We start from the raw sequence: 57,671 nt of genomic DNA on the forward strand, positions 1-57,671 counted from the left end.
GGCAACCCAGGTATTTAATATTAATTCTTTCTTATCTAAATCGATAATATACAGTCGTTTTTTACGGCTTTCCTGGTCAAAATCGGCAATTGTCAGTATCGATTTCATTTGTAGAAAACGCTGCGCTTTGATGTTGTAGAAGCCGGTGAGCGCTTTTTCGAAAACGCTGATGTTTAAACCTGCCGAATCCAGATGCACGGCATGATAGAGACTGGCAATGTAACTGTTGTAAACGCTGTCCCTGGATAGACTAGTAACTTGTTTTACAGTTGTTTGTTTTTTAAATGGCTGCTCCACCGCTTTCCAACTCGTTCCGACAATGATGATACCCAGCAAACAGGTAGCAACAAGGCCCATTATTTTTTTATTCATTCAGAGATTTTTGTATAACCTGATTATCATACGCTCTGATTTCCAGATTATTGTAACGATAGGGATACACGCGTGATATTTAGAAATGTAAATGACATTGAGATGATTAAATGATTGCGGTTAGAGCTTGGTGGAATGGTTTTGTCCAAACAATCATCATTTGTCGCTAACAAAAGAAGGCTTTAAATGTTACTCCATCACATCCTTCGAAATGAAAATATTACTGACAGGTGCAAACGGGTATATTGGAACCCGATTGCTGCCGCTATTACTGGAAGAAAAACATGAAATTGTTTGTTTGGTGCGCGATAAGAGGCGCTTTGCCATGCAATCTGATTTGAGTGAACAGGTCACAATTATTAGTGGAGACTTGTTAGAACAAGAAAGTCTTTCAGAAATTCCAAATGATATCGATGCGGCTTACTATTTGGTTCACTCGATGTCATCAAGCGGTTCTGAATTCGACGAGATGGAACGTAAATCTTCAGAAAATTTTTCATTGGCAATTGGTAAAACAAATTGCAAACAGATTATTTACCTCACCGGAATTGCCAATGATGAACATTTGTCGAAGCATCTCGGCTCCAGGTTAGCCGTTGAAAAGGAGCTCAAATCATCTGGGGTGGGTTGCACTATTTTAAGGGCCGCGATAATTATAGGCTCAGGAAGTGCGTCATTCGAAATCATCCGCGACTTGACAGAGAAAATTCCGGTTATGGTTACGCCGAAGTGGGTGAATACGAGGTGTCAGCCAATTGGAATTCGCGATGTTTTGGCCTATCTAATTGGTGTTCTGCATAACGAAAAGGCATATAATCAGACTTTTGACATTGGCGGACCCGATATTCTTACCTATAAAGAAATGATGTTTGGCTACGCTAAAGAACGTGGTTTAAAGCGTTGGATTTTTACCGTACCAGTTTTAACGCCCAGACTTTCGTCTTTATGGCTCAACATGATTACGCCAGTCCCATATTCCTTAGCAAGAAGCTTGGTTGATAGTATGAAAAACGAGGTGATTTGTAAAGATGATAGAATTAAGACCGTTGTACCGAGAACTTGCCTAACATATGCTGAATCGCTGCACCTCGCTTTTGAGAAAATCGACCAAAACTCAATTGTTTCAAGCTGGAAAGATGCACTTAACCGCGGTTATTTGCAATCGAACTTTATGGATCAAATCAAAGTCCCACAAAATGGTACCTTGGAATATAAAGTAAGGATGCCTTTCCAGCGGAAAGCTGAAGAGGTTTTCGAAAATATTTGGAGTATCGGCGGCAACCGGGGCTGGTATTACATGGATTGGTTGTGGCACTTTAGAGGTTTTTTGGATAAGATGTTCGGTGGTGTCGGCACAAGAAGAGGGAGAACGAGTAATATCGATATCCAACCTGGCGACGTTCTGGATTTTTGGCGGGTTCTGCTGGCCGACAAAAACAGCAAAAGATTATTGCTGTATGCCGAAATGAAAGTACCAGGCGAAGCCTGGCTGGAATTGAAGCTTGTCGACTTTCATGGTAAAGCCTTCCTCTCGCAGGTGGCAACATTTAGGCCGAAAGGGCTGTGGGGAAGGATGTACTGGTATGCCATGTGGCCTTTTCACATTGTCCTTTTCAAAGGCATGGCAAAAAAAATCACGACCTTCAAACCACCAGAAAAAAAGCAAATCTAAATTCCTATTTTTGGCAACAAAATTTATAATGTCAAATCAAGATAAGGACTACTCTTTCTGGACCAAATACAAGCATTTTGCCTCGACAGAAATTTTAATGTATCTGGTGATGATAATTGGCATCACGCTTGGCATTATTTTTTTAAGTTAAGTATCAGCTTCAAGTTGTCCGCAGTATTCACTTCAGTTGTGAAGTTGAAAAACTCAGCATATTTTTCCGCAGGGAATGTTCCCTCGTTTATCACAAGTTTTCTGTAATAAGTTAGTTTTTTCCCTTCCAATACCGTCTTGCTTATATATTCACCAAAAATGCTCTTCAGATTTTTATCATTTTGTGGCAGGAAATTGGTTTCCACTTCATCAGGTAAATTATAAACAATTTTGTCTTCATCAGTGAAACCACGATTAATATACACAGATTTAATTCTGTTCCTGGTTTCAGGAATTGTTTTGTGAACATTAAAAGCGTTTAGTTTCAAAAATAAGCGGTTATTGTTCACCGTTCCGTATCTGGGCAGCTCCAGACTAATGTTTTCAATTACTTCCGGATTAGCGACTTTGTTTTGAATGTAATCTACGCCCTTGAAATTGATGTTGTCGATATCGTAAATGTCGGCGAGTAGTTTCTTCTGTTCAGATGGGGCCTTATCAATTACATCTTCATTATTTTCATACTGCGACCCATAAAAAGTTGTTTTCATTTTTCCGGCGATGTCGCCGTTAGCCATCACGTTCAAGTCGGCATTTCGGATTTGAAGATTGTCATCAGTGGCTAATTTTGGGGTTCTTAAGAGCTTTCCCCCATCTTTTGTACAGGCCAGAACAAGCCTGTCATCGGTAAAGGTACTCAAAAAGCCAAATGGAATTTTCTGACTCGTACATTCCAGCCATGTGGTATCACCTTTTAACGGCATGCATAATATAACATGGTTTCCCTGCACCATACTTGCATAATCAGGATCGAAACTCACTTTTTTATCTCCTGCTTCAACAACGCAGTAATAAGATTCGATGCCGGCAACATCCAAAAGACTTTGAGTGTAATTAACCAGCGCCTTACAATCGCCATAACCAAGCCTGTCTACTTCGGCCGCGGTAACAGGCTGGAACCCACCAATGCCAATTTGAACGCTAATGTAACGCGTTTTTTTTTGCATGTATTCATAAATCTTTTTGGCTTTCTCTTTATCATCAGGCAGGCCCGAAACTAAGTTTTTTATGAAATTAACTGTTTCCTGAGGCAATATTCTTCTGTTTTTCAACAGGTCGTCGTAGTTCCACTTTCCTAATTCCTGCCAGTTCGCATATTTTCCACTGTAATTATAGTATGTAAAATTCTTTGCTGCAATTTTTACCGAAGTTTGGTAGCTGTCACGGCTCGGACTATAAGGCTCTGGCTTAACGGCCGGGATGTTTGATGCTTTCCAAACTAGGGTTTTTTGCTTCTCATTAACCATTTCTTCCGGAGCACCCTGATAATTTTTTGTTTTAATCCTGAGCTCATCCGCGGGCTTGCTGATAAAGGTATAACTGCTTTTTTCTACCGAAATATCATCTTCATCCTGAGGTATCCAGTCTGGAATAATCAAATTCTGCTTAAATCTGATTTCATAATTGTATACCACCGTGTAGGGATAAATATTTTCTGAAGGCAGGTAATGCTTAAGCCTGCTGTCAACAAATAGAGAAAATCCATCTGCTGCACTTTCATCGTTGAAGTCGCTTTGATTAAACTTTTTTGTGAGTATTCCGGCGGCATTGTAAACCTCGCCTTTAATACTCTTAATTGCTGTATTCTTATCATAAAAGAGCACCAACCTGGCTTTATCGTCGCCATTTTTATTTAAAACCGTAATTGCTTTTTTAACCGAAAGCATCACATTATCGGGCGCCCGCATGTCGATTGTGGTTTCGTCGGTTCTTATGGTTGCGTTTGCACGGCTCTTTAAGCTGGAAGGAATTAATTCGCTGTCATAATTATCCTGAGAAAACACCAGTGTTGCACAGCACATAAAACAGAAAAATAGAAATGTTTGCTTCATTATTTAGTCTTTTTTAAAAGAACATCTGCCTTTTGATTCTGGATTATTTTACTGTAAAGTTCCTTTAGATAAGGATATTCTTCTGGCTGATAAATTGCCTTGTTAAATTGCAAAATCTGACTAAATGAAAGTGAGTTATCTTCAATGAGTGTTTTAAGGATATATCTTCCACCACTATTTGGTAAACCAACCGCAAGGTCCTTAGGCTTCTCCGCCATCTCGTATTTAGCTGGAAGCGCTATACTTATGATAACACGCTCATCCGAAGCGGCGCCTAAATCAACCGGATAGGTTCTCAAATTTAGGTTAAATGGATTTTTAGCAACAGGATTGATAAAAAAAGGATTAAAGAACAGGTCATCTTTAGATGCATTTGCAATTGGTGAAAACTCCACTTCGTAAATTTCTGTCAGGGTATTTTCCACGCTGTCGATATTCCTAATCTCTTGCTTTAAAATTTGAATTTTAGGCAATCTTTCATCGAGTTTCTCCACATACTCCTCCGGCGAATTAAATTTCTTTATTTCATTACGCTTATTTAGTGCAGCGTAGCCCGTTGAGTGGGTAGTAATTGTGCCTTTAATTTTTCCATCTGACTCTAATTTCCCGCTCATGATATAACTCGTAGAAGTTTTTTGGCCGGCAACCAAATCAATCCAGTAAGAAGGCTTTTTAAAATTAATAACACGACCCTGATCATTTATACAGCGCAGAGGCAGCAAACCAAATGGCGCCAAAGGTTCTGAGGCATCTAGCAAATAGCTTTTATCATCAATATTAACCTTTGCAATGAGGTAATTGAAATCGCTGATTACCGGAAACAGTTTGTTAACGGTTCCATTTTCTCTCGTTGACAAAATTACCGCTTCTACATCCAGGTTTGCAGCAGATAATGCAGATATCAAGCTGAGATTTATATCGGCAACGTTGCCGGAGTGCATATCCAGCGCTTTTTTTATGTTGTCTTCGCTGTACTTGCCATAGTAATTATTCCACTTAATCTGTTTCTTAATGTAGTTGTAAACTGCTTTGGCCTTAGTCAAATCATCTGTTGAGTTTTTTAAGATTACCGGCATTACATCTTTAAACAAATCCTTTCGCTTCATCTGCGCACCAAAACTCTTTTCTCCGGTTAAATCGTAATCTATATCCCGCCAGGTTTTGGTGTACTTTTGAGCGCCACCGCTTAACAGCTGCTGATCTGAAAGCTCAAAATAAATTGCTGATTTAAAGTTGCTTGCAGCTGTCATGTAATCTTCTTCGACAAAAGCAGGAATATTTTTCATTATGTACCAAATCTTCGAGCAATCTATGGGTGTGCCATTTATGCGCAAGCATTCTTTAGCCAATTCGCTTTTGGTATCACTTAGCTTGTTAAAACCACGCAAAGAAACATTGTAATTGTATATAGCAGGGATATAGGCTAAATATTCGCTATAAATTTTTGGTATATCGCTCTGAAATTCCCATGTTTTAAAATTGAAGAGGTTCGGCGATTCTAAACGGTAAGTATATTCAATTACGGAGCCATTTTTAATGTTTGGAAGTGTAAATTTTGTTAAAACAGTGTATTTCGATTTGTTTTCTGTAAAAACAGATTTGTTATCCATCGCCGACTCCACAAAGCGACCATTCTCATAGTTGAATGTCGATGCTTTAATCGCACTTATAAACTCTGCTCTCGAACCGTCTTTATAACTTGGAATGGTAATATTGGCTTGCTGATAACCGTCTTTATTAAAGATTTTGATTTTGACATGGTATTCAAAAATGAGTTCGATGTTCGCGGTTCTGTCGCTAATTTGAACTGAGGCAGTTCCAAATTCTTTTAAAACTACTGCATTCGCATTGCTGTCGATTTTATTGCGGTCAAATTCAACATCATCGAGGGTAATTGCGCCAAAATTAAAATTTTGCGCCTGTACTTTAAAAATAGCAAAAGACAGGATTAAGAGTAAGAAAATTTTTCGCATTTGAGTTTGGTTAATTTTTTGCAATTTAAATCTAAGCCACTATATTCTGAAATTTTTTGGTAACTAAATTTTACAATTAGTACATAGATTTTGCAGAAGTAACCAATCCTTTTTAGCACTTTTGATTAAAGAAATATTATCGGTATCTGTTTAGTGGATATCTAATTCATAGCTTAAAAAATGAAATTAAATTTAAAACGCCCTTTAGCTTTCTTCGACCTGGAAGCAACAGGTATTAATGTAGGTGCAGACAGGATTGTGGAGATAGCCATTTTAAAAGCGATGGAGGATGGCTCGGAGTTGGTTAAAACCTGGCGTGTTAACCCGGAAATGCCTATTCCATTGCAAACGTCGTTAATTCATGGCATTTATGATGAAGACATTGCAAACGAACCGACTTTTAAGGCATTGGCTACCGAAATAGCTGCGTTTTTAGGTGATAGTGACTTAGCTGGCTATAACTCTAACAAGTTCGATATTCCAATGCTACTCGAAGAGTTTTTGAGGGCCGAGGTTGATTTCGATATGAGCGACAGAAAATTCGTAGACGTTCAAAATATATTCCACCAAATGGAACAGCGTACCTTAAAAGCAGCTTATAAATTTTATTGTAATGATGATTTGGTAAATGCGCATGCCGCAGAAGCAGATGTTATAGCAACTTACAAGGTTTTGCTTGGTCAGTTGGAAATGTACAAGGATAAGGAGTTTGAGGATAAACAAGGACTAAAAAGTAAACCAGTAGTTAACGATGTTGATGCATTGCACAAATTCACAAACATTAACAGACCGGTAGATTTTGCAGGCAGATTGGTTTATAATGACAAGGACGAAGTGTGCATCAATTTCGGAAAACACAAAGGTAAAACTACTGAACAGGTTTTTTCTGTAGAGCCTAGTTATTACGCCTGGATGAAACAGGGCGATTTTCCGTTGTATACCAAAAAGAAATTAGACGAGGAATGGGCAAGGTTTAATGCCAAGAAAAACGAGAACAAAGCTCAGAAACCACAAAATCAGGCAACTTCAGCCAAGCCACACTTCAACAAACCAAAAGTAGACGAAAAACCTGCCCAGCCAATAAACACCGACATGCTGGAACAGTTAAAAATGAAATTTGGTAAGTAAATCTTCAACTTCTCTGACTAGTTCCATATATAAAACTCCTCAACTTTGATGAAAGCGATTAAACTAACGGTAATGCTGATGTTTTCAGCTTTCTGGTTGCAAGCTCAGGTTCAACTTCCGGTAGGGCAGGCGTTTCAAAACACATACCAGAAGGGTACAAGAAGCACCGATGGCAAGCCGGGGAAAAACTACTGGCAAAACAGTTCGAATTACAACGTCAAAGTTGATTTTAACCCGGTAACACGATTGCTGAAGGGTAGTGTAGATATTACTTACACCAATAACAGTCCAGATACTTTGAAAGAGATCTGGTTTAAGCTCTACCCAAATCTTTATAAAAAAGGCACGCCGAGAAAAGCACGTTTTGCCGAGGCAGACCTGGGCGAAGGTGTTGCCATTGAAAAAATTGCCGCAAATGGGAAATCAGTTAATGATTTTAGCATAGATGGAACGAACATGACCGTCAAAGTTCCGCCTGTTTTGCCAGGAAAAACAATCAGGTTTGCAATTGATTTTAACTATATCCTAAACAAGGGTTCTCATATGCGGACCGGACAGGTTGACGATGGTGCTCATTTTGTTGCCTATTTTTTTCCAAGAATCGCAGTATATGATGATGTTGACGGCTGGAATAAGTATCCGTATACGGGTGCCGAAGAATTTTACAACGATTTTGACAATTTTAATGCAGAAATTACTGTTCCTGGTGGTTATGGCGTTTGGGCTACCGGCGATTTAAAAAATGCATCAGATGTTTTTCAGCGGGAAATCGTTTCAAAATTAGCCTCGGCAGAAAAAAATGATGCCATAGTAGACGTGATTACGGAAGCTGATTTGGCAGCAAAAAGAGTTACTCAGCCAAAGGCATTTAACACATTTAAGTTTGAGGCAAAAAATGTCACCGATTTTGTTTTTGCGCTAAGTAATCATTATTTGTGGAAATCATCGAGCTTAATTGTAGACCCGGCAACAAAAAGACGTACCCGGGTGGATGCGGTTTTTAACCCAAAACATAAAGATTATTACGAAGTAATCGATTTTGCCCGAAAAACTGTGAATTCAATGAGTTATCAGTTTCCCAAATGGCCGTATCCTTATAATCATGAAACGGTATTTGATGGTTTAGATCAGATGGAATATCCCATGATGGTGAACGATAACCCGGTTGATAAAAGGGAAGATGCGATTACTTTAACAGACCATGAAATTTTCCACACCATGTTTCCATTTTATATGGGTATTAATGAGACCAAATATGGCTGGATGGACGAAGGATGGGCTACAATAGGCGAGTGGCTGATTTCGCCAATGATAGATTCTACAATTGTTGATGAATATGGCATTCAGCCAACGGCCGCGAGTTCCGGTAGTAAAGATGATTCGCCTATTATGACGCTTACACCCGATTTGAAGGGCTCAGGTTCTTTTACAAACTCTTATCCAAAGCCAGGTTTAGCCTACCTTTTTGTAAAAGATTACCTTGGCGATGAGCTGTTTACAAAAGCTTTGCACAACTACATCAAAAACTGGAATGGCAAACACCCAATGCCATACGATTTCTTTTATAGTATGAACCAGGGCAGCGGTAAGAATTTGAACTGGTTCTGGAAAACGTGGTTTTTTGATGGCGGTGTTGTCGACATGGCCATAAAATCAGTTACAAAAACGGATTCTGGCTATGCTATTGTTATTGAAAATAAAGGAATAAAGGCATTGCCAATTGATTTGCTGTTAACTTTTGAAGATGGTTCTACAGAAAATAACCACAGTACAATTGGTGTTTGGGAAAAAGGAAATAAGGAAACCATAGTTTCTATAAATACAAATAAGGTATTGAAGAAAATCGTAATGGGAAATCCGCATACGCCTGATAAAGTTAAAAGTGATAATAGTTTTTCGGTTAATTAATAGCTTGAATTTACTGGATAATACGGTTTCTTAATTACGCCTTCATCGCTAAAATACTTACTTAACTTGCGGTTTTTAAGCGCCCTTTTCAACCGCGTTTTTTTGTTATTTATAAGGATTTTATCCTGTATGAGCCTAATGCCGTGGCTATAATCTGCCCAGGTATTAAGATGCTTGTTGTAAACAGGTTGTATAGCTTTTCCATCTGGTTTGTGCCAGCCGTAAATTACAACCCGAGGCGTTAACGCTCCATAAATTTTGTTGGATAAAATAATGTCTTTCTTGTTGCCGGCAGTCAATAAACCTTTATTGTGTTCAACGATGAAGGGTTGGAGCTGTTTTAAAATGGAGTCTGTGGAATTAATAAACACCGGAACTGTTACCATTGAAGTTGATGGCGCAATAGGTTGTGGATACAATTTTATAGTTGCGGCCTTATAAATGGAATCAACCATCAACTTTGTTGGCAAACTACAGTGCATTAAAAATGCAACTTTTTGTGCAAGCATGGGTGTCATAGGCACGTAGAAGAAATCTTCGTTTGAGCCAATTGCTAAATAATCCGGTAGAACATATAGAGAAACAGCGTCATGCGTATTGTTAGGGCTCATGTCCAGCTTTGATAACTTTCTTAAAAAATCAGGAACATTGCCATTTTTTATTTCTTGATAAATAAGCCGTTCTCGGTCCTTTAAACTTAATGTACTGTCGGAGATGCTTAATGCAAAGGCTTTGCCACCGAGCGCATGCTCTTTTCTCTTTTGCAAACGTAAAACCTGAGCCTGAGCAATCTGGCTCCAGCAAGTAATTAAAACTAATACTTTGAGCAGCTTTTTCGTCATGATTTTAGAAAGTTGATATTTCTTTTCAATCCCGTAAGTTTTGTGCGCTTAACTGCTGAGTTTTTGAAAACCTTGTTGAACACCTCAGCGGTAATTTCGGTTAAGTCTTTCGCGTCTAACGCTAATAATCCGTTTTCTGGTTTAAATGCGTCTTCATTATGCGCTTTAGAAAATCGGTTCCATGGGCAAACATCTTGGCAAATATCACATCCAAACATCCAGTTATCCATTTTGTCTTTAAACTCAGCGGGAATTTCATTCTTGAGTTCGATGGTTAAATACGAAATACACTTTGTGCCATCTACAACCTGTGGGGCAATAATTGCATCTGTCGGGCAAGCATCTAAACACCTGGTGCAAGTGCCACAATGATCTGTCTGAAAAGGATTATCATACGCAAGCTCCAAATCTACAATCAATTCTGCCAGGAAAAAGAAAGAGCCGTTTTGTTTGCTTATCAAATTTGAGTTTTTCCCAATCCAGCCAATTCCTGAACGCTGGGCCCATGCCCGGTCCAACACCGGTGCAGAATCTACAAATGCTCTCCCGGAAACTTCTCCAATGTTTTCATTAATGAATTGTGTAAGTAGTTTCAGTTTATCTTTTATCACATGGTGATAATCTTTCCCGTAGGCATATTTGGAGATTTTTGGCGCAAGTGGGTCCTGTTGCTGCTCCTCTGTGAAATAGTTTAACGAAAGCGAGATAACTGATTTTGCACCATCAACAAGCAGGCGAGGGTCGAGTCTTTTGTCGAAATAATTTTCCATATATTTCATTTCGCCGTGGTGGTTTTTGTTTAACCAGGCTTCGAGCCTCGGCGCCTCAGTTTCTAAAAACTCTGCCTTTGAGATTCCGCAAGCCATAAAACCAAGCCTAATTGCTTCATCTTTTATCAGTTTGCTATATTTCTCAGGGTTGTTATACATCGTTACAAAGATAGGGCTTAGAATTAAAACCTTTTGCCTGCTTGCTTGTTGTTATTTCGAAAGCTAAATAAATAATTATGGGCCTGGCAAGTTTAACTAATGGCTATTCAGCTTTTATTGCCACTCATTTAACGCATTAAATTATTAATAATGGAAAATATAGATCCAAAACATACGGAAAGTGGAGAAGCTCCAAAACCGATAGAGAAAGATTACGAAACTCATAAAGAAGATCCGGGACCAGCGAAACCTGCAGTAACAGAAAAAGATGAAAACGGGGCTGGTTCTGTTCTTAAATGGATTTTGCCAATCGCAGTAATCATTGGTTTAATTGTATGGTTTGCGATGAGAAAATAATAGCTTTAGTAAATTTGAAATGCCGGTTAGTGATGTGACCGGCATTTTTTTTATCCATTTTTATTTGAGCAATTTTGTTTGATATAAATCTGTCCGCCTGTCCTTTAGCACCTTAACCGTTCCGTAATGATGCAATTCATCCAGTAGGTGCAAATCAACATCAACTACTAAAACCATTTCTGTGTTAGGCGTTGCCTCTGCTTTTACAGCATTGGTTGGAAAAGCAAAATCTGAAGGCGTAAATACAGCCGATTGAGCAAACTGAATGTCCATGTTGTTCACTTTTGGTAAATTCCCTACACAACCGGCAATGGCTACATAACACTCATTCTCAATTGCACGTGCCTGTGCGCAATGCCTTACACGCGTATATCCGTTTTGTGTATCCGTTAAAAAAGGTACAAATAAAATCTGCATGCCCTGGTCGGCGTAAATTCGGCTTAACTCCGGAAATTCGACATCATAGCAAATCAGAATACCAACTTTACCACAATCTGTGTCAAACACCTTAACCTTATCACCGCCAATCATTCCATAGTATTTTTGCTCATTAGGTGTAATGTGAATTTTCCGGTATTCGTCAATTTTACCTGTTCTATGGCACAAATAAGTAGCATTGTAAAGTTTACCATTCTCGAGTAAAGGCATACTTCCTGTTATTATATTTACATTATAACTCAAAGCGTATTCGTGCATTTTATCAACAATCTCCTGTGTTTTCTCCGCCAGTTTGCGCATGGCCTCAATTTCTGGCAGGTGATTATAGGGCTGTAGAAGCGGCGTATTAAATAACTCGGGAAACATGATAAAATCCGCCTTATAGCCACTCAGTGCATCAACGAAAAATTCTACCTGCTCGTAAAATACTCCCATATCCGGAAAAAGACGCATTTCCCACTGCACAAGACCCAATCGAATGGTCATTGCAGAGCGGGCAGAAGCATCCAAACCCTGATAATAAATATTATTCCACTCGATCAAAGTAGCATATTCTTTAGATTCATGATCGCCTGGCAAATAGTTCTTTAACACTTTTCTTACGTGGAAATCATTAGAAATCTGAAATGTTAATGTTGGGTCGTAAATCTCCTTTGCTTTTACCTTATCTATATACTGCCGCGGGTTTAAGGTGTTTGCATAGGCATGATAACCGGGAATTCTACCCCCGGCAATAATACTTTTTAGGTTTAAGCTTTCGCAGAGTTCTTTTCTGGCCTCGTACAATCTTCTTCCTAAACGGAGGCCGCGGAATTCTGGATGCACGAAAATTTCGATTCCGTATAACGTATCTCCATTTGGATCGTGTGTGGTAAAGGAATAGTCGCCGGTTATGAGCTTATAGGTGTGCCTATCCCCATATTCGCTGTATTCAACTATTATTGCAAGCGAGCAGGCCACAACTTTATCATCAACTGCGATACAAAGCTGGCCCTCAGGAAAAATTTTTAAGAGTTTCTCGATGCTTGATTTTGGCCAGATTGATCCGCCCATACTATCATAGGCCTTTATCATCGACTCTCTTAAATCAGCATAATCTTCGAGCGTTAGCTTACGTAATTCAATATTCATAATTTGTTGGTTTTACATTTAATGAACGGATTTGAAGATTAAATGTTTGGAATAATGTTAACCTGAAGGCGAACAATCGAACAAAAAAGTTCACAGCAGTAATTCAAAAAGCCATGAGCTTACCCAGCACGAAAAAAAAATTACACATGCTGGCGGAAATGCATTTAAAACAACTTGCCGGTTTGTCCGGGAAAGTTCTTCTTTAAATGCTTATAGGCTGCTTCGGTAACTTCGCGACCTCTTGAGGTACGCATTATATAACCTTCTTGAATTAAAAAAGGTTCATAAACTTCCTCAATTGTGCCTTCATCTTCGCCAACAGCGGTTGCAATGGTTTTTAAGCCAACAGGGCCACCCTTGAATTTATCGATAATGGTTACCAAAATTTTGTTGTCCATTTCATCCAGGCCATGCTCATCAACATTAAGTGCGTTTAGCGCATAGCGGGCAATCTCCGTATCAATATTTCCTGTACCCTTTATTTGTGCAAAATCGCGGGTTCGGCGAAGTAATGCATTTGCGATTCGGGGCGTTCCGCGACTTCTTCTTGCAATTTCATAAGCCCCTTCATCGCTAATCGGTGTTTTTAAAATGTCAGATGAACGAAGAACTATCGTGGTTAATAACTTCGCATCATAGTAAGCTAAACGGGCATTTATACCAAACCTTGCACGAAGCGGTGCAGTTAACAAGCCTGAACGGGTTGTAGCGCCTACAAGCGTAAAGGGGTTTAATGATATCTGAACCGAGCGGGCATTAGGTCCTGTTTCAAGCATAATATCAATCTTGAAATCTTCCATTGCAGAATACAGATACTCTTCTACTAAAGGAGACAGCCGGTGAATTTCATCAATAAAGAGGATATCGCCGGTATCTAAGCCGGTTAACAAGCCCGCTAAATCGCCGGGTTTGTCCAAAACGGGTCCGGAGGTAACTTTAATTCCTGCACCCATTTCGTTTGCAATAATATATGATAGTGTCGTTTTGCCCAATCCCGGAGGACCGTGCAGAAGCACATGATCTAAAGCCTCGCCACGAAGTTTCGCCGCCTGCACAAAAATGCGGAGGTTTTCCATTACTTTTTCCTGCCCCGTAAAATCTTCAAAAGCCTGCGGACGTAAAACCCTTTCGATATCTCTATCGGTAGGCGTTAGGTTAGTAGCTTCAGGATCAAGATTTTCGTTCATATTGCAAAGATAAAATTAAATGCTAAAAAAATTAGGATTTTTTAAACTTGTTGGAAACAACCAGTTCTTTAGAACCAGCAGTATATTGATAAAAACCTTCGCCTGTTTTTACGCCCTTTTTACCGGCCGCAACCATATTTATCAACAGCGGGCAGGGCGCATATTTCGGGTTTCCAAAACCATCGTTTAATACCTTTAGTATTGCAAGGCAAACATCTAAGCCAATAAAGTCTGCCAGTTGCAACGGACCCATTGGGTGCGCCATGCCAAGCTTCATCACCGTATCTATTTCGTAAACACCAGCCACGCCTTCATATAATGTGTAAATTGCCTCATTAATCATTGGCATTAAAACTCGGTTGGCCACAAAACCGGGGTAGTCATTCACTTCAACCGGCGTTTTCTGAAGTTGTTGAGAAAGGGCCATTATCGTTGCGGTCGTTTCATCACTGGTTTGGTAGCCGCGAATCACTTCAACTAACTTCATAACAGGTACAGGATTCATAAAATGCATTCCAATAACGTGCTCGCCACGGCTTGTTACTGCGGCAATTTGCGTTATAGAAATGGACGAGGTATTGGAAGCCAGAATAGTGTGTTGCGGCGCTAACGAATCCAAATCCCGGAATATTTTAAGTTTCAAATCCAGGTTTTCCGTTGCGGCTTCTACAACTAAATCTGCTGTTTGCACGCCGTCTTCTATCGAAGTAAAAGTTTTAATGTTGCCAAGTGTTTCAGTTTTTTGCGCTTCGCTTAAAGTGCCTTTACTTACTTGTCTATCTAAATTTTTAGCGATTGTGCTCAATGCATTGTCAAGTGCGTGCTGGTTAACATCAATTAGATTTACCGCATAGCCGAACTGGGCAAAAGTGTGGGCAATTCCGTTTCCCATTGTGCCTGAGCCAATAACTGAAATATTTTTTATCATCATTTTATATTAATGCTTTGTTCTTCTAATTAATTTATGTCTGGCGATAAATTATTTGCGGCATCGACTCCAACATTTAATCTGCCGACCTCAACCGCCAGGTCAGGGTTATTGATATCTTACAATATATCCTAATAATATTTCCAAATATATTATTAACTATCCAAAGTAAAATCAAATGTTGATGAAAAGACAACAGCGTTTTCTCAGCGCTAATTAAGTTTTTAAAGCGCAGTCCGATACTTCCTGATAAACCTGGCTGAATTAACCTAGAGGTTCGGATAATGATTTCGGAAGTTTTAAAGTTGGTGTTTCTAGATTCTAATCTGAGGCTTCAGTAACTTAATAAGGATTCAAATCGTGAATTTTTTATTTGGACTAATTCAAATTTGGCTTTTGCGATGAAAATATTGAGTATAAATGAAGGTTATTTTCGGTTATTTTGCTGAAATATCAAAATCGCATAAAAATTTTACTTAGTGTAATCCGATTTCGCCGACGATTAACTATTTGTTTAGTTTTCTAGATGATTTTTATCAACTATTTATATAGTAGGTTTATAATTTTCGATTTATTTATCTTTTATTATTCTTGGCAGTGCTAAAATTGAGTTTATTGCGATAAATTGTACTTTTCTGCCAGTTATTTTGTTATTATTTTTGTTTTTATTAAAATATTTAAATATCATTGCCACCGTAAGGTGTTTCTGTTTAACTTTCTTCATCCCGAAAAGATTTTTAAATCAATTCTACATCTACCGATGATAACTCAGGGGTGAAAAAAACTACTTGTGTTTACTAAACTGGTAAACCTAAATTCATCTGTACAAATAATTTTCTTTCAAGCATATTTTTAGCCATAAAGGGTTGTGGCTTTGGTATATATTAATAAATCATAACTAAACTTAAATGAAAAGAAAACTACTAAAATGTTTGTTTTTCTTGATTGTGTTCATTGCGTTTGAAGCATCCGCACAAGACAAGACAATTACCGGAATGGTAACGGCTAAGGACGATGGCCTGCCGATTCCAGGAGTAAGTATTAAATTAAAAGGTACTAACCGTGGCGTTGTTACAGATGCTAAAGGAAGGTACTCAATCTCAGTTCCTTCTACAGAAAAAGATTTTTTGGTTTACAGTTTCGTTGGCTTTAAAACCAAAGAGATTAGCACACTTTCTAGAACAATCGATGTTACATTAGAATCGAATGCAAACACGCTTGATGAGGTTGTAATTGCAGCCGGTGGTATTAAACGTGCCGCAAGGGAGCAAGGTTATGCCACGACAAGAATCGATGCCGAAGCTTTAACTGCAGGTAAATCTCCAACCATTGCAGGCGGTTTAGCCGGTAAAGTAGCTGGTTTACAAATTAATGCTGTTGGTACAGGAGTAAATCCTGCGTATCGTTTGGTGTTACGTGGTGATAGATCCATCACCGGTAATAACCAGGCATTAATTGTGTTAGACGGTGCAGTTGTGCCAAATGAGTTACTTGGTAACATAAACCCTGATGATGTAGAAGATTTAACGGTATTAAACGGTGCCAGCGGTGCTGCTCTATACGGTTCCGATGCATCAAACGGTGTGTTAATTATCACTACAAAAAGAGGTAAGAAAGGCACACCAGTTATTAAGTTATCAAACACTACCGCAATTGAAAAAATCAGTTTCTATCCTGAGTTGCAAAACAGATTTGGTTCTGGTACTGATGATTACCCGGTTGCGTATGAACCAATTGAGAACCAGCAATATGGTCCGGCTTTTGATGGCGTATCGAGACCTATCGGACGTATAAATCAGTTTGGACAAACCCAAATGGTGCCTTATTCTGCAACCAGAGATAAGTATGATTTCTGGGATACTGGTATTTCAAATCAAACCGATTTCTCACTTTCTTCTGGTGATGAAAAATCATCTACTTATATTTCTGCACAGTACTTAAACGGAAAAGGAACCACCCCGAAAGATGAGTACGACAGAATTGCGTTCCGTTTCAACGGAGACCGTAACATTACAAAGAATTTCAGCGCAAAATATAACATCAGTTTTACTCAAAATAAATACGATACGACTCCAAATACATCGAGTATTTATGATAATTTGTTAAATACCCCTGCACAAATTCCTCTATTGAGTTATACAGATTGGCAAGACCTTACCAGCTGGGCAAATCCAAATAACTACTATAACGATTATTACAGGAACCCATATTTTGCGATTGACAATGCAAGACAGAAGCAAAAAAATGATTACATCACCGGGTTGGTTGAATTAAACTATAAAGTAAACGATTGGATAAGCTTTATCGCAAGGGCTTCATTAAGCAATCGCTATTATGAAAGCAAAACAGCTACAGATGGTTTTACTTACACCGACTTCGTTTTAGGTTCTGGCTCATCAAAAGCAAATTTTGCAAGCAGTGTATCCGACCGCTTGTTTCAAAATAGCAATTTTAACTCTGACTTTATTGCAAACATTAAAAAGGATATTAAAGATTTCTCAATTAATTTCCTTGCAGGGGCAAACTTGAAAAGTTTTACCTATAAAACAATGTCATCATCTGGTAGTGGCTTGCAAGTGCCATACCTGTACAATTTAGGTAATATCACGGGTACCCCAACAGCATCAGAAAGTAATGAAAACACCCGTAGATATGGCGTTTGGGGTGATGTAACTGTAGGGTATAAAAAATACCTTTTCTTACACGTAACAGGCAGAAATGACTGGGTGTCTATTTTAGCTCCAGCTAACCGCTCGTTCTTTTACCCTGCTGCCGATGTATCATTTATCCCAACTGATGCTTTCGATTTCTTAAAAAACAGCAAATGGTTAGATTACTGGAAAATTCGAGGTGGTATATCTAAAGTGGGTAACGTTAACGTTGATACTTATGCATTGTTATCAACATTTGGTTCTCAAACAGGCTATAACTATGGTACCGGATACACACCTAGTTCACTAATTGTATCGCCGGATTTGAAACCGGAGATAACCAATGGCTATGAGTTTGGTACAGATTTCAGAATGTTTAAGGGAAGAATTGATGGAACAGTTACTTACTACCACACAAGTTCGACTGGTCAGGCCATTAACGCTGGTATTGCTGCGAGTAGCGGTTTTACAAGTTATTTGCTAAATGCCGGTGAATTAGAAAATACTGGTCTTGAAAGCGTATTGCATTTTACGCCAATAAATAAAGGTAACTGGAGATTAGTGGTAGGTGGTAACTATACACACAACGTAAATAAATTACTTTCTTTAACGCCTGGCTTAACGAGAATTGGCGTGAGCGGTAGTGGAACCATCTATGGTGATACTTTCGTACAAACGTATCCAATCATCATCGGTTCTGATTATGTTAGAGATTCTGAAGGTAGGGTTGTGATTGATAGAAATACAGGTAACCCTGTTGGTACAACAACCGGTAACGTTTTAGGCAATACACAACCAAAAAACAGATTAGGATTAGATTTCAATTTGTCATGGAAAGGCTTAACGCTATCTGGTTTGTTCGAATATAGAGGAGATTTTGTTCAGTACACCTCTGCTGGTTCAACTTTCGATTTCTCAGGCTCAAGTATCCGTTCAGTTTATTACAATCGTGAAAGATTCGTTTTCCCTAACTCATCTTATTTAGATGCTGCAACAGGAAACTACGTAGCAAACAATAACATCACTGTTTCAGCGGCTAATTCTGGTTTCTGGTCCAGCAGTCAGTTTAGAGGTACCACAAGTAACTATGTTTACTCAGGCGATTACTGGAAGTTGAGAGAGTTAGCTTTATCCTATAAAATTCCATCAACAGCTTTAAAATACATTAAATTTATTAAAACTGCTACGGTTAGTGCTCAAGGCAGAAACTTATTTATCTGGCTTCCAAAATCGAATACCTGGGGCGATCCTGATGTTAGTAGCAATGGCTCTGATAGTAATGCGGTGGGTATCACTTCATTATCTCAAACGCCGCCAACAAGATATTTTGGTGGTACTGTTTCATTAACATTTTAATACAACTAATTATGAAAAAATATTTAAGCATAACATCAATTTTTCTGGTTTTAATACTGGGATTCTCCGGGTGTAAAAAGGGATACCTGGATATTAACGAAAATCCTAACTCGGCAACTTCATCTACGCCACAATTAGTACTGCCTGCTTTATTAAACAACATGTCTAGCAATTACATAACGTATTTTAATTATGGAGGTAGAATAGCAGGCTACATTGCAAATGGTGGCGGCTTCTCATTTGTAGGAAGCACAACAATCACTTATAATTTTGATAGTGGCGCTAATACCGGACTGTTCACTGCGGCTTTTTCCGATTTGAGAAGTATCCAATACATTATTAATACAAGTACCGGCGTTCAACAATATGCCTTGTACAATGGTGTAGCCCGTATTCTTAAATCGTATTACTATCAATTGTTGGTAGATGAGTATGGAAATGTTCCTTATTCGGAAGGGTTAACCGGAGCAGATAATCTGACACCACGTTACGACAATCAAACTGATGTTTACCAGGCTTTGGTAAAGGAGATTGATGCAGCAATCACTATTTTAAAAGCAAACGCTGCGTCTTCAACTGTAACGAAGCTAACCGTTAACAATGCTGATATTATGTTTGGTGGTAACGTTACCAAATGGATTCAGTTTGCTAACAATATAAAACTGCGTATTTTAACAAGAGCCCAAACAGGCCCTTTAGCATCATTTGTAAATACAGCTTTTGGCACATTTTCTTCTGAAGGCTTTTTGCTTGATGATGTCGTTATTCAGCCTGGTTACGTTAGTACAAGTGCACGTCAAAACCCAATTTGGGATGCTTACCAATCATCTTATACAGGAACAACCACAGGAAATAGTTATATCCCATCTACCTGGATGTACTCTTTCTATAACGGTGCGAAGTTAAATGATGCGGGTAGAGGCGCTTTAACCTACAGACTTTTTGCTGCAGGTACAACGCCACGTGGACAACTCGGTGCTCCAAATAATCCAAATTCTGGTGCACCAAACTGGTACGTAGGTACAGGAGTTGGTTTAGCATCTACAGAAGCGAAAGGCTTAATTAAAAGCAGAGTGATGGGTCAGTTAATTTTTCCAGCGTCAGAAACCTATTTCATGTTAGCTGAAGCTGCGCTTAATGGTCGTCCTTTGGCAGGTAGTGCCCTTGAAAATTTTGAGAATGGCATAAAAGCATCTTACAATTATTTAAATAAAACCGGCGCATCTACAGCCTCATCCGATGCTTCTGTACTTACAACCTATTTAAATACTTATAAAACGGCCAACCCAACAAGTTTCCTGGTAAACTATAGCTTGGCAGCTACTGATGCGCAAAGATTGGAAGCTATCATAACTCAAAAATACATCGCCCTTAATTTTATTGATGGTTATGAAGCTTGGCAAGAGTATAAAAGAACAGGATACCCTCGGGTTTCTGGTACTGCTGCTACGACTACGTTTGCCTCAACCGAGTCGGTAGCACCTACTGCTGACAGACTGCCGGTTAGAAACTTATACCCAACTTCAGAATACAACTTAAATCCAAACGTTCCGGCCGCTTCGACCATCAGTATTTGGACAAGCAAAATTTTCTGGGATAATAATTAATACATAAATAGATAAGAGATGAAGACTCATTTAAAATTATATTCGGTAATAATGGCGCTCGGCATTTGCCTGTTTACCTCCTGCGTTAAGGAAGACAACATGTTCACAGATAACGGAAACGGCGGCGAAAGTGGTATTGTAGAGCTTGGAGATTTGCCGCCTACACGTACGGCCGGGGCAACTGCTGTTACTTATACTACCGTTACAAAATCATTCGACGCAGCTGCTGAAGTTGATGTGCCTATCGTAATAAATTACACTGGCGTAAACGGCGCACCTGCCGATGTAACGGTACAGGTAGCAATAAATAATGCAGCTGTAGCTGCCACTAGTACTACGTATACTGCATTGCCAACAAATCTTTATACAATACCGAGCAATACGGTTACTATTCTTAAAGGGCAAAAAAAGGCAAACTTTATCGTTAAAGTTAAAGCTTCATCGTTTAATTTTGCCCTTACTTATGCGCTTGGTATTCAGATAACATCAAGCTCAAATGGCATCGTTAGCGGTAATTATGGAACAGGCGTTTTTATCTTTTCTGCGAAAAATCAGTGGGATGGCGTATATCAAATTGTATCCGGACAAGTTACCAGGTACACGGCTGTGGGCGTTGTTGAAAATCCAAGTACCTTGAATGGTACCCAGGTGGGAAATCCTAATATTACTATGATTACCAACGGCGCAAACTCAGTAATTGTTAGTAACATGAAATGGTTTGGTGGTGGCGGTATCGCAGGTATCGACAATACAGTTGCTACAATAAACCCAACTACTAATGCAGTTACGATGTCTTGTTTAACAAATGCAACATTGGCGAATAGGGCAGGGTTGCCAAACAATTATGACCCGGCTACAAAGACCTTTACGTTGAACTTTGACTGGAATCAAACTACTACACCAAGACAAATGAGTCTTGTGCTAAAATATGTAAGTGCCAGATAATCCCTAAATCAATTCCACAAATAACCAGATACGCTGTTGTCTGGTTATTTGTTAATATTTAATTAGGAATCGAAAATTTTCAGCACAACAAATTTCTGCTCTTTAAATTATGCGAAAAGCATAGAAGAAAGAAACACTACCTACTGAAAAAGTTAATTAATGAATAGTTTAAGATAGAGATATGGCTGGATGGCGTATCTCTATTTTTGTTTTACATAGGTTTAAGGCGCCAGTCGTGTTTTAACCCAGTTGCCTTTAACCAGTTCAAAGTTAATTCTATCATGGAGTCTACTTCTTCGTCCCTGCCAAAATTCGATTCTTGTTGGTTTTACCAAATAACCACCCCAATGTGCGGGTTTCGGGATGGATTTACCTTCGCTTTTCAATTTTAAATCTTCAAACTTCTCTTCCAAAAATTTTCTGTCGGGGATTATCTGGCTTTGCGGAGATGCAACTGCACCAATCTGGCTTGCAACAGGGCGGGTAAGAAAATATTCTTGTGAAGTCTCTTTGTCTAACTTCTCCACGATACCTTCTACTCTAACCTGACGTTCCAAGTCGGGCCAGAAAAAAACTAAAGCAGCATAAGGATTCCGTTTTAACTCTTTGCCTTTTGCGCTTAAATAGTTTGTGAAGAATCGAAACCCGTTCTCATCAACACCTTTTAACAGCACAATTCTGGCATCTGGCCTTCCGGCTTTATCTGCAGTTGCCAATGTCATCACATTTGGCTCGTAAACCTGGGCTTCTATGGCGTGGTCAAACCACTTTATAAATTGGGTAATAGGATTGTTATCTACGTCAGATTCATCTAAGGTGGCGCTTTTGTAATCTTGGCGCAGGTTTTGTAGAAATTCGTTTGTAACTTGCATAAAACAAAAATAGGCATCTTTTACGGTGCTACAAACCAATATTGCCATGCTAAACAATATAAAACCGAAAACAGGGCGTTTACTTATTTCAGAGCCATTTATGGCCGACCCAAATTTTAAGCGGTCGGTAGTTTTGTTAACTGAACATAGCAATGAAGGTTCTGTTGGCTATATATTAAATCAGGTAGAAAACCTGATTTTAAAAGATGTTATTCAGGACTTATGGGATGCCCAAAACTACATATATTTTGGAGGCCCGGTAGCGGCTGATACCTTGCATTTTATTCACAGGGCTTTCGACAAACTGCAAAATGGCGAACCGATAGGAAATGGATTATATTGGGGCGGCAACTTTGAAACGCTGAAAATTTTAATCAATACCAATGCAATAGAGGATACTGAAGTTAAGTTTTTTATGGGATATTCTGGCTGGGATGATGGCCAACTTGCTAGCGAACTCGAGCAAAATGCGTGGATGGTGAGCGATATTTCTGATCCCGATATCATATTTGGTAATGACGAAGAAAAGCTGTGGCGGGATGTAATCGTAAACCTTGGTCCCAAATATGCTCATGTAAGCAATTTTCCTATCGATCCAAGTTTAAATTAAAACTGCAATGTTGAGCTTGTCGCAATGGTTTTTATTACGACAAGCTTAAAAGAATCTCTATAGTTTATTCATTTCATCAGCACTTTCTTCAACTTTTCTTCGCAACTCATCTTTGTAAGCTTGCATTTTAATAGTTAAAGCATCGTCTGCGGTAGCTAAAATCTGGGCAGCCAGTAAGCCGGCATTTTTGGCGGCATTTAAAGCAACAGTTGCCACGGGTATACCGTTTGGCATTTGTAAAATCGACAAAATGCTATCCCAGCCATCAATTGAGTTCGATGATTTTACGGGCACGCCGATTACAGGCAGCGTAGTAATTGATGCCACCATACCGGGTAAATGCGCTGCGCCACCAGCGCCCGCAATAATTACTTTAAGGCCTTTTTTATGAGCCTCCTTTGCATAGGTGAACATGCGTTCAGGCGTTCTGTGTGCAGAAACTACAGTTATTTCATAGTCGATTCCAAAATCTTTCAGCACATCTGCAGCATCTTGCATAACGGGCAAATCAGATTTGCTGCCCATAATTATTCCAACTTTCGCACTCATTTTAAATATTTTAATTACGGTTTTTACCCCTGGTTAATTAGTTATTAATATTTACGCCGTTACTCTTAAGGTATTCTGTACATACCTTGCTTTCTCAATGGCCTTTTCTCTGTCGATATCCACAACGGTTACGTGACCCATTTTGCGGAAAGGTTTGGTGTATTTTTTACCGTAAAGATGAACGAACACACCGTCAATTGCTAGTATTTTCTCCAGGTTCTCATATCTGGCAACACCTTCAGCACCCTTTTCACCCAGTAAATTAATCATTATGGCATTTGTAATGCTACTGGTATCGCCCAAAGGCAGATTATATATAGCACGTAAATGCTGTTCAAACTGTGAAACGTAATTTCCCTCAATAGTTTGGTGGCCGCTATTATGTGGGCGGGGGGCAACCTCATTCACCAATAATTCTCCATCGCGGCACACAAACATTTCGACAGCTAAAATGCCGGTAATGTTCATTGCTGAAGCAATATTCTTAGCAATGTTTTCTGCCTTTTGCTGTAAACTTTCTGCAAATGTTGATGGAGAAATCAAAAACTCCACAAGGTTTGCTTCCGGGTTAAATTCCATTTCTACCATAGGGAAAGTTTTCATGTCGCCATTAGCGTTCCGGGCAACAATAACAGCCACTTCTTTTTCCAAATCAACGAGCTTCTCAATAATGCAAGGCGCATCAAAAGCCTTGTCTAAATCGGCTGCGCTATTAATTTTCATCACGCCTTTTCCATCATAACCATCTTTTCTAAGTTTTAGAATGTAGGGAAATGGAATATGGCTGTTCTCCATGTCTTCCCTGGTATTTACAATTTGAAAAGGGGAAGTTGGAATGTCATTTTCTTTAAAAAACTGTTTTTGAACGCCTTTATCCTGAATTAAGCGAATTACCCTCGATTGAGGAAACACCTGTTTACCTTCTTTTTCCAACTGTTCAAGGGCTTCAATGTTTACTTTCTCGATTTCAATTGTAATGATATCAGCCTTTTTACCGAAGTTATATACTGTATCGAAATCAGTTATGGAACCATTTTCAAAATAGTTCGCAATGTGTTTGCAAGGAGCATCAGGGTCAGGGTCTAAAACCAGCGACGTTACATTATAATTTATGGCTTGTTGAATAAGCATTCTGCCTAATTGTCCGCCACCTAAAATACCCAATTTTAATTCGCTAATCTGTTTTGCCATGCGCTTGAAAATAATGCTACTTTTGTGCAAAAGTAACCATAAAAAAATTTATTGATGAATGCTGATGCAATAATTATTGGTGCAGGCGCTTGTGGATTGATGTGTGCGGTGCAGGCCGGCTATTTGGGAAAGAAGGTGATATTGCTCGAGAAAAACGAAAAACCGGGTGCTAAAATCCTGATTTCTGGTGGCGGTCGCTGCAATTATACCAACCAATTCGCATCTGCAGAGCAGTTTATCTCAGAAAATCCTCATTTCATCAAATCTTCTTTCACACAATGGACGGTTGATGATACCGTTAATTTTTTTGAAACCTACGGAATTCAGGGTAGGGAGAAAACATTGGGACAACTATTTCCTGATGAAAAAAACGCAAAAGATGTAGTTCAAATGTTTACTTCACTTTGTGCCGATTTTGGGCAGGAAATTAGGTGTAATGCTGCGGTTAAAGATATTGAGGTACTACCTAATGGTTTTAATGTGCATTATGAAAAGAATGGTAAGGAGATTCTCTTATCAACTCAAAAGGTAGTTATTGCTACCGGAGGACTGCCAATTCCAAAAATGGGTGCTACAGATTTTGCGTTGCGCTTTGCCCGGAAACACAACCTGAAGATTGTTGAAACCGCACCTGCATTAGTTCCGTTAACCATCACCGGTAAAGATGAAGAGTGGTTTGCGCAATTGTCGGGCAATTCTGTTTTTTGCGAGGTGAGCAATGATGAAATTTCTTTCGAAGAAAATATTTTGTTCACGCATTGGGGTTTAAGCGGACCGGCAATTTTACAAATTTCATCCTTTTGGCGACGTGGCGAACTCATAAATCTTAATCTATTGCCCAATCAAAATATTGCCTTATTGTTATATGATGAGCGGAAACTTAATGGAAAAACCTTGTTATCGACTTTGCTGAATCGATTTTATACCAAAAAGTTTACCGATGCCTTGGGTAAATTTTTGCCTTTAACAAAGCCTGTTGCAGCTTTAACAGGTTCCGAAATTCAGCTAATAGCCCAAACCATACACGAATTTAAGGTTAAACCTGCGGGAGATAAGGGTTACGACAAAGCCGAAGTGATGCGTGGTGGCATCGATACCAGCGAAATTTCTTCGAAAACTTTAGCGTGCAAAAAAATTCCAAACCTGTTTTTTGGTGGCGAATGTTTAGATGTTACAGGTTGGCTTGGCGGTTATAATTTCCAATGGGCGTGGGCAAGTGGTTTTGTTATTGCCCAAAACATCTAATATAACTTCGGATCCATTTTTTAAAAATCGCTCGCAAGCCTTATAAGTAAACATTGGGCATAATTTCCCATGCCCACGGTTTTTTAAAGGTTTTAAATGTTCTTAATTGAGAAAAGTAAAGCACTTCGCTTGTTTTGCTGTTGGCCACGTCTCTGCGATGTAGGTTACCAACAGTGGTGAATAATTCCCGCGTTTTAAAATCATAAACACGTTCGGTCATGTCGCCGGTGTTTTGGTTGAAGTATAAATTTATTGCGCTGGTAAGAAACCAGTCTTTTTGCTCAAATTTAAAGGTGTAACCCAGTTCCCAGCGCCATTCTGCGCCGCCTTGAAAGCGTAAATACAGTTGCTGGTCTTTAATTCCAATTCGATTAAGTGGGTCGCCGAGTTTTCCTCCTTCTTCCGAACGAAGAATGAAATCATTGTTTTGGGTCGACAAACGATAACTTCCGGTCGCTTTATCTTTAAAATAGATGGCCAGGATGCGGGGTTTTTGAGTTTCTTTGATGATGTCAGAATTGTTATCGCCATAGGTTCTGGTTTCATCGGTAACTTTATCCGATTCGAAGATTACCGCTAAATCGTCGATACCATCTTGATTCAAATCTCCATTAGCCATTTCAATTACCGACCAGCTGTTTGGCGTGAGTTGTTCAACCGAACTACCCGATGACTTCACCTTAGGAAATAAGAACGTTTTTTGAGCAAAACTTATTTGCACAAAAAGCATCAGCATAAAAAAATTAAAAACTCTCATTGAGGTTGCAAAAGGTGTTAATGTAAGCTAAAAACGTTTTTTGTGCTGTTTTAGTTTACAAGGTTATTGATAATGGGAACCAAATCTTTTTCTTATGCTTATTTTGAGCCATTGATGGCTCAGTTTGCTGCCGTAATTTTCGTTTAATTGATTTGGGTTTTGATAACGAAAAATGACCGCTGAAAAACTTAATAAATCAATAAGTGTTAAAATTCCCTTACTTTTGCAGTAAATAATAATTCCTTTTGACAACCGAAATTTTTGCCATTACGCCGCCATTTACGCAACTGAATACACCGTATCCGGCTACCGCGTATATAAAAGGTTTTTTGAATACTAAAGAAATTTCGTCGACACAGGCCGATTTAGGGATTGAGGTGATTCTGGAATTGTTTTCCAAAAGAGGCTTAAACGATTTATTCGCGGTAGACCATCAGCACCCAATCAGCGATAATGCAAAAAGAATTCTGGCATTAAAAGATGAATACCTAAAAACCATTGATGCGGTAATTGCATTTTTGCAAGGCAAGAATCCAACATTGGCGCTGCAGATTTGTGGAGATGATTTTCTGCCACAGGCCGCCCGGTTTTCTCAACTGGAAGAATTAGATTGGGCTTTCGGTGCAATGGGGACGCAAGATAAAGCTAAACATCTGGCAACGCTTTATCTTGAAGACATTTCTGATTATATTGTAGAATGTATTGACGAAAACTTTGGTTTTAGCCGATATGCTGAACGCCTTGGCAGAAGCGCTAACGCTTTCGATGAGTTATATGCTGCCTTGCAAAAAGAGCCGACTTATATTGATAAGATTCTGATTTCGATACTAGCCGAAAAAATAAAGCTACTCCAACCCAGGTTATTTTTGATTTCAGTACCTTTTCCCGGCAACTTATACAGTGCCTTTCGTTGTGCGCAATGGGTAAAAGCCAATTTCCCCGAAATTAAAATCTCGATGGGTGGTGGCTTCCCGAACACCGAGTTACGCTCACTTTCTGATAAACGAGTTTTCGAATTTTTCGATTTTATTACTTTGGATGATGGTGAACTGCCAATTGAACTCCTTATAAACAACGTTAGGGGCAATGTGCCGCCTGAGATGCAGATGTATAAACGCACGTTCTTGCTGGAAAATGATCAGGTTGTTTACAAAAACGACTCGTTCAGAAAAGATTATAAACAGGCAGATGTTGGAACACCCGATTACAGTGGCTTACTGTTGGATAAATACATTTCAGTAATTGAAATTGTGAATCCAATGCATAGATTGTGGAGCGATGGGCGGTGGAATAAACTCACGATGGCACATGGATGTTATTGGGGAAAATGTACTTTTTGCGATATATCGCTAGACTATATTAAGGTTTACGAGCCCGTTCAAGCTAGCCAAATTGTCGATCGAATAGAGGATTTGTATAGCAAAACCGGTCAACATGGTTTTCATTTTGTGGATGAAGCCGCACCGCCAGCGTTAATGCGTGAGGTTGCCCTGGAAATTATTCGCAGAAACTTAGCGGTAACCTGGTGGACGAATATTCGTTTCGAAAAAAGCTTTACTGCAGATTTATGTTTGCTTTTAAAAGCATCGGGCTGTATCGCAGTTTCCGGTGGATTAGAAGTTGCATCTGATAGATTACTGCAGTTAATCGATAAAGGCGTTACCGTTGAGCAGGTAGCTAAAGTAACCCGCAATTTTACAGCCGCCGGCATTATGGTGCATGCTTATTTAATGTACGGTTATCCTACCCAAACCGTGCAGGAAACCGTAGATAGCCTGGAAATGGTTCGGCAATTGTTTGAAGCCGGTGTTTTACAGTCTGGGTTTTGGCATCAGTTTGCCATGACGGCTCATAGTCCGGTGGGTATGTACCCGGAAAGGTTTGGCGTTGTTAAAGAAACTGAAACTGTAGGCACTTTTGCCAATAACGACATCAATTATATCGATAAAACCGGCATCGACCACAATAAATTTAGTTACGGGTTGAAGAAATCTCTTTTCAATTTTATGCATGGTGTATGTTTCGATTACGAACTGCAGGATTGGTTTGATTTCAAGATTCCGAGAACCAGAATCGCTGGCGATTTTATTGAAAAGGCTTTGAACGATGTAGCTCATTTTAATACAAAGCCAACAGCAAAAGTAGTTTGGATAGGAGGAAAGCCATCGGCCGAATACTTTACAAAGGCTAAAAAAGGCAGTACCTGGGAAATCGCTTCGCTAACCTTTCATGATAAGCGGGAAACGTTTACAATTCAAACGAATAAAAAAGAGGGCGAATGGTTGATTTCCATTTTGAACAAAATTCATATTTCGAACCCAGGCGTTTTTACTTTTGCTGAGGTTAAAGCAGATTTTGAAATTGAAATGGAGAATTTCGAATTGTTTTGGTATTCAAAACCAATTAATACTTTGAGGGAATTTGGTTTATTGGTGCTTTAATCAGTGTTCTGCTAATTAACGAACATATCATTTAGGGAATTTAAGAAACACATAGTCCAAAAACTAGGTTACCTTAAATTCCCTGTTTCAAAAGTCGCTTAGTCGCAATGCGGAACTGTAAAAGTCCAGGTTTCTGATTCGCCATTTGGCACGATGAACCCATTTCCCCTGGCATTTTCGAACCATAATTTTCCACGCAGTTTTTCTCTCGTCCCAACTTCGTTCATTGTAGCACTGTCGTACAAACGCCCATTAATCATCACGTATTTAATCTTTTCAGAGTTTCTGATATCATCCAAAGGATTGGCATCCATAACGACTAAATCCGCTAATTTTCCAACTTCTAACGAACCGATTTCTTTCTCCATCCCTAAGTAATACGCACCGTTTAAGGTCGCGTTTCTGATGGCTTGCAAAGGAGAGAAACCACCCTGAACAAACATCCAGAGTTCCCAATGCGCACCTAAACCTTGAATTTGACCATGCGCACCGAGATTTACTTTTGTACCGCCATCAGCAATCTGTTTGGTTGCTTTCGCAATATCAATATGGTTGTAATCGCTATATTCAGAGGTTGTTCTTCGTCTTGCTCTCGCATCTATTATTGAACGCGGCGTATAGGTCATTAATTTTTCGTTCTCCCAAACGTTGGTTCTGTCATACCAGTAATTTTCGCCCCATTGGCCACCGTATGCAACAATTAATGTTGGCGTGTAACCAACAGTGGTATTGTTCCACAGCGTTGTAACATCTTTATACACCGGCAAAACGGGGATGCTGTGCTCTATGCCTGTGTGCCCGTCCACCAGCATGTTCATATTATGAAAAAACGTTGACCCACCCTCTGGTACAACTTCCATTTTTAACTGGCGGGCAGCTTCTAAAATTTGCTGGCGTTGCTCGCGTCTTGGTTGGTTGTAAGATTTAACTGAAAACGCACCCACCGCTTTCAGGCGTTTAAGGTTTGCCAGAGCGTCATCCAAACTATTTATCACCACTTTAAAATCGCCATCGGCACCATATAAAATCGATCCGGTAGAGTAAACCCTTGGACCAACCATTCTTCCGGCTTTTAGCATTTCACTCTGGCTAAAAACCATTTCTGTATTGCTTGATGGATCGTGTGCGGTTGTAACCCCAAAAGCCAGATTGGCCATGTAACTCCAGTCGCTTTGGGGCGAAATACCATCCGGACTGGTGCGTAAATGCGCATGAACATCAATTATTCCCGGCATAATCGTTTTGCCGTTTACATCAATAACTTTGGCATTCGCCGGAATGCTAACAGCATCTGCTTTTCCAATCGCCGTAATTTTGTTGCCATCGGTCAGAATTGTTCCATTTTCAATCACTTCATCTCCCTTCATCGAAATAATTCTCGCACCCTTAAGGGCTACAATTCCCGTTGGGGCATCACCTTTCAAAGTTAAGTTGATATCGACAGAAGTTGCCTGTGTTTTAGGGGTAGAGCCGTCAAAATTGAAAGCGTTATTTACATCAATGGTGAAGTATTTTGGGCCTAAAGTCCAGTGTAAGTTTTTGCTATCAAAACTCCATTGCATATAAGTTCCGCCATCTGTAGTTACTTTTGCAACAGGAATTGCCTTGTTTCCAGCTGATGCATCTTGCGCTGTTCCAACATTTATCATTGGCGTAATGTAAACGTTGAAGAGTTCGTTAAAAGCAAGCCACTTATTATCAGGGCTAACTACAAACTGGTTCGCATATTGAGACGTGAAATGCGTCCGCTCATTTGCGCCATTCAAATCTATACTTTTTAATGCTTTCTTTCCATCGGCATAACCCTGGAAATAAATTCGGGTATCTGTATTGTTAAACGATGGCTTAATTCCGTTTTCAGATACGAGCGTTTTAGGACCGCCACCGGCAGGCATGATAAAAATACCTGTACCACGGCCATAATTGTAGCCTAGCACGTCGTTTCCGCTTCCTTTTCTAAAAACGATTTTATCGCCTTTGGTAGAATATTGCGGAGCATAATAAAAGCCCCTTTCATCACTCAAAGTAATGGTTTTGCCCGATTTTATGTCCGTACGTTTTATCGCTCCGCGAAGTTCATCGCTCCAGGTGGTGTAAATCACAAACTTCCCGTCAGGGCTAAAGTTTGGCTCAAATTCAAAATCCAAACCATTCGTTAATCTTTGTGGCGTTCCATTCGGCAAATCTTGTTTATAAAGAAAACCAGCCGCATTAAAAACAATTGTCTTTTCATCTGGCGATGTGGTTAATTGTCTTAACATTTTGGTAGAAAATTCGTTACTGAAAACGTTCTGTTCAAAATGTAACGCCTGCTGAACGGTTTGAACTGTATTTGCCTGAAATGGTATAACCGAATTTATTAAAGTGCTAATCTCCGTTTTTTTGATTTTTCCTTTCGCATAAAAAACCAGACTTTTGCTGTCGGGTGTCCATGCGAAGTTAGGGTAAACGCCAAAAATAGCCCATGTTTCTTGTTGGTCATGCGATAAATCCTCATTAACAGGCCACTCTTCTCCCGTTTTTATATTCTGAACATAAAGTGTCGATTTTAACCTTACACGCTTAACAAAGGCTATCAGGTTTCCATCTGGAGAAACCTGCGGACGACATGCGCCACCTTGCTCGTTTATTAAAGTTGTTAACTTCCCGGTTGTTAAGTCCAACTGGCGTATGGCATAAATGGTTCCATTTGGGTCTTTGCTGTACTCAAAATTTGGCCCCGGACTCACATCTTCGCTAAAGTAAAGATATCTTCCATCAGGCGATATATTTGGCTCTCCGGCATCTTGTTGGTCATTTTTTCGCTTCGTTAACTGAACGCCATCTCCACCGTTTATGTTATACATCCACATTTCGCCAGCGCCTAGCGAACGCCCGGCCGTAAAGTGCTTCCGGGCAACAATATATTCACTATTTGGCATCCAGGTAGCATTATTTAATAACCTAAAGGTTTCTTTGGTAACCTGTTTTTTGCCAGATCCGTCGCGATTCATTATCCAAATGTTATCGCCACCGCTTTTATCGCTGGTATAAGAAATGTATTTTCCATTAGGGCTAAATCTTGGCTGAACATCGTAAGCAATGCCGCCGCTTATTATTTTTGCCTGGCCGCCCGATATGGGCATGGTATAAATATCACCCAATAAATCAAACACGATTTCTTGTCCGTCAGGACTTACATCAAGATTCATCCAGGTGCCTTCATCCGTATTTAAAGTGAAGTTTTTAGTCGTTCCCTGAAATTTTTCAACATCCCATTTCTTATCCTGGGCGTTTGAAGTTAAAAATATAGTAAAAAGCGCAACGAGAAAGTAGAGTTGTTTCATCAATTTTTTGATTAATTATAGCGCAATTTAGCAATATCAACAGCTTTTTTATAGTTTTGGTACCGCCGATTTATGACAGCAATAGAGATTTTACAAAAACATTGGGGACACCAGGCTTTCAGGCCCTTGCAACAGGATATTATTGCGTCGGTTTTAGCGGGCAAGGATAGTTTGGCATTGTTGCCAACAGGTGGTGGCAAATCAATTTGTTTTCAGGTTCCTGCTTTAGTAAAGGAGGGCATTTGCATCGTCGTTTCGCCATTAATCGCACTGATGAAGGATCAGGTCGAAAACTTAAAATCAAAAGGAATAGAAGCCATCGCGATTTATGCCGGGATGGGGAAACGGGAAATCGACATCTTATTGGATAACTGTATCTATGGAAAAATTAAATTCCTGTACCTTTCGCCAGAACGCTTACTATCTGACCTCGTTCGGGTGAGAATTTCGTATATGAACGTTAATCTGATAGCGGTAGACGAGGCCCATTGCATTTCCCAGTGGGGCTACGATTTTCGGCCGCCATATCAACAAATTTCAAAACTGCGGGAAATTCTTCCTAACGTACCTGTTCTTGCCTTAACCGCCACAGCGACGGAATTTGTGCGGAAAGACATCGTCGAAAAACTTGAAATGAAAAATCCAGAAGTTTTCGTTAAAAGTTTCGCCAGGGATAACTTAAGCTATGTTGTTTCCGGTCAGGAGGATAAATATAAAAAGCTAATTCAGATTTGCAGAAACGTAAAAGGGACTGGCCTGGTTTATGTTCGCAACCGTAGGGAAACTGCAGAGGTTTCCAATTTTATAAACCGTAATCAAATCAAAGCAGATTTTTACCATGCCGGCCTTGAACGCGAGGTTCGGTTCCAAAAGCAAGAAGATTGGAAGCTAAATAAAACACGAATTATGGTGGCTACAAATGCCTTTGGTATGGGCATTGACAAAGCCGATGTACGCTTTGTAGTGCATTTGGATTTACCAGAAAGTCTGGAAGCCTATTATCAGGAGGCCGGAAGGGCCGGGCGTGATGAAAACAGAAGCTATGCAGTGCTACTCGCCAATAAATCGGATGTTTTAAGCCTGGAAGCCAGGTATGTCAACAGCTTCCCATCAGCAGATGAAATTAGAAAGGTATATCATTATCTGGGTAATTATTTTCAACTGGCATTTGGAGCAGGCGAGGGGCTTACCTTTACTTTTGATATTGCCGACTTTTGCAAGCGGTTTAATATCAGTGTTTTGAAAACAATATCGGCACTAAAGTTTTTGGAACACGATGGCTATATAACGCTTTCTGAAAGTGTTTTCTTGCCATCGAGATTGATGTTCACTGTGAGTCATGAAGATGTTTACAGGTTCCAGATTGAAAACAAAGCTTATGATGGCGTGATTAAAACAATTCTTCGTTCGCATGGCGGCGCATTCGACGGGTTTGTCAAAATAGATGAAGCAGATTTAGCTAAAAAATTAGGCATCTCTTTTAAAGATGTGGTTGCAATTCTTAACAAACTCCAGTCTATTGAATTGCTCACATACGTTCAGCAAACCGACCAGCCGCAACTGCAATACGTTCGCTCCAGAGTTGATATGGAACATTTTGATTTAGATGTAAAATATTTAGGTTTACGGAAAGAAATCCTGCTTAAACAGGTTAACGCTGTGGTGGCCTACACTACATCCAACAAATGCCGTAGTATACAGCTGCTCAATTATTTCGATGAAAACACTGCTGCTAAATGTGGCGTATGTGATGTTTGTCTTGCCGAAAAAAGAGCCGAAAATGAACTGCAAATGAACGATGAAATCGAATTTGAGGTTATTTCCTTACTACAACAACAGCCTTTAAACCTTGATGATTTGGTAACTACAATAAGAATCGGTTCTGAAAACGATCGCATTGATTCAATCCGCGAATTATTAGATGCCGGCAAGATTAAAACCGACGGGAAGAAATATTATATTTAGCCTTTATTTAGCTGTCCATGATTTTTAGTGGTGAAAGCTTAACAGATCAATTCAATAATGACACCGTTAAAAAAAAATCAATTCTTAATTTATCAGCTTGCCGCTTAACAGTTTAAAACACTCAACCATCTTATCGCTATTGAACCAAATGATAGAAAAAAACAATAAAAAAACCATCCGTTCCTGGGCTTTCTTCGATTGGGCAAATTCTGCCTATAATTTAGTAATTACTTCAACTATTTTTCCCGTTTATTATGTAGCGATAACTACCACAAAGGCACATGGCGATGAGGTGACGTTTTTTGGCAAAACATTTATAAACACCGTTCTATCTAATTATGCACTGGCATTTGCTTACCTGATAATGGTTGTTTTATTGCCTATTCTATCTTCTTATGCCGATGCAAAAGGCAAAAAGAAGTTTTTCATGAAATTGTTTACCTACGTTGGCTCCTTTGCCTGTATGGCTTTATTCTTTTTCAAGCTTGAAACTTTAGAAGCGGGAATTATTTGTTTTGTCCTCGCTGCCATGGGCTATGTTGGAGGGGTGATGTTTAATAACGCATACCTTCCCATTATTGCATCAACAGACAATCAGGATAAAGTAAGTGCGCAAGGTTTTTCTTATGGCTACGTAGGTAGTGTTATCTTACAACTAATTTGCTTTGTATTTGTGCTAAAACCGGCAATTTTTGGAATTACGGACCCCTCGTTGCCTGCTCGGATTTCTTTTCTGCTGGTCGGCATCTGGTGGTTCCTTTTCGCTCAAATTCCATTTAAAGCCTTGCCTAAAGACGTGCCAAATGCCGCGTCTGAAGGGCAAAGTATCATTAAAAGCAGCTTCGGAGAATTTGCCAAGGTTTGGAATCAGTTAAAACAAATGAAGTTCTTAAAAACGTACCTGATTGCCTTCTTTTTCTATTCCATGGGCGTGCAAACCATTATGTTGGCTGCTGCAGGCTTCGGCGCCAAGGTGTTGAAATTAGAATCGGGAAGTTTGATTGCAGTTATCCTAATCATACAGCTGGTGGCAATTTTAGGCGCCTGGTTAATGTCGCTTCTGGCCAAAAAACTGGGTAATATCAACGTCTTGATAATCGTTGTACTCGTTTGGATAGCATGTTGCATTTATGGGTATTCGATAACAAATGCATACCAGTTTTATGCACTAGCAGCTGTTGTAGGTCTAATTATGGGTGGTATCCAATCCTTATCACGTTCAACTTATTCGAAACATATTCCGGAAAATACAAATGATACCGCATCATTCTTTAGTTTTTACGATGCTACAGAAAAACTGGCAATCGTAATTGGCTTATTTAGCTTTGCTTTTATTGAAGGACTTACGCACAATATGCGACAATCAATTATTGCTTTGGCATCATTTTTTATAGTTGGTCTGGTATTTTTAGTGGTCTTGAAAAAAACAGAGCGCAAAGAAACCCGAAAATTGTAAGTTTGTAGCCTAAAGAATATTTGTTGATGAAAGTAGAATTGTTTGTTCCCTGTTTTGTAGACCAGCTATACCCCGAAACCGCGTTTAACACTTTGAGGTTGCTTCAAAAATCAGGATGTAAAGTTGATTATAACTCTAAACAAACATGTTGTGGACAGCCAGCCTACAATGCCGGCTATTGGGACGAGGCGAAAGAAGTGGGTACCAAATTCCTGAACGATTTCACCGAAAACACCTACGTAGTTGCTCCATCGGCCTCGTGCGTGGGCATGGTAAAAGGTGGTTTTAATGATTTGTTTACCAATACCATCGTGCATAATAAATGCAGGAATCTGCAATCCAACATCTGGGAATTGTCTGATTTTCTGGTAAACGTTGCTAAGAAAGATTATTTCGGAGCCGAACTGGAGGGCAAAGCGGTGTACCACGATTCTTGTAGTGCGCTTCGCGAATGCAAAATTAAAGACGAACCTCGTCTGCTTCTATCTAAGGTGCATGGTTTGGAAATGCTCGAACTGGAAGATACCGATATGTGTTGCGGCTTCGGCGGCACATTCGCGGTAAAGTTCGATGCGATTTCATCAGCAATGGCCGAGCAAAAAGTTAACCATGCGATTGCCCAGCAGGCAGATTATATTATTTCTACAGATTTATCATGCCTTTTACATCTTCAGGGCTATATCGATAAAAACAACCTTCCAATAAAAACCATGCACATTGCAGATGTTTTATGTAATGGCTGGTTGGAAAGCACTGAATACTAACAATAATTTTACTGCTGATTTAGAAGTATTTAACACTTTTTAACAGCTTTGATGTTAAATGTAAAATACCTTTGTTAAACCTTTCTTAAGGTTTCGCATCTAAACAATAATACCATCTTGGTTTATGATCATAATTTAAATAAACCGTGGCGGCTTCATCAACAATAAAAACCAAATTATAAACAGAATGAAAAAATTAGTTTTCGCTTTATTAGGGGTTTTATCTATCGCATCTGTAGCAAATGCGCAAAAGAAAACCACGGGAGCCATACAATTCGAAACCACAATCGATCCTGCCGCAATGATGGCTGCAAGTGGTGTAAAAATTCCAGAGCAAATGGCAGCTAGAATGCCATCGAGCAGTAAATCCAACTTTGAGTTGCTTTTTAATGCTACAAATGCGAGCTATATGCCCGTTGAGGAAACAGAAGATAGTAACGGTGCAGGTGGAGGCGGCGGTGGCATGGGCCGTATGATGAGGGGTTTCGGTGGTGCCGGTGGCAACAGAGAATATTATTACTCCTTCGCGGATAAGAAATTGGTAGAGGTTTTTGATTTAAGTGACACAACTTATGTAATGCAAAGTGGCTTAAAACTTAATCCGACTAGTAGTTTAGGCTTTGGCGGCGGTATGGGAAGAAATCAAAATCCAAATGATACCACAAAGGCGAAACCAGTAGTGCAACCTAAAATTGAAGTGGTGAAAACTGATGCCACAAAGCAGATTTGTGGCCTTACCTGCCATGAAGCGATTGTAAAATCGACCAAAAAGATGAAAATTTTGGATATGGATAGAGATGTAACAGAAGAAACCCACATTTGGTACACAACAGATTTAGGTTTCGATTTTTCGCCAAATCCAAACATGTGGACCGAAGGCGCTGTTTTGGCGATTGAAGGACGTGGAAATAACACCATAGCGAAAAGTATAGAATATAGAGGGGTAAGTGCAAAAGATGTTACCGCTCCAAAAAAAGCAACGCCAATTACTGAAGCTGAATATAGAGCAAAAATGGAAAACATGATGAAACGTTTCAGAGGTAATGGCAACGGCAGACCCGGTGGCGCAGGTGGTGTAGTGGTTAGGGGCTTCGGCGGATAGTTAGTATTAGATATTTTTAAAGCCTGTTCATTCTTTTTGAGCAGGCTTTTTTTTTGTAAAATTGAGTTCTGGTAACACAAATTTTCTAACAAAATCGCGACAAAACAGTTCCGTTCGACTAAATTTATCTATCATTGAAGGGAAAATTATAAAAAGTATCGGGTGAATTAATGAACAAAGTAGAAGTTTTAAAAACCAAAGCACATTTCGAAATTTTGGATGGGTTAAGGGGTTTGGCTGCCATTGTGGTGGTATTTTATCATTTTATGGAGATAGCGATAACCGATTATAGCAAAAATTTTATTGCGCATGGATATTTGGCCGTAGATTTTTTCTTCTGTTTATCGGGCTTTGTAATTGCATACGCTTATGATAACAGAGCCGAAAAACTAGGTGTTTTTTCTTTCATCAAATTAAGACTTATACGGTTACATCCGCTGGTTATAATTGGTTCGATTCTGGGTTTACTAACATTCCTTTTCGATCCTTTTAGTAATTTCTACCCGGTTTATGGCTTTACAAAAACGGCGTTGCTGTTTTTTGCCTCTGCTTTTTTAATACCTTATCCGGTTATGGCAGAGCGCTACTTCAACCTATTCAACCTTAATGCACCCGCCTGGTCACTTTTTTGGGAATACATTGCCAATATTTTCTATATACTCATTCTATTTAAGTTAAACAGGAAGGTGTTGCAAGCCATAACGTTAATTGCCGCTGTTGTAATTTGTTTCGTTGCATTTAAATCCACTAATTTGATGGGCGGCTGGGGAGGACCGAGCTTCTGGGATGGTGGCGCAAGGGTGCTCTATTCTTTTCTCGCGGGTATGCTCGTTTACCGGTCGAACTGGATAATCAAAAATCGTTTAGGTTTTCTGGGCATTTCTGCTTTATTGCTCGTTGCCTTCCTGGTTCCATTTAATGAGAAATACAATTGGCTTTCTGAACCACTAATTGTGCTTGTATACTTTCCTGTACTGGTTGCTCTGGGTGCTGGCGCAAAACTAGAGGCCCGTTTCGAAAAAATTTGTAAACTATCGGGGGAGCTATCTTATCCACTTTACATGACACACTATCCATTTATCTGGATATTCCTGACTTATGTGGCCGTAGTTAAACCAGATATGTCTTTGCTAAAAGTGATTATCCCGATTTCTGTGTGCTTACTTATTGCCTTTGCCTATTTAATAATGCTTTATGTAGATAAACCAGTGCGCAAATATTTACAGAAAAAATTTTTAGTAAAAGGATGAACCAGTATTCCGGAAGCTGCCTATTGCTGCCAAAATGGTTATTGAAACTTGCTTTTAAGCATGAAAAAGCGCATCTTTGCAGAAAATAAAATCACTTTGTATGTGATTTAGAAATAACCATTTTTTTAAACCGTTCTGAAACTTTAAAATAGCGACGAACAAAATCATAGTTGTAGATGATTAATATTACTTTACCTGACGGCTCCGTTCGTCAGTACGAAAAGGGCACCTCTGCCCATCAAATTGCCTTATCAATTTCCGAAGGCTTAGCAAGAAATGTTTTAGCAGCCGAAGTTAACGGCCAGGTTTGGGATTCAACACGCCCAATAGAGGCTGATTCAACAGTAAAATTGTTAACCTGGAATGATGCAGATGGCAAATCAACCTTTTGGCACTCATCAGCGCATTTAATGGCTGAAGCCCTGGAAGCACTTTATCCGGGAACAAAATTTGGCATCGGACCAGCAATTGAAACCGGCTTTTATTATGACGTAGATTTTGGCGACAAAGAATTTTCGTCGGATGATTTCAAGGCGATTGAAACCAAAATGATCGAATTAGCTAAGCAAAAAGAAACTTTCACACGTGAAAATGTAAGCAAAGCTGATGCGATAAAATATTTTACCGAAAAGGGAGATGAGTATAAACTCGACCTGATTGATGGCTTGGAAGATGGAAAGATCACTTTTTATACTCAGGGAGCTTTCACCGATTTATGCCGTGGTCCGCATATTCCGAATACAGGCTTTGTAAAAGCAGTAAAACTGATGAATGTTGCCGGCGCTTACTGGCGTGGAGACGAAACTAAAAAGCAGTTAACACGTATATATGGCGTAACTTTTCCGAAGGCTGGCGAACTTACTGAGTACCTTGCTATGATTGAGGAAGCAAAAAAACGCGACCATAGAAAATTAGGCAAGGAACTTGAATTATTTATGTTTTCGGAAAAAGTGGGTGCCGGGTTACCAATGTGGTTACCGAAAGGGACTGCTTTGCGTGAGCGTCTGGTAAACTTTTTAACCAGGGCACAATCTAAATCCGGGTACGAACAGGTGGTTACCCCTCACATCGGAAACAAAAATTTGTACGTTACTTCAGGTCACTGGGATAAGTATGGTAAAGATTCGTTTCAGCCGATAAAAACGCCGCAAGAGGGAGAGGAGTTCTTTTTAAAACCGATGAACTGCCCGCACCACTGTGAAATGTATAAATTTAAACCCCGCTCTTACAAAGATTTGCCGGTTCGTTTTGCAGAGTTTGGTACTGTTTATCGTTACGAGCAAAGTGGCGAATTACATGGGTTAACCCGTGTGCGTGGCTTTACGCAAGATGATGCACACTTATTCTGTATGCCGGAGCAAGTGAAAGATGAATTTAAAAAAGTTATTGATTTAGTACTTTATGTGTTTAAATCTTTAGGTTTTGAAAACTATACTGCGCAAATTTCGTTAAGAGATCCGGATAATAAGTCGAAATACATTGGGTCTGATGAAAACTGGAGACTGGCAGAAAGCGCAATCGTTGAAGCGGCTGCAGAGAAAGGCTTAAATACCATCGTGGAATATGGCGAGGCGGCTTTTTATGGCCCCAAGTTAGATTTTATGGTGAAAGATGCCCTTGGCAGAAAGTGGCAATTAGGCACCATTCAGGTAGATTACAATTTACCCGAGCGGTTTGAGCTGGAATACACCGGTAGCGATAACCTAAAACACAGACCAGTAATGATCCACCGTGCGCCGTTTGGCTCGCTTGAAAGATTTGTTGCTGTTTTGATAGAACATTGTGCAGGAAACTTCCCGCTATGGTTAAGTCCGGAGCAATTTATAATTCTTCCTATTTCAGAAAAATATGAAGATTATGCAAAAAAAGTTTTAGATGAGCTAAATAATTCCGATATTCGCGGGCTGATTGACTTTCGTGATGAGAAAATCGGGCGGAAAATCCGTGATGCGGAGGTTAAAAAAATCCCATATATGCTCATCATTGGTGAGAAAGAGATGGCTGAAGGTAAAATTTCAATCAGAAAACACGGTGAGGGAGATTTGGGCGAAATGACGTTGGAAGAATTCAGCGGCTTATTATTGAAAGAAATAACAGTTTAAATAAAAATTAATTTTATACAAATTTGGCATTAGGAAGACCAGGATTTAACAGGGGACCACGTCCGCCTTTTAAGAAAAAAGAAGCAGAACATAACATTAATCAGTACATTAAATCGCCTGAAGTGCGTTTGGCTGGCGATAATGTTGAACCGGGGATTTATCCTTTGGCTAAAGCTTTGGCACTTGCTGATGAACTGGAATTGGATTTGGTAGAGATTTCGCCGAATGCAGTGCCTCCGGTTTGTAGAATTATTGATTACAGTAAGTTTGTTTACGAGCAAAAGAAAAAGCAGAAAGAGATAAAATCGAATGCAAAGCAAACTGTAATTAAGGAGATTCGTTTCGGTCCTAACACGAACGACCACGATTTCCAGTTTAAGCTAAAACATGCAGTGAGTTTTTTAGAGAACGGTGAGAAGGTTAGAGCTTACGTGCATTTTAAAGGTAGAGCAATTGTTTACAAAGAACAGGGTGAAATTTTATTATTAAAATTTGCTCAGGCTTTGGAAGATGTAGGAAAAGTAGAATTGTTACCTAAGTTAGAAGGTAAACGTATGTTCCTTACAGTTGCGCCTAAAGTAGCAAAAAAATAAAAATAGGTTTATAAATTAAAAAACAGGTTATGCCAAAAATGAAAACCAATTCCAGTGCTAAAAAGCGTTTTTCGCTTACTGGAACAGGTAAAATCAAAAGAAACAACGCATACAAAAGTCACATCTTAACAAAGATGAGTACTAAACGTAAACGTGCACTTGGAAATGCTAGCATGGTAACAGCAGCAGATACTGGTAACGTTAAACGTATGCTTTGTATCGGAAAGTAATTTATTAATTCACCAGGTATCAGGCTTTAAGTTTCCGGTTAAACGGAACGCCGCTTGCCAAAAAACAACAACAACATGCCACGTTCGGTAAACGCAGTAGCTTCGAGAAGAAGAAGAAAAAAAATCCTTAACCTTGCGAAAGGTTATTGGGGAGCAAGAAGTAAGGTTTATACTGTTGCTAAAAACACAGTAGAAAAAGGTTTGCAATATGCATACCGTGACCGTAAAGTTAAGAAAAGAGAATTCCGCGGATTATGGATCCAACGTATTAATGCGGGTGCTCGTCAGCACGGTATTTCTTACTCTCAATTAATTGGTAAACTTGCTTCAAAAGAAATCGGTTTAAACCGTAAAGTATTGGCTGATTTAGCAATGAATCACCCGGAAGCTTTTAAAGCTGTAATTGATGCAGTAAAATAGAAATTTTCGCTTCGGCGGTAATCATATTTTAAAAAGTCACGATGCAAATCGTGACTTTTTTGTTTAGCGGTAATCCATCTTGAATTTACTTAAATCAGGTTTCTTATTCCTGCCCCGCGACAATTCAAATTCATAAATCGTTCGGCCCAGATTTTTCATAAAGGGATAACATACCGTTTCATATTCGTACTTGTTATCATTAAAAATACCGTCTTCATTGCTTTGTACTACCGCTGTTAAGAAAAATTCAATTCCATTATCAAAATCTACGAAATAAGAATTGTCGATAATAAAGCCATAACTATCGCCATATTTATTAAAAATCCGAATGCCTGGTTCTGGTTCTAAATTTTGTTCGCGGCCATAAAAAAGCATTTTCGCATAAGTTGGCCAAAACGCTTTCGGGTCATACTTCGGATATTTACTTTCTGTTGGGTATTTGCTCATATAAGTGTAAATGAGTTTGTAATCTTCAGCAGTTAATTTATACCGCTCCTGAGCGGGAAAAGCTTCTGGAAAAATAAGTTTCTGAATAAGTTTTTGCTGGTCGTTAATGGCAAAGGCATTTTTATCTTCCAGGTTAAAAGGTTTATTCACTAATTTATCTGCACTGTCGAGATAACCTTTTCCCATCACCGTGTTAGTTAATTGGAGCAAATATTCTTTTGGGTCGTATTGGGCCGGTTGTTTATAAACCAGCTTGTCGCCATTATAAAAATTTATTGGATTGGTGTGTTTAGCTGCTTCCCCGGCATCGCCAATGGCTAAACGATTCAAGATTCTGCTGTCATTTAAACCGTTTGCTTTCAACTTTCGATTCAATTCTGCACGCCCTACAAATTCATAAAGGCGGTTGAAAGCATCATTATCACTCGTTAAAAGAATTTTTTTTATGTAATGTTCAATCGATGGTAAGTGATTCTCTGCGGAGGTGTCTTTTGTTACTTTTGTTTGTCCGGCAAATGCGCTGTCTGTTAGCATGGTACTTTTTGACGTTAAGCCCTTAGCCTTTAAACCATTTACTTTTTCCAACGCAAAAATTACGGCTGCGAGTTTTACCGTACTGGCGGGATAAAAATAATGGTGTGGATTTAAATTATAGCTGTATGTTTTGAAGGTAGGCCTATTTTTTTCATACCGATTTATCTGTGTATATAACACCTGAACTTGATTTTTATCCGGATGGTTTAGTATAGAACTGAACAATTCAGGCTTAGCTTCCATCAATTTTTTCAAAAAAACACTATCTGCTTTTTGTGCGTTTGCAGTTAAACCCATTATAAAAAGTGCTGATGTAAATATCCATCTCATAAATAAAATTTTATCTTAAAGTTAGTTATTTGTAGTACAAAAGCCATTTTACAACATCCATTTTACATCTTACTTAATTTTACTACTTTTGCAGCGCTTTTGGTTTCCGGCTTTACAACCGGAATTAAAAGGGAATGCAGTGTAATTCTGCAACTGTCCCGCAGCTGTAAGCTCCATAACGGTATTTCAATCTAAAGCCACTGTTTTTAAAAAAAGGCGGGAAGGCAGAAAATTCCGGGAGCAAGTCAGAAGACCTGCCTTAGCGAATAATTTCATAGCTTTCGGGGATTGAAGCTAGGATTGAGGTACTAAACGTTTTCGTATTTTCATTTCCTTTCCTAATCTGTTGGCTGTGGGCAAAACTCACAATCAAATGAACAAAAAAAGAATTTTAATTGCGGCAAGCCTAGGGTTTGCTCAGTTAAGTGTTTGTCAACTAGCTGCTGCGCAAGATAGTTTGCAACTAAAAGATGTCGTTATCACGGCAACGAAAAATGACCAGAAACAATCGCAAACGGGTAAAGTTGTTACCATAATTAGCAGCGAAGTTTTAGAAAGAAGTCATGGAAAGTCTCTTCCGGATTTAATTAGCGAACAAGCCGGAATAATTGTAGCGGGGTCTAGCAGCAATCCGGGGTTGAACAAATCGGTATTTTTCCGGGGTGCAGGAAGTGCATATGCGGTAGTTTTAATTGACGGAATTGTTCAGAATGATCCATCAGGAAATGGCGGTGCTTTTGATTTACGTTTGTTGTCAATAGATCAGATAGACAGAATCGAAATCCTGCGTGGCGGTCAGTCGACCATTTACGGTTCTGATGCTGTTGCAGGCGTTATAAATATCATCACAAAAAAAGGCGGACCAAAAGGCAATACTATATATGGTGTTGCAAGTGCCGGCAGTTATAACACCTACAAAGGAACCATTGGCTTGAATGGTGGGGTTGAAGGCTTTACCTATAATGTGAACTACACTCAAAACAAAACTGACGGAATTTCTGAAGCTGCAAATCCTGTTGGCAATACTGCGGAGTTTGACAAGGACGGTTTTAGAACAGGCGCCTTAAATGCAAATTTTGGTCTCAAGCTTACAAACCAACTGTCAATTAGTCCATTTGTAAGGTATTATTATGGAAATTATAGTTTTGACGGCGGTGCTTTTACCGACGCTGGTAACTATTCGATTTTAAAAAATGTAGCCGCAGGTACAAATGCTAAATACGAATTTGGAACAGGAAAAGTAACATTAAATTACAGCTATGAAAGTACGTCAAATGATGCGCATAGTTCTTTTCCAAGTTTTACGCAGGGGAAAGTGAACATTGTTGACCTATTTTACAACCAGAAGTTAAACGATAAACTCGATTTATTGGTAGGGATTGATAATCGTGTGATGAAACTCACTGCTTCTGGTTCCAACCCAAAATCGAATATTTTTGCAGCCTACAGTTCATTGTTTTTACATGATTTAAGCATTTTCAACTTAGAAGTTGGCGGGCGTTACAATAAGCACGAACAATATGGCGAAAATTACACCTACTCGATTACACCGAGCATCAATATTATCAAAGAAATTAAGCTTTTTGGTACCGTATCTACCGCATTTAAAGTGCCTACATTAAATATGCTTTTCGGGCAATTCGGCGCAAACCTGGCACTTAAGCCTGAAAAATCTCAAAATTACGAGGCAGGAGTTAATTTTAGTTTTGCTGATGATAAGTTTTCCTTACGCGTTGCTGGCTACAAACGTGACCTAAAAGATGCGATAATTTATGCTTATCCCGCAGGTTATGTAAACCAGGTAAATCAAAAAACAAAAGGATTCGAGGTTGAGCCGGCAGTTAAATTAGGTAAATTTAGTTTTAACGGATATTACGCATATGTTGAAGGAAATGAATTTAACTTCGTAGATAATGCAATTGCCGATTATCTTTTCCGCCGCCCGAAACATACATTCGGATTAACTGCCGGTTTGAAAGCCACTGAAAATTTATTTTTGAGTGCTAACTACCGCTACTTTGGCAACCGCACAGACGGAAATTTTAGCACTTATACGGTTGATACCTTGCCAGCATATAAGTTACTTGGTGCTTACGCTGAATATGCAATCGCAGCTAAAAGGGTGAAAATATTTTTCGATGCTAAAAATATATTGAATGAAAAATATAGTGAAATAATTGGTTACAATAGCTTAGGTTTCAACTTTAATACGGGTGTAACTTTTAATATCCGCTAATAAAATTTAACTTTGCGCTAAAGGGCAGAACACCTTCTAACTAAAATTTTATAATACCGGCCGCAGCTGCCGATTAATTACTGCTTTAAACAAATATTTGATACAATAAAAATGGCACATTTAAAATTCAATCCACGTACATTCATTTTATTATTAATGATACTGGCAATAACAGGTTTCCGGTTACTGGTAACTTTCAATTCTGACGAACTAAAGTTTGCTAACTTTTCATCAATTGGGGCGGTTGCTCTATTTGGAGGTGCCTACTTCAAAGACAATCTAAAAGCATTCTCGTTTCCGCTTTTGAGCTTGTTTTTGAGCGATTTTATTTTGTCGACAACGATTTTTAGCAAGTATAGCAACGGTTTTCTTTATGAAGGCTGGTATTGGGTTTATTTGGCTTTCGCCTTAATGGTTTTGGTTGGCCGTTTGATGCTAAAGAACATTAATGTTGTTAATCTTTTAGCCTCTACACTGGTAATTGTGCTCATCCACTGGATTGTAACCGACTTTCCAATCTGGTTTAAAAACCCTGCTTATACGCAAGATTTAGCCGGCTTCTGGCTTGTACTGGCAAAAGCGATTCCATTTGAAATTCGTTTCCTTGAAGGAACATTAATTTACGGCGCACTACTTTTCGGTGCTTTCGAAATATTGAAATCAAGATATCCTGTGCTGAAATTGCAAACTCAAAAAGTTTAGTATCAGCTAACCATAATAATCCTCTTTTGATGTATTTCAAAAGGGGATTTTTTTTAACTTAACCTACGAGCTGATTTAAATGTCAGCTTGAAAACTTGTCTATTCCATAACACAGAAATCCTTACACTATGAAAGTTGTTTCCTTTTTACCTGCCGCCACGAAAATGATTTATGACATGGGCCTGCAGGATTATCTTCACGGCGTAACCTTCGAGTGCCCGAAAGAAGCTGCCAACATGCCTAAAATAGTAAGGTGTATTTTAGAAGGAAAAAACTACTCAAGCATAGAAATAGACAGGATTTTTTCGGCATCAAAAGCACAGGGAAAAAGTTTATATTGGGTAGATGACGAGCTTCTGGAAAGCATAGCACCCGATATCGTTTTCACCCAGGATATTTGTGAGGTTTGCAATATTGATACCGTTTGTACGGAAACTGCTGTGATGAAGTTAAGCAAGCAACCGACGCTTGTGCCTCTATCGCCAAATAACCTGAAAGATGTTTATGATTGCGCAATAACGATAGCAAAAGCGATTGGTAAGGAAGAAATTGCATTAGAATATCTCGCAAATCTTCAAAGTAAAACCGACACCATTTTAGATACGCTCCGAAAACATAAAGCACCTTTAAAAAGGGTTATGCTTATGGAATGGATTGAGCCAATTTACAATTGCGGCCACTGGATTCCTTTCCAGATTGCAGCCGCAGGAGGCGTCGATATGCTCTCTAACCCAGCTGGCGATTCTATTGTAACGCATTGGGATAAAATTTTGAAGTACAATCCTGAGGTAATCGTTATAGCGCCTTGTGGCTTCGATATAAATAGAAGTGTCGACGAAATGAGTCTGCTAACCTCCAAAGCGGGTTGGGAAAGCTTAGATGCGGTTAAAACGAATCAGGTTTACATTGCCGACTTCGACATGTTTACCCAACCTAGTATTGGTACTTTGGTTGATGGTATTGAAGCACTGGCTTGTATGTTTCATCCTGAAATTTTTGAAGGTGATGAACGTATTAAATCCAAATTTATCAACTACTCAGAAATCGGAATTTTCAAATAATGAAAAAAATTGTTGTACTAACGGGAGCGGGCATAAGTGCTGAGAGCGGCCTAAAAACCTTTCGTGATGCTGACGGACTTTGGGAAGGTTATAACATTCATGATGTTGCTACGCCTGAAGCCTGGGAAAGAAACCCGGAATTGGTACAGCAGTTTTATAACGAACGCCGTGAACAGGTATTATCGGCAAAACCAAATCGCGGACATGAAATTCTTGCCGAATTTGAAAATCATTTCGATGTTGAGATTATAACTCAAAATATTGATGATTTGCACGAAAGGGCAGGTTCGACACGGGTTACCCATTTGCATGGCATCATAACTAAATCACAGTCTGATAAAAACCCAAATTTAACCTACCCGATAAAGGGAACTGAAATCAAGATGGGTGAATGCTGCGAGTTGGGTTCTCAACTACGGCCACACGTTGTATGGTTTGGTGAATCGGTTCCAATGATTGAATTAGCTGCCGAAATCTGTAAAAAGGCCGACATTTTTGTTTTGATAGGCACATCGCTGGCCGTTTATCCTGCGGCTGGCTTGTTGGATTTTGTTCCTGCAGCAGTTCCGAAATATGTAATTGATCCAGTTATCCCGAATATTCGACGCTATCAAAACATAATTCCTATTGAAAAGGGTGCGGTAAATGGAATTACTGAACTGCTACACGTTTTGGTTAATGGTTAAAAAAAAGCTTTGCATCTTTAATTGGAGTGGCGGAAAAGACAGCACACTGGCGCTACATTATGCCTTGCAAGATCCTTCAATAAGTATAAAGTATCTTGTTACTACGGTAACAGAAAAATATAATCGTGTTTCAATGCATGGGGTAAGAGAATCGCTTCTTATCGAACAGGCGAATAGTATCGGTATTCCGCTATATCAAATCAGGCTTCCGGAAATGCCAGATATGGATACTTACGACCGAATAATGCACCATCACCTTTCAATTTTTAAGCAGGAAGGCATCAGTCATTCAATTTTCGGGGATATTTTTCTCGAAGATTTAAGAGCCTATCGGGAAGCAAAACTCAAGGATGTTGGTTTGGAGGCAATCTTCCCACTTTGGCAACAAGACACAAAACAACTTATCCAACAATTTCTAAACCTGAACTATAAAACCATCATTGTTTGTGCCCAATACAATTTAAAATCTTTTTGTGGAAAAGTAATTGATAACGATTTGATAGCCAGTTTGCCTTCGGTAATTGATCCTTGTGGTGAAAATGGCGAGTTTCACACTTTTGCATTTGAAGGACCCGTTTTTAGGAACAAAATCGCCTTCGAGACTGGCGAGATGGTGTTTAGAAGCTACAAAAAGCCTTCTATTAATGATGATCTACCAAGCGAAATAACTGAGGATGATGAACAAATTGGCTTTTGGTTTACTGATTTAAAATAAGATTTTTTAAATATTTAAAACATTTTGGCATTATTTTTTCTTAAGTATCAGTAATTAACTAAATCATTCACAAATGAATTTTCATAGTGAGGTTAGGTAGCTAGGAAAAATTAATAAAATTAAAAGTTATGAAAAAGATATTCGTAGTGTTGGCACTCAGTTCAGTAATGTTTGCTTGTAACAATAAAGCAAAAGAAGAAGCGGCACTTAAACAACAACAAGCAGATAAAGAATTAGCAGTTAAGGCTGTTAAGGATAGTCTGAGATTAGACAGTTTTAAGAAAGCAGAAATTGTTAAAAAAGAACAAGCTGCAGAAACGCAACGCCAAGCAGAATTAGCTGCTGCACGTAGAGCAGGAGCGAAATCATCTAGATCATATGCAAGCTCTGGTGGCGGAACAACTAGTTCTTACGGCGGTACACAACCAACTGCAAAGAAAAAAGGTTGGAGTGATGCTGCAAAAGGTACAGTAATTGGTGCTGCTGCAGGTGCAGTTGGTGGTGCATTAATCGATAAGAAAAAAGGCCGTGGTGCAATTATCGGTGGTTTGGCCGGAGCTGGTGGTGGTTATTTAATCGGTAGAGGCGAGGACAGAAAATCCGGACGAGTACAACCAAAAAACTAAAGAGTACTCTTTAAATATTTGAGGCGGTTATCAATGATGACCGCCTTTTTTTTTGTCAAAATTCGTACTATCTTTAAAATAAAATCCCAAATATGGAATATGATAATGTAGAAGTTGGGCAGGTACAGCATTTCGTAATGTTCTGGCTAAAACCCCAATTAACTAAAACTGAAATTGCAGCGTTTGCTAATTTTTTCGAAGCATTAAAACCGATTAAATACATCAAGACTCTCAACTATGGCTTGGCAGCTGCTACGCCAGTTAGGCCTGTTACCGATAATTCTTTTACTTACGCCCTCACGATAACATTCGCAAACCTTGCAGATCATAATGCATATCAGGAAGACAAGACGCACCTAGATGCGGTAGAAAAATTTTCTAACAATTGGTATCGGGTGGTGGTTCATGATATTGTTATATCTTCAATGATATAACGTTAACTTGTAAAGCCTTTTACTAATTAATAAAAATAGCCTTGGTCAATAATTCGCCGGGGCTTTTTTTATATGTCAACTTTAGCTAGAATGTCACTTATTTGGCAAAAAATCAAACAAAATAATATTCTAATTGAAATAATACTAAATTGACTATCAATAAGTTAAAATAATTTAAGTATTTAAAAACTTAATATAGCTCAACGTTTCGATGTCAAAAATGATCTGATATGCAAAATAAAATTCTGTCTGAACAGATTAATACCTTTAAATCAAATAGTTATAGTTTCTAACTTTAGTATTGATGCCTTTTGTAAGCCAGGTTGAAGTCGCTGCGCATGGTTTTAAAACGTTCAACCACAGTCGCGATAAACTCCTCGTCGAGGATTTCGAATACATCGTTAACACCTCCTCCGCTAAGGTCTAATTCGGCAAGTTTATAACTTTGCTCAAATACACCCTGCTCAAATTTTACGATGTATTTTTGGTTCATAGAAAAAATAGATATTTTACATTCAGGATGTGGAAGTTCTGCTATTACTCTCATGTGTTTATGGTGTTTGTGTATGCGCTTAAATTGCTTGCCCGTTTAAAGTACCATGGCTTTCGATTATTTCAAACCTGGCAAATAACTCCTCAGAATACCATTTACGTTGCCTTGTAAGCTTAATTACGTCAGAATGGTCGACTGATTTGTAGGCATAATTCTTCATACTTTCTATATTCTCCCAGATTGAGAATGTTGCCTGATCCAGAAACGGATTTTCACCAACGCCGGCTGACAAGATATAGCCTTCTGATTTTCTCATCTCTATTGCCGCTCTTTTGATGTTGCTACGAAACTCTTTCAATTTTTTAAACCGGATAGCAGCACGGGTAATAACCGCAACCCTGGGGTCAACATTTTTTTTATCTTTAACTGTAAATGGTTGCTTACCAGCCCATAATCCGTGTGATGATAAAGGGTTAAGTAAGATTGTGAATTCTTCAAATCCGAAAAAGCGAAACCATTTTAATACGTATGACTTTAGGTAAAACAGGTCGCAATCAGCTTTATTATCCCACGTTGTGAGTATCGCCCAATGCTTAAAATCCGGCCCTAAATCAACCTGGGCATTTTTTCCGCTCCCCATAAGTTTCCAAAAGCGACAGTTCCTGTTAAGCATAAGCGGTAAACGTAAAATTGCCATTCCAATAAACGCAAATGGAATAGTTCTATTTCTAAACTTTGTTATGGTTAAAGCTACAATCATGCTTCATTGGGTTAATTCAGTCAAAACTAATGAAATTAGTGTTAGTTTCACTTCAAAATTTGTCGTTATTGGTCACAATTCTGGCTTAATCATTCAGATTTGCGTCATTAATTATCGCAGGCTTTAAAATCAGTTTCTGATGTTTAACTTTGTGGCATGGCAGAAGATTTAATTATAAACCAATCAGTGAGTAAGGAAGCACAGTACCAATCGTTGCTTCCACAAATTGAAGGACTATTGTATGGTGAGTCGGATTTTGTTGCAAACATGGCTAATGTTGCGGCAGCATTGAAAGAACAGTTTCGGTGGTTTTGGGTTGGTTTTTATCTTGTTAAAGGTGATGAGCTTGTTTTAGGTCCGTTCCAGGGACCAGTCGCATGTACAAGAATTAAAAAAGGTAAAGGTGTTTGTGGCACATCCTGGGCGCAAAGAACAACCCTGATTGTTCCCGATGTAGATGCTTTCCCGGGCCACATTGCGTGTGCTTCAGCATCAAGGTCTGAGATTGTATTGCCGATAATAAACGATAACGAGGTTATAGGCGTTTTAGATGTGGACAGCGAATTTTTGAATCATTTTGATGATACAGATAAGCTTTACTTAGAGCGAGTTATGTCAATCTTGTTAAACCAAAATAGCAAGTAAAATTGAAATTATCTCCTGCATATTATTCAAATAATGATGTTGTTTTTTTAGCAAAAGACTTACTGGGGAAGGTTCTTTTTACAAAAATTGATGGAGCGGTATCTGCTGGAATCATTGTAGAAACCGAAGCTTACTTTGGAATTCAAGACAAAGCTTCACATGCGTACGGCGGGCGAAGAACTAACCGTACAGAGACGATGTACGCACAAGGCGGTGTTGCATATGTTTATCTCTGTTATGGCATGCATAACCTTTTCAATGTCGTAACCTCCTCAAGAGATGATCCACATGCGGTGCTGATACGGGCTATAGAACCACTAATTAATATTGCCTTGATTGAAGAACGGCGAAATATGCCGGTATCGAAACCAGCAATTTCGTCTGGCCCAGGCTCTGCTGCGAAAGCACTTGGTATCGATCGCTCGTTTAATGCGAAAGACTTATCAGGTGACGAAATATGGATTGAAGACCATAACATTTCTTATCCTGCAGAAAACATTACGGCAGCGCCGAGAATTGGCATAGCCTATGCAAAAGAACACGCTTTACTGCCCTGGAGATTTTACGTTAAGGGTAATAAATTTGTAAGCAAGCCAAATAAGCTTTAACCTCAGCAAACATTTCGGGCGCATTCCTGTTTTTCATTCAAATACTTAAAAAAATGAAAAACGAAAAAAACATAGCGATATTAAAAGAGATGGCTGAAAGCGTACGTACCTGTATGTTTACGACCTTTTCTTCAAGTGATGAACTTGGAAGCCGGCCAATGGGTACTGCAAAAATAGAAGACGATGGAAGCATTTGGTTTTTCACAAATGAATACTCGCTTAAATCGAAAGAAATTTCCAAAGAAAACAATGTATTGCTTGCCTACAGCGACCCTTCTAAAAATACATATTTAACGGTTAAAGGAAAGGCAGAACTTGTTGATGATAAGGTAAGGAAAGAATCTTATTTCTCGCCATTTGTTAAGGCATGGTTTCCTGACGGGGTGGAAGACCCAAGATTGATTCTGATAAAGGTAACGCCAGATGAAGCTGAATATTGGGATTCTTCATCATCAAAATTTGTGGTGCTGTTTAGCATTTTGAAGGCTGTTGTTACGGGTGACACACCAGATATGGGAAAACATGATACCATGAAATTCTAGAATATTAAACTTCTTTTAAAAGCAGGTTTGGAAACAATACCTGCTTTTTTTGTAATATTGAATAATGAATTTCGAAAACAATTTAAGTTTTGCAAAAGCACTGGATGAGGCAGACGAGTTGAAAGGCTTTAGGGGCCGATTTCTTTTTCCAAAGCATGCAGATAAAGAATTTATCTACTTATGTGGCAACTCTTTAGGGTTACAACCTAAAGTTGCAAAGGAGGTTATAAACAGGCAGCTAGATAATTGGGCGAATTATGCAGTAGAAGGTTGGTTTGATGGCGCTGAACCCTGGATGTTTTACCACAAAGAATTGAAAGAGCTTATGGCGCCAATTGTTGGTGCCAATCCAATGGAGGTTTGTCCGATGAATACCCTGACAGTTAATCTTCATTTGCTGTTAGTGAGTTTTTACAAACCCAGCGGAAAACGCTTCAAAATAATTATGGAAGGTGGCGCATTCCCATCCGACCAATATGCCATTGAGAGTCAGGTAAAATTCCATGGACTTGATCCAAATGAAGCGATAATTGAAGTGTACCCGCGTGAAGGTAGTGATGTGTTGGCAACCGAGGATATTATTGCTGAAATTGAAAAACAAGGTGATGAAATAGCGTTAGTCCTTTTTGGAGGAATTAATTACTATACCGGGCAATGGTATAATATGGAGGCCATTACAAACGCAGGGCACCAGGTTGGAGCGATTGTTGGCTGGGATTTAGCACATGCAGCTGGCAACGTACCGTTAAAACTTCACGATTGGGGTGTAGACTTCGCCTGTTGGTGTTCGTATAAATATCAAAATTCTGGTCCTGGTGGTATAAGTGGCATTTTTGTGCACGAGAAGCATTTTAATAACACATCGTTGAATCGTTTCGCTGGATGGTGGGGATATAAAGAAGACAAACGTTTTTTGATGGAGAAAGGATTTATACCGGAAAGCGGTGCTGACGGTTGGCAGATTAGTTGTTCGCAGGTTATCCCTATGGCTTTATATCATGCTTCACTTGGCATTTTTCGGGAGGCAGGGTTTATCGAACCTTTAAGAGCTAAGAGTATTAGTTTAACTGCTTACCTGGAGTTTATTGTTAATGAGGTAAATAAGGAAATTGGGATAGCACAATACAAGATCATAACGCCTGGCAATCCATCAGATCGTGGAGCTCAATTATCAATCATTGCGAAGGAAAAAGGAAAGCTGATATTCGATGGTTTAGTGGAAAATCATGTGCTCGGAGATTGGCGTGAGCCGAACGTTATTAGATTGAGTCCTGTTCCGTTATACAACTCTTTCGAGGATATTTATCAAGTGGGGAGAATTTTAATGCAGTTAACCAAAAAAATTATTACGAATACGAATGATTAATTATAACCCGAAAGACTGGTTCACTTTCATATTTCATATTCATAAAGCAGATACCTTTAGGAAGTTATGGCCATTGATGTTAAGCGTTGCTATATTCTCGGCATTCATATCTTTTTTAGAATTACACGTCTTCAAGCTCTCTAAAAGCGATTATGTTAGCAATATTGGCATGATGCACAGTTTGCTTGGTTTCGTGATTTCAATGCTATTAGTTTTTCGTACCAATACCTCTTACGACAGGTGGTGGGATGGCCGAAAATTATTAGGTGCGCTGACAAATGTGAGCAGAAATTTTGCCATGAAAATTAAGGCGCTAAACCTGCCCGATAACGATACACGTTTTTTTGAATATGGTATTCCGAAATATGCGTTTGCACTTAAGGAACATCTACGCGAGAAAAAATATTTCGGCAAGAACAGTTTTTTGATAGAAGTTGAGGGTACAAAACACATTCCGAATCAAATCGCGAGCAGTATGATTTCCCGGCTTTACGAATTGACATCGCAAAACCTGATATCGCAGGAGCAACTAATCGTGTTAACCAATGATGTAAATCAGTTTACAGATATCTGCGGTGGATGCGAGCGCATAAAAAATACGCCAATACCGTTCTCTTACAGTGTATTTATAAAAAAGTTTATCTTCATTTATGTGCTGACGATACCAATAGGTTGGGTGTTCAGTTTGGGCTATTATTTGGTCCTTATCGTTCCCTTTATCCTTTATGTGCTGGCGAGTTTGGAGTTAATAGCTGAAGAAATAGAAGATCCTTTCGGGGAGGATGCTAACGACCTCCCGGTTGACGTAATTTGCAATAATATTGAAAAGCACGTTGAAGAGATTTTGAGTAAATGATAAAGATTGCCTGGCATCCAATATACGCCCATCCGCTTCCTGAAGGGCATCGTTTTCCAATGCTGAAATATGAGCTAATTCCTGAGCAACTGCTTCATGAAGGTGTAATTGAGCCTGAGAATTTATTTGAACCAGAACCAATAGCTGAAGACATTATTCTGCTTACGCATGATAAAATGTATTGGCAGCAACTAAAAACGTTAACTTTGCCGCCAAAAGAACAACGTCGGATTGGTTTTCCGCTGAACGCAGAGTTAGTTGAACGTGAACTAAGAATAACGCAGGGAACAATTGATGGCGCTAAGTTTGCGATGAGGGAAGGCGTGGCTTTTAATGTTGCGGGCGGAACACACCATGCAGGAAGCAATTGGGGCGAGGGATTCTGTTTATTAAATGACCAGGCGATAACCGCTAATTACCTGTTGAATAATGATTTAAGCAAACGGATATTAATCGTTGATTTAGATGTTCACCAGGGAAACGGTACTGCAGAAATATTTAATAAGGAATCAAGGGTTTACACTTTCTCCATGCATGGGGATAAAAATTTCCCCTTTCGGAAGGAAAAATCAAATTTGGATGTCCCTTTGCCAGACAATATTGAAGATGAAGCCTATTTGGATGCGTTGACAGTTAACCTAAAGAAGGCTTTTGCAGAGGCAAACCCTGATTTTGTTTTTTACTTATCAGGTGTAGATGTTCTTTCCACAGATAAGCTAGGGAAGTTGTCGCTTACAAAAGCGGGATGTAAGGAGCGAGATAGGATTGTTTTGGAAGCCTGCAAAACAAAAAATCTTCCCGTTCAGGTAAGTATGGGTGGCGGGTATTCTGCTGATATAAAGGACATCGTAGATGCGCATTGCAACACTTATCGGCTTGCCTTTAATATGTTTACTTAATGCTATGGGATTGCATCTTAATTGCTGAACTAGCCAATTTCTCGTTTTAAACAATAAAATTTTTTCACCTTAAATAGCTTGGCGCTTGTTCACGGCTATATTTTCACCATTAATTATCGCTGTTGTTCGAAATGAAATCAGTCTTTCAAAATAAAAATATCCTTATCTTCGCCGCATGCTGGAGGTAATTTATCAGGACGAACATGTAATTGCGATTAATAAGGCACATGGTTTGCTGGTGCATCAGTCATCAATTGCCAGAGATGCGAAAGAATTTGCACTACAGCTACTACGCGATCAGGTAGGCAAACATGTGAGTCCTGTGCACCGGCTAGATAGAAAGACGAGCGGTATCTTACTTTTTGCTTTCGATAAAGAGTCAGAAGTTGCTTTGCATCAACAATTTATGAATGCAGAAACAGATAAAAAGTATCTGACTATCTTACGGGGTTTTACACCAGATAATATGGAAATTGACTATCCATTAGCCAAAGAAAATGGGAGCATGCAAGATGCTTTTACAGCCTTTAAAACGCTGCAGAGAGCAGAGGTAGACATAGCATTCGGGAAGCATTCAACTTCAAGATACTCTTTAGTAGAAGCAACCCCTAAAACCGGCCGAATGCACCAGTTGAGGAGACATTTTAGCCACATTTTACACCCGATTATTGGCGACAGAACACATGGTTGCAACAAACAAAACAAGTTTTTTTTAGAGCAGTGGAACATGACAACAATGCTCTTGCATGCATCGGCATTATCTTTTACCCACCCAAAAACATCAGAACGTATCCACTTGCAGGCAGATTTGCATGATGAGTTTAAAAGGGTGATGGGTTTTATGAAAATGAGCCTGTAGCACAATTTTTTTTTCGAAAATCTGTTTATTAATCATCTATGAATAAATACTTACGTTTAGCTTTCCCAGTCTTAGCGCTTTTTGCCAGCAGTTGTTCTTCAGTTTATATGCCCAATGTGCCTAACACGCCCATGCTTAGTCAGCAAGGCGAATTTAGTGGTGGAGGTCACATTTCGCTTAAGGGAAATGCAAGTATTAACGGCGCCTATGCAGTTTCTAATCATATTGGTGTTTTGTTTAGCGGTTCTACGATGAACAGCGAAAGGCGAAGTAAAGATTTCGGACACAAGCTAATAGAAATAGGCGGCGGTTATTTTGATACTTTCGGGCCAGACAATAACCGCATTATCGAAATTTATGGCGGCGTTGGAAAGGGGTGGAGTGATATCACATTTCGTGATTATAAGGACGATGGATTGGTGAAAAGTGAGGTTCAGGAAGTTGATTACAGAAAGTCTTTTCTGCAAGTGAACTACAGCTCGAAACGTAAAAATAATTTCAGGCTATTTGGTAAAGATTTTCCGATAAATTAT

52 protein-coding genes and 1 riboswitch (2 of these 53 cut by a window edge) are annotated in these 57,671 nt (G+C 39.1%); of the genes, 35 read left to right on the forward strand and 17 right to left on the reverse strand.

Translation table 11 applies throughout. The features are described from left to right. Window positions 1–372 carry the beginning of a murein L,D-transpeptidase catalytic domain family protein gene (locus tag AC0IWT_RS03675; RefSeq protein ID WP_471796035.1) on the reverse strand. The gene continues 423 nt to the left of window position 1, outside the view, so only the first 372 of its 795 coding nucleotides appear in the window; it begins with the start codon at window positions 370–372; its stop codon lies beyond the left edge, outside the window. Between the two features lie 211 nt (window positions 373–583). On the opposite strand from AC0IWT_RS03675, the gene AC0IWT_RS03680 reads away from it, so the two are divergent. Beyond that, the gene (locus AC0IWT_RS03680) at window positions 584–2,044 is read left to right on the forward strand and encodes an SDR family oxidoreductase (RefSeq protein WP_471796036.1); all 1,461 of its coding nucleotides are present in this window, start codon (window positions 584–586) and stop codon (window positions 2,042–2,044) included. Window positions 2,045–2,072: 28 nt separating this feature from the next. Then, entirely contained in the window at window positions 2,073–2,195 is a 123-nt protein-coding gene (locus AC0IWT_RS03685) for a hypothetical protein (protein WP_471796037.1), read from the forward strand. Here the strand turns inward: AC0IWT_RS03685 and AC0IWT_RS03690 are convergent. Together AC0IWT_RS03690 and AC0IWT_RS03695 are read right to left on the reverse strand one after the other, a co-directional pair. Further along, on the reverse strand, window positions 2,179–4,086 hold the full coding sequence (locus AC0IWT_RS03690) for a DUF3857 domain-containing protein (protein ID WP_471796038.1): 1,908 nt from the start codon (window positions 4,084–4,086) through the stop codon (window positions 2,179–2,181). The genes AC0IWT_RS03685 and AC0IWT_RS03690 overlap by 17 nt on opposite strands. After that, complete coding sequence (locus tag AC0IWT_RS03695; protein WP_471796039.1) at window positions 4,086–6,059, reverse strand: DUF3857 domain-containing protein; 1,974 nt, start codon at window positions 6,057–6,059, stop codon at window positions 4,086–4,088. Before AC0IWT_RS03695 ends, AC0IWT_RS03690 begins: the two co-directional genes overlap by 1 nt. Window positions 6,060–6,239: 180 nt before the next feature. On the opposite strand from AC0IWT_RS03695, the gene AC0IWT_RS03700 reads away from it, so the two are divergent. After that, window positions 6,240–7,187, forward strand: a complete 948-nt coding sequence (locus AC0IWT_RS03700) for an exonuclease domain-containing protein (RefSeq protein ID WP_471796040.1) — start codon at window positions 6,240–6,242, stop codon at window positions 7,185–7,187. 48 nt (window positions 7,188–7,235) lie between these two features. After that, complete coding sequence (locus AC0IWT_RS03705) at window positions 7,236–9,095, forward strand: M1 family metallopeptidase (protein WP_471796041.1); 1,860 nt, start codon at window positions 7,236–7,238, stop codon at window positions 9,093–9,095. On the opposite strand, the gene AC0IWT_RS03710 is transcribed toward AC0IWT_RS03705, so the two are convergent. Together AC0IWT_RS03710 and queG are read right to left on the reverse strand one after the other, a co-directional pair. Further along, complete coding sequence (locus AC0IWT_RS03710) at window positions 9,092–9,937, reverse strand: hypothetical protein (protein WP_471796042.1); 846 nt, start codon at window positions 9,935–9,937, stop codon at window positions 9,092–9,094. The two genes, AC0IWT_RS03705 and AC0IWT_RS03710, sit on opposite strands and share 4 nt — an antisense overlap. Beyond that, entirely contained in the window at window positions 9,934–10,866 is a 933-nt protein-coding gene (gene queG, locus AC0IWT_RS03715; protein WP_471796043.1) for a tRNA epoxyqueuosine(34) reductase QueG, read from the reverse strand. The genes AC0IWT_RS03710 and queG overlap by 4 nt, the downstream gene beginning before the upstream one ends. A gap of 150 nt (window positions 10,867–11,016) precedes the next feature. Here queG and AC0IWT_RS03720 point away from each other — a divergent pair, with 150 nt between their 5' ends. Then, window positions 11,017–11,223, forward strand: a complete 207-nt coding sequence (locus AC0IWT_RS03720) for a hypothetical protein (RefSeq protein WP_056872826.1) — start codon at window positions 11,017–11,019, stop codon at window positions 11,221–11,223. Between the two features lie 60 nt (window positions 11,224–11,283). Here AC0IWT_RS03720 and AC0IWT_RS03725 read toward each other — a convergent pair whose 3' ends face one another. The 4 genes from AC0IWT_RS03725 to AC0IWT_RS03740 all read right to left on the reverse strand — a co-directional run bounded on the left by AC0IWT_RS03725 (window position 11,284) and on the right by AC0IWT_RS03740 (window position 15,631). Then, a complete protein-coding gene (locus AC0IWT_RS03725) occupies window positions 11,284–12,792 on the reverse strand; it encodes a GNAT family N-acetyltransferase (protein WP_471796044.1) in 1,509 nt (502 codons plus the stop codon). Window positions 12,793–12,956: 164 nt separating this feature from the next. Further along, window positions 12,957–13,979 (reverse strand): Holliday junction branch migration DNA helicase RuvB, encoded by a 1,023-nt coding sequence (gene ruvB, locus AC0IWT_RS03730; RefSeq protein WP_056872824.1) that lies wholly within the window; start codon window positions 13,977–13,979, stop codon window positions 12,957–12,959. Between the two features lie 31 nt (window positions 13,980–14,010). Then, window positions 14,011–14,907 carry a 3-hydroxyacyl-CoA dehydrogenase family protein gene (locus AC0IWT_RS03735; protein WP_471797203.1) on the reverse strand — a complete coding sequence of 299 codons (897 nt, stop codon included), beginning with the start codon at window positions 14,905–14,907 and terminating at the stop codon, window positions 14,011–14,013. Window positions 14,908–15,478: 571 nt separating this feature from the next. Further along, window positions 15,479–15,631, reverse strand: coding sequence for a hypothetical protein (locus AC0IWT_RS03740; protein WP_157275029.1), 153 nt, complete (start codon window positions 15,629–15,631; stop codon window positions 15,479–15,481). Between the two features lie 184 nt (window positions 15,632–15,815). Between AC0IWT_RS03740 and AC0IWT_RS03745 the strand changes: the two genes are divergently transcribed. From AC0IWT_RS03745 to AC0IWT_RS03755, 3 genes are read left to right on the forward strand one after another with little or no spacing between them, the layout of a single operon-like run. Continuing rightward, the gene (locus AC0IWT_RS03745; protein WP_471796045.1) at window positions 15,816–18,914 is read left to right on the forward strand and encodes a SusC/RagA family TonB-linked outer membrane protein; all 3,099 of its coding nucleotides are present in this window, start codon (window positions 15,816–15,818) and stop codon (window positions 18,912–18,914) included. Window positions 18,915–18,925: 11 nt separating this feature from the next. Continuing rightward, window positions 18,926–20,521, forward strand: a complete 1,596-nt coding sequence (locus tag AC0IWT_RS03750; RefSeq protein ID WP_471796046.1) for a SusD/RagB family nutrient-binding outer membrane lipoprotein — start codon at window positions 18,926–18,928, stop codon at window positions 20,519–20,521. 18 nt (window positions 20,522–20,539) lie between these two features. After that, window positions 20,540–21,466 (forward strand): DUF1735 domain-containing protein, encoded by a 927-nt coding sequence (locus tag AC0IWT_RS03755; protein ID WP_471796047.1) that lies wholly within the window; start codon window positions 20,540–20,542, stop codon window positions 21,464–21,466. A 221-nt stretch (window positions 21,467–21,687) separates the two neighbouring features. On the opposite strand, the gene pdxH is transcribed toward AC0IWT_RS03755, so the two are convergent. Continuing rightward, a complete protein-coding gene (gene pdxH / locus AC0IWT_RS03760; RefSeq protein WP_471796048.1) occupies window positions 21,688–22,338 on the reverse strand; it encodes a pyridoxamine 5'-phosphate oxidase in 651 nt (216 codons plus the stop codon). Window positions 22,339–22,384: 46 nt separating this feature from the next. On the opposite strand from pdxH, the gene AC0IWT_RS03765 reads away from it, so the two are divergent. Further along, the gene (locus AC0IWT_RS03765) at window positions 22,385–22,948 is read left to right on the forward strand and encodes a YqgE/AlgH family protein (protein ID WP_471796049.1); all 564 of its coding nucleotides are present in this window, start codon (window positions 22,385–22,387) and stop codon (window positions 22,946–22,948) included. A 57-nt stretch (window positions 22,949–23,005) separates the two neighbouring features. Here the strand turns inward: AC0IWT_RS03765 and purE are convergent, their stop codons facing one another. Further along, window positions 23,006–23,497 carry a 5-(carboxyamino)imidazole ribonucleotide mutase gene (purE, locus tag AC0IWT_RS03770; protein ID WP_056872820.1) on the reverse strand — a complete coding sequence of 164 codons (492 nt, stop codon included), beginning with the start codon at window positions 23,495–23,497 and terminating at the stop codon, window positions 23,006–23,008. A gap of 51 nt (window positions 23,498–23,548) precedes the next feature. After that, window positions 23,549–24,688, reverse strand: a complete 1,140-nt coding sequence (locus AC0IWT_RS03775) for a 5-(carboxyamino)imidazole ribonucleotide synthase (RefSeq protein ID WP_471796050.1) — start codon at window positions 24,686–24,688, stop codon at window positions 23,549–23,551. Between the two features lie 54 nt (window positions 24,689–24,742). On the opposite strand from AC0IWT_RS03775, the gene AC0IWT_RS03780 reads away from it, so the two are divergent. After that, a complete protein-coding gene (locus AC0IWT_RS03780; protein WP_471796051.1) occupies window positions 24,743–25,933 on the forward strand; it encodes a BaiN/RdsA family NAD(P)/FAD-dependent oxidoreductase in 1,191 nt (396 codons plus the stop codon). A gap of 40 nt (window positions 25,934–25,973) precedes the next feature. On the opposite strand, the gene AC0IWT_RS03785 is transcribed toward AC0IWT_RS03780, so the two are convergent. Beyond that, a complete protein-coding gene (locus AC0IWT_RS03785) occupies window positions 25,974–26,690 on the reverse strand; it encodes a hypothetical protein (protein ID WP_056872817.1) in 717 nt (238 codons plus the stop codon). Between the two features lie 245 nt (window positions 26,691–26,935). Between AC0IWT_RS03785 and AC0IWT_RS03790 the strand changes: the two genes are divergently transcribed. Further along, window positions 26,936–29,131, forward strand: coding sequence for a B12-binding domain-containing radical SAM protein (locus tag AC0IWT_RS03790; protein WP_471796052.1), 2,196 nt, complete (start codon window positions 26,936–26,938; stop codon window positions 29,129–29,131). Window positions 29,132–29,229: 98 nt separating this feature from the next. Here the strand turns inward: AC0IWT_RS03790 and AC0IWT_RS03795 are convergent, their stop codons facing one another. Next, the gene (locus AC0IWT_RS03795; RefSeq protein WP_471796053.1) at window positions 29,230–32,457 is read right to left on the reverse strand and encodes an amidohydrolase family protein; all 3,228 of its coding nucleotides are present in this window, start codon (window positions 32,455–32,457) and stop codon (window positions 29,230–29,232) included. A 72-nt stretch (window positions 32,458–32,529) separates the two neighbouring features. Here AC0IWT_RS03795 and AC0IWT_RS03800 point away from each other — a divergent pair, with 72 nt between their 5' ends. The 9 genes from AC0IWT_RS03800 (at window position 32,530) to rplT (ending at window position 42,339) form a co-directional block, all read left to right on the forward strand. Then, complete coding sequence (locus AC0IWT_RS03800; RefSeq protein ID WP_471796054.1) at window positions 32,530–34,422, forward strand: RecQ family ATP-dependent DNA helicase; 1,893 nt, start codon at window positions 32,530–32,532, stop codon at window positions 34,420–34,422. A gap of 148 nt (window positions 34,423–34,570) precedes the next feature. After that, window positions 34,571–35,878 (forward strand): MFS transporter, encoded by a 1,308-nt coding sequence (locus AC0IWT_RS03805; protein WP_471796055.1) that lies wholly within the window; start codon window positions 34,571–34,573, stop codon window positions 35,876–35,878. A 26-nt stretch (window positions 35,879–35,904) separates the two neighbouring features. After that, complete coding sequence (locus AC0IWT_RS03810) at window positions 35,905–36,642, forward strand: (Fe-S)-binding protein (protein ID WP_471796056.1); 738 nt, start codon at window positions 35,905–35,907, stop codon at window positions 36,640–36,642. A gap of 187 nt (window positions 36,643–36,829) precedes the next feature. Further along, window positions 36,830–37,744: a hypothetical protein gene (locus tag AC0IWT_RS03815; protein ID WP_471796057.1), complete on the forward strand. Its 915-nt coding sequence runs from the start codon at window positions 36,830–36,832 to the stop codon at window positions 37,742–37,744. Between the two features lie 170 nt (window positions 37,745–37,914). Then, window positions 37,915–38,994, forward strand: coding sequence for an acyltransferase family protein (locus AC0IWT_RS03820; RefSeq protein ID WP_471796058.1), 1,080 nt, complete (start codon window positions 37,915–37,917; stop codon window positions 38,992–38,994). Between the two features lie 176 nt (window positions 38,995–39,170). Then, window positions 39,171–41,096, forward strand: coding sequence for a threonine--tRNA ligase (thrS, locus tag AC0IWT_RS03825; protein ID WP_471796059.1), 1,926 nt, complete (start codon window positions 39,171–39,173; stop codon window positions 41,094–41,096). Window positions 41,097–41,119: 23 nt separating this feature from the next. Beyond that, window positions 41,120–41,689, forward strand: coding sequence for a translation initiation factor IF-3 (gene infC / locus AC0IWT_RS03830; protein WP_056872808.1), 570 nt, complete (start codon window positions 41,120–41,122; stop codon window positions 41,687–41,689). 29 nt (window positions 41,690–41,718) lie between these two features. After that, complete coding sequence (gene rpmI / locus AC0IWT_RS03835; protein WP_056872807.1) at window positions 41,719–41,919, forward strand: 50S ribosomal protein L35; 201 nt, start codon at window positions 41,719–41,721, stop codon at window positions 41,917–41,919. A 75-nt stretch (window positions 41,920–41,994) separates the two neighbouring features. Further along, complete coding sequence (gene rplT, locus AC0IWT_RS03840; RefSeq protein ID WP_025144714.1) at window positions 41,995–42,339, forward strand: 50S ribosomal protein L20; 345 nt, start codon at window positions 41,995–41,997, stop codon at window positions 42,337–42,339. Window positions 42,340–42,402: 63 nt separating this feature from the next. On the opposite strand, the gene AC0IWT_RS03845 is transcribed toward rplT, so the two are convergent. Beyond that, window positions 42,403–43,650: a serine hydrolase gene (locus AC0IWT_RS03845; protein WP_471796060.1), complete on the reverse strand. Its 1,248-nt coding sequence runs from the start codon at window positions 43,648–43,650 to the stop codon at window positions 42,403–42,405. 83 nt (window positions 43,651–43,733) lie between these two features. Beyond that, window positions 43,734–43,926: riboswitch (cobalamin riboswitch) on the forward strand. Window positions 43,927–44,023: 97 nt separating this feature from the next. Here AC0IWT_RS03845 and AC0IWT_RS03850 point away from each other — a divergent pair. The 7 genes from AC0IWT_RS03850 to AC0IWT_RS03880 all read left to right on the forward strand — a co-directional run bounded on the left by AC0IWT_RS03850 (window position 44,024) and on the right by AC0IWT_RS03880 (window position 50,110). Beyond that, entirely contained in the window at window positions 44,024–45,886 is a 1,863-nt protein-coding gene (locus AC0IWT_RS03850) for a TonB-dependent receptor plug domain-containing protein (RefSeq protein WP_471796061.1), read from the forward strand. A gap of 111 nt (window positions 45,887–45,997) precedes the next feature. After that, entirely contained in the window at window positions 45,998–46,588 is a 591-nt protein-coding gene (locus AC0IWT_RS03855) for a DUF6580 family putative transport protein (protein WP_471796062.1), read from the forward strand. A gap of 128 nt (window positions 46,589–46,716) precedes the next feature. After that, window positions 46,717–47,649 carry an ABC transporter substrate-binding protein gene (locus AC0IWT_RS03860; protein ID WP_471796063.1) on the forward strand — a complete coding sequence of 311 codons (933 nt, stop codon included), beginning with the start codon at window positions 46,717–46,719 and terminating at the stop codon, window positions 47,647–47,649. Continuing rightward, window positions 47,649–48,335: an SIR2 family NAD-dependent protein deacylase gene (locus tag AC0IWT_RS03865; protein ID WP_471796064.1), complete on the forward strand. Its 687-nt coding sequence runs from the start codon at window positions 47,649–47,651 to the stop codon at window positions 48,333–48,335. The genes AC0IWT_RS03860 and AC0IWT_RS03865 overlap by 1 nt, the downstream gene beginning before the upstream one ends. After that, the gene (locus tag AC0IWT_RS03870) at window positions 48,295–49,050 is read left to right on the forward strand and encodes a Dph6-related ATP pyrophosphatase (protein ID WP_471796065.1); all 756 of its coding nucleotides are present in this window, start codon (window positions 48,295–48,297) and stop codon (window positions 49,048–49,050) included. Before AC0IWT_RS03865 ends, AC0IWT_RS03870 begins: the two co-directional genes overlap by 41 nt. Window positions 49,051–49,178: 128 nt before the next feature. Further along, on the forward strand, window positions 49,179–49,676 hold the full coding sequence (locus AC0IWT_RS03875; protein ID WP_056872800.1) for a YMGG-like glycine zipper-containing protein: 498 nt from the start codon (window positions 49,179–49,181) through the stop codon (window positions 49,674–49,676). Window positions 49,677–49,768: 92 nt separating this feature from the next. Further along, window positions 49,769–50,110, forward strand: a complete 342-nt coding sequence (locus tag AC0IWT_RS03880) for a Dabb family protein (protein ID WP_471796066.1) — start codon at window positions 49,769–49,771, stop codon at window positions 50,108–50,110. Between the two features lie 295 nt (window positions 50,111–50,405). On the opposite strand, the gene AC0IWT_RS03885 is transcribed toward AC0IWT_RS03880, so the two are convergent. Continuing rightward, window positions 50,406–50,657 (reverse strand): hypothetical protein, encoded by a 252-nt coding sequence (locus AC0IWT_RS03885; RefSeq protein ID WP_056872798.1) that lies wholly within the window; start codon window positions 50,655–50,657, stop codon window positions 50,406–50,408. Between the two features lie 25 nt (window positions 50,658–50,682). Then, entirely contained in the window at window positions 50,683–51,363 is a 681-nt protein-coding gene (locus AC0IWT_RS03890) for a DUF3291 domain-containing protein (protein WP_471796067.1), read from the reverse strand. Between the two features lie 156 nt (window positions 51,364–51,519). Here AC0IWT_RS03890 and AC0IWT_RS03895 point away from each other — a divergent pair, with 156 nt between their 5' ends. The 8 genes from AC0IWT_RS03895 to AC0IWT_RS03930 form a co-directional block, all read left to right on the forward strand. After that, window positions 51,520–52,008, forward strand: coding sequence for a GAF domain-containing protein (locus tag AC0IWT_RS03895; RefSeq protein WP_471796068.1), 489 nt, complete (start codon window positions 51,520–51,522; stop codon window positions 52,006–52,008). Between the two features lie 2 nt (window positions 52,009–52,010). Then, window positions 52,011–52,616, forward strand: coding sequence for a DNA-3-methyladenine glycosylase (locus tag AC0IWT_RS03900; protein WP_471796069.1), 606 nt, complete (start codon window positions 52,011–52,013; stop codon window positions 52,614–52,616). Window positions 52,617–52,669: 53 nt separating this feature from the next. After that, complete coding sequence (locus tag AC0IWT_RS03905) at window positions 52,670–53,158, forward strand: pyridoxamine 5'-phosphate oxidase family protein (protein ID WP_471796070.1); 489 nt, start codon at window positions 52,670–52,672, stop codon at window positions 53,156–53,158. 64 nt (window positions 53,159–53,222) lie between these two features. Continuing rightward, window positions 53,223–54,524, forward strand: a complete 1,302-nt coding sequence (gene kynU, locus AC0IWT_RS03910) for a kynureninase (protein WP_471796071.1) — start codon at window positions 53,223–53,225, stop codon at window positions 54,522–54,524. Beyond that, window positions 54,517–55,380, forward strand: coding sequence for a bestrophin family protein (locus tag AC0IWT_RS03915; RefSeq protein WP_471796072.1), 864 nt, complete (start codon window positions 54,517–54,519; stop codon window positions 55,378–55,380). The genes kynU and AC0IWT_RS03915 overlap by 8 nt, the downstream gene beginning before the upstream one ends. Continuing rightward, a complete protein-coding gene (locus AC0IWT_RS03920; protein ID WP_471796073.1) occupies window positions 55,377–56,279 on the forward strand; it encodes a histone deacetylase family protein in 903 nt (300 codons plus the stop codon). Before AC0IWT_RS03915 ends, AC0IWT_RS03920 begins: the two co-directional genes overlap by 4 nt. A gap of 175 nt (window positions 56,280–56,454) precedes the next feature. Next, the gene (locus AC0IWT_RS03925; protein ID WP_471796074.1) at window positions 56,455–57,138 is read left to right on the forward strand and encodes a pseudouridine synthase; all 684 of its coding nucleotides are present in this window, start codon (window positions 56,455–56,457) and stop codon (window positions 57,136–57,138) included. 38 nt (window positions 57,139–57,176) lie between these two features. Then, a protein-coding gene (locus AC0IWT_RS03930; RefSeq protein ID WP_471796075.1) for a hypothetical protein crosses the window boundary here: on the forward strand, window positions 57,177–57,671 show its 5' portion. Its footprint extends 240 nt past the window's final position; 495 of the gene's 735 nt are visible here — the first part of the coding sequence; its start codon is at window positions 57,177–57,179; its stop codon lies beyond the right edge, outside the window.

The organism is Pedobacter sp. AC464 (assembly GCF_979253075.1).

Coding starts and splice junctions, on each gene's coding strand:
- AC0IWT_RS03805 (WP_471796055.1), top strand. CDS start 34,571: ATGATAGAAAAAAACAATAAAAAAACCATCCGTTCCTGGGCTTTCTTC.
- AC0IWT_RS03690 (WP_471796038.1), bottom strand. CDS start 4,086: ATGAAGCAAACATTTCTATTTTTCTGTTTTATGTGCTGTGCAACACTG.
- rplT (WP_025144714.1), top strand. CDS start 41,995: ATGCCACGTTCGGTAAACGCAGTAGCTTCGAGAAGAAGAAGAAAAAAA.
- thrS (WP_471796059.1), top strand. CDS start 39,171: ATGATTAATATTACTTTACCTGACGGCTCCGTTCGTCAGTACGAAAAG.
- AC0IWT_RS03785 (WP_056872817.1), bottom strand. CDS start 26,690: ATGAGAGTTTTTAATTTTTTTATGCTGATGCTTTTTGTGCAAATAAGT.
- AC0IWT_RS03890 (WP_471796067.1), bottom strand. CDS start 51,363: ATGATTGTAGCTTTAACCATAACAAAGTTTAGAAATAGAACTATTCCA.
- ruvB (WP_056872824.1), bottom strand. CDS start 13,979: ATGAACGAAAATCTTGATCCTGAAGCTACTAACCTAACGCCTACCGAT.
- AC0IWT_RS03780 (WP_471796051.1), top strand. CDS start 24,743: ATGAATGCTGATGCAATAATTATTGGTGCAGGCGCTTGTGGATTGATG.
- AC0IWT_RS03850 (WP_471796061.1), top strand. CDS start 44,024: ATGAACAAAAAAAGAATTTTAATTGCGGCAAGCCTAGGGTTTGCTCAG.
- AC0IWT_RS03685 (WP_471796037.1), top strand. CDS start 2,073: ATGTCAAATCAAGATAAGGACTACTCTTTCTGGACCAAATACAAGCAT.
- kynU (WP_471796071.1), top strand. CDS start 53,223: ATGAATTTCGAAAACAATTTAAGTTTTGCAAAAGCACTGGATGAGGCA.
- AC0IWT_RS03700 (WP_471796040.1), top strand. CDS start 6,240: ATGAAATTAAATTTAAAACGCCCTTTAGCTTTCTTCGACCTGGAAGCA.
- AC0IWT_RS03680 (WP_471796036.1), top strand. CDS start 584: ATGAAAATATTACTGACAGGTGCAAACGGGTATATTGGAACCCGATTG.
- AC0IWT_RS03855 (WP_471796062.1), top strand. CDS start 45,998: ATGGCACATTTAAAATTCAATCCACGTACATTCATTTTATTATTAATG.
- AC0IWT_RS03725 (WP_471796044.1), bottom strand. CDS start 12,792: ATGAATATTGAATTACGTAAGCTAACGCTCGAAGATTATGCTGATTTA.
- AC0IWT_RS03765 (WP_471796049.1), top strand. CDS start 22,385: ATGCTAAACAATATAAAACCGAAAACAGGGCGTTTACTTATTTCAGAG.
- AC0IWT_RS03815 (WP_471796057.1), top strand. CDS start 36,830: ATGAAAAAATTAGTTTTCGCTTTATTAGGGGTTTTATCTATCGCATCT.
- AC0IWT_RS03875 (WP_056872800.1), top strand. CDS start 49,179: ATGAAAAAGATATTCGTAGTGTTGGCACTCAGTTCAGTAATGTTTGCT.
- AC0IWT_RS03885 (WP_056872798.1), bottom strand. CDS start 50,657: ATGAGAGTAATAGCAGAACTTCCACATCCTGAATGTAAAATATCTATT.
- purE (WP_056872820.1), bottom strand. CDS start 23,497: ATGAGTGCGAAAGTTGGAATAATTATGGGCAGCAAATCTGATTTGCCC.
- AC0IWT_RS03820 (WP_471796058.1), top strand. CDS start 37,915: ATGAACAAAGTAGAAGTTTTAAAAACCAAAGCACATTTCGAAATTTTG.
- AC0IWT_RS03860 (WP_471796063.1), top strand. CDS start 46,717: ATGAAAGTTGTTTCCTTTTTACCTGCCGCCACGAAAATGATTTATGAC.
- AC0IWT_RS03915 (WP_471796072.1), top strand. CDS start 54,517: ATGATTAATTATAACCCGAAAGACTGGTTCACTTTCATATTTCATATT.
- AC0IWT_RS03870 (WP_471796065.1), top strand. CDS start 48,295: ATGGAATTACTGAACTGCTACACGTTTTGGTTAATGGTTAAAAAAAAG.
- AC0IWT_RS03740 (WP_157275029.1), bottom strand. CDS start 15,631: ATGAAGAAAGTTAAACAGAAACACCTTACGGTGGCAATGATATTTAAA.
- AC0IWT_RS03845 (WP_471796060.1), bottom strand. CDS start 43,650: ATGAGATGGATATTTACATCAGCACTTTTTATAATGGGTTTAACTGCA.
- AC0IWT_RS03800 (WP_471796054.1), top strand. CDS start 32,530: ATGACAGCAATAGAGATTTTACAAAAACATTGGGGACACCAGGCTTTC.
- AC0IWT_RS03735 (WP_471797203.1), bottom strand. CDS start 14,907: ATGATAAAAAATATTTCAGTTATTGGCTCAGGCACAATGGGAAACGGA.
- AC0IWT_RS03695 (WP_471796039.1), bottom strand. CDS start 6,059: ATGCGAAAAATTTTCTTACTCTTAATCCTGTCTTTTGCTATTTTTAAA.
- AC0IWT_RS03925 (WP_471796074.1), top strand. CDS start 56,455: ATGCTGGAGGTAATTTATCAGGACGAACATGTAATTGCGATTAATAAG.
- AC0IWT_RS03920 (WP_471796073.1), top strand. CDS start 55,377: ATGATAAAGATTGCCTGGCATCCAATATACGCCCATCCGCTTCCTGAA.
- AC0IWT_RS03905 (WP_471796070.1), top strand. CDS start 52,670: ATGAAAAACGAAAAAAACATAGCGATATTAAAAGAGATGGCTGAAAGC.
- AC0IWT_RS03750 (WP_471796046.1), top strand. CDS start 18,926: ATGAAAAAATATTTAAGCATAACATCAATTTTTCTGGTTTTAATACTG.
- AC0IWT_RS03895 (WP_471796068.1), top strand. CDS start 51,520: ATGGCAGAAGATTTAATTATAAACCAATCAGTGAGTAAGGAAGCACAG.
- AC0IWT_RS03705 (WP_471796041.1), top strand. CDS start 7,236: ATGAAAGCGATTAAACTAACGGTAATGCTGATGTTTTCAGCTTTCTGG.
- AC0IWT_RS03810 (WP_471796056.1), top strand. CDS start 35,905: ATGAAAGTAGAATTGTTTGTTCCCTGTTTTGTAGACCAGCTATACCCC.
- AC0IWT_RS03775 (WP_471796050.1), bottom strand. CDS start 24,688: ATGGCAAAACAGATTAGCGAATTAAAATTGGGTATTTTAGGTGGCGGA.
- AC0IWT_RS03710 (WP_471796042.1), bottom strand. CDS start 9,937: ATGACGAAAAAGCTGCTCAAAGTATTAGTTTTAATTACTTGCTGGAGC.
- AC0IWT_RS03745 (WP_471796045.1), top strand. CDS start 15,816: ATGAAAAGAAAACTACTAAAATGTTTGTTTTTCTTGATTGTGTTCATT.
- AC0IWT_RS03880 (WP_471796066.1), top strand. CDS start 49,769: ATGGAATATGATAATGTAGAAGTTGGGCAGGTACAGCATTTCGTAATG.
- AC0IWT_RS03795 (WP_471796053.1), bottom strand. CDS start 32,457: ATGAAACAACTCTACTTTCTCGTTGCGCTTTTTACTATATTTTTAACT.
- rpmI (WP_056872807.1), top strand. CDS start 41,719: ATGCCAAAAATGAAAACCAATTCCAGTGCTAAAAAGCGTTTTTCGCTT.
- pdxH (WP_471796048.1), bottom strand. CDS start 22,338: ATGCAAGTTACAAACGAATTTCTACAAAACCTGCGCCAAGATTACAAA.
- AC0IWT_RS03865 (WP_471796064.1), top strand. CDS start 47,649: ATGAAAAAAATTGTTGTACTAACGGGAGCGGGCATAAGTGCTGAGAGC.
- AC0IWT_RS03755 (WP_471796047.1), top strand. CDS start 20,540: ATGAAGACTCATTTAAAATTATATTCGGTAATAATGGCGCTCGGCATT.
- AC0IWT_RS03720 (WP_056872826.1), top strand. CDS start 11,017: ATGGAAAATATAGATCCAAAACATACGGAAAGTGGAGAAGCTCCAAAA.
- queG (WP_471796043.1), bottom strand. CDS start 10,866: ATGTATAACAACCCTGAGAAATATAGCAAACTGATAAAAGATGAAGCA.